The sequence below is a fragment of the Pseudomonas sp. LARHCG127 genome (assembly GCF_052871455.1).
This window is the reverse complement of sequence record NZ_JBIXJT010000005.1, coordinates 115,344-173,014: the sequence shown is the minus strand read 5'-3', so window position 1 is coordinate 173,014 and position 57,671 is coordinate 115,344. Positions and strand designations below refer to the sequence as shown.

Below are 57,671 nucleotides of genomic sequence, written 5' to 3'. Positions count from 1 at the left end.
CCAACCACCGCGCTCGGCCGCGCTGCGGGACAGGCCGGCATGCAAGCCCCAACCCGGCGCAGGGCCAGTCCAGCGTTGGCTGTCAGCCAAGGTGTCGAGGGAAGATTGCGGTGGAACTTCACCCACCCAATGCAGCCCGCTCCCCATCTCCAACAGCCACTCGTCCAGCGCCTCTTCCTGCAACGGTTGCACCACGGCGTGCTGCAGGCCATGGCGCACCAGCAGATGACCGTCCTCGATGCAGGCCACCGGCCCCGGCAGCACCGGCAAGGCGTAGGCCGCCGGGTAGAGGCCACTTAGCTTCAAGCCGGCCTGCTGCACCAGCCGCCCCAGGTGGGCGAGGGATTCACGGTCCAGCCAGGCGATCTGCACCTGTCCGTCGACGTCACGCGGACCGTGGGCCACCTGCATGTGTTCGCTGGCACCGAGCATCAAGGCCTGGGCCGCGCACGTCACCGCTGCGGTGATCTTGGCCGCCGGCAACAGCGGCAACTCCAGGCGAGTCAGCAGGCTGTCGCGAGGGTGAAGGAAACATTCCACTGAAAGATTTTTACCGCCCTGGCCCAACGCCCGCAGGCTGCTATGGCCTTGCTCGCGGACCTGGCCCTGGCGATCCAGCCAGGCAAACGCCACCACGCTGTCGAGATTCAGGCTGGCCAACGGCGCCAGGCCGATGCGCAAGCGGGTCATACGCCCACCCTTGACCAGATCACCTGGGGCAAGCGGTCCTCGCTGCGTTGCAGCAACGCCTCCAGTTCAACCCGGCGCTGACCACTGCGCGCCTGGCCCCGCAGGCGAAACCAGTCGCTGGTGATACCGACCTTGACGTTGGCGGTGTCCAATTCGGGCATGCGCAGGCGATTGACGAAATCCCCGCGGTTGATAAACCAGTGGCCACCGTCGCGTTCCCTGACCAGCGACTCGGCCCGTTGCAGCGACAGCCCTGGCACGTAGGCGGCCAACACTGGGGCGCTGGCGGTGTTGCCATTGATCCAGGTATTGGCCGGCAAGATCGTCACGTAGGGCGCCAGGGTGTCCAGCAACCGAGGGGTGACGCCCTTGACACTGCGCAAGTCTTGCAAAGTGCGCAGCATCGGGCGCGTCGGTGAAAGCGGCTTGTTGGCGGCCAACGGCGACGTTTCGCGGCCACTGTCGAATGTATTGCCCTGTGGTGCCTGGTCCGACCGCTGCGGATTCAACAAGCGCGGATACGCCTCGACCACCCGTTCGACGATGCGTGTACGGACCGTCGCGGCCACGCCCAACTGCTGGCACAGGCGTTCAAACGCCTGCACTTGTTCCTCGTCCACGCGCTCATTGGCGACGAGGTTGCGCAGGTTGAACTTGCCTTGCTCGTCTTCCAACTGGCCTTCGAACGGCGTGTCGATTTGATCCGAACCCGGCATCACGATGGGTTTCGCCCAAGGTTGTCCGAAGCGCGTCAGGGGATCGCGCTGACGGGCGTCCCAGAGCAATTGGCGACTCAGTTGCAAACCGCCCTGCAAGCGCGCCGTACCCTGGACGCGCAACTGCTCCGCTTCCAGGCTGCGGGTGAACAGGGTCTGGCGGGTCAACATGCCGCCGGCGATCACCGCCACCACCGCGGCGATCAGCAAGGCACTGATCACCGCCATGCCGCGCTGCTTCGCCGCGAAGGGCGAATCCGTTCGCATCACGGCCCTTATAACTGCCAGGAGCCAATGTCGGCATTCACGCCGTCGCCGTCAGGCTGGCCGTCGGCCCCCAGGGAAAAGATATCGACTTCGCCGTTGGCACCGGGGTTGAGGTAATTGTAGGGGCGTCCCCACGGATCATTGGGCAGGCGTTCGAGGTAGGAGCGCCAGGTGCCGTTTTTCGCATCGGCCGGTTTCTCCACCAGTACCTTGAGGCCCTGGTTCATGTTCGGGTAACTGCCGTGGTCCAGGCGGTACAGCTTCAAGGCTTGCATCAGGCCGCCAATGTCCTGTTTCGCCGCTGTTGCCCGCGCCTGGTCGGGACGGTCAAGCACCTTGGGCACCACCATCGCCGCCAGGATGCCGAGGATCACCACCACGACCATGATTTCGATCAGGGTGAAACCCAACTGCCCGCGAGGGCCTCGGGAACGGGCGTTATAACGGGCGATCTGCATCTCGACGGTCCTTCGCTGGATTCGATTCGAGGCGCAGTGTTGCAAGAAAATATGTCAGTGATATTGAAATTGCTCAGGAGCTTGCGTCGTCAATCGGTCACGAACGCCGGCTAGCCTTGAAGGCTGCCCTCGCCCTAGAGCCCGTGCCATGCCACGCCCTGCTCCGCAAGCCGGCTTCACCCTGATCGAAGTGCTGGTGGCCCTGGCGATCATCGCCGTGGCCATGTCGGCCGCCGTGCGCGTGGCCGCCGTGATGACCCAGAGCAACGGCTTGCTGCGAGACAAGTCCATCGCCCTGCTCACCGCCCGCAGCCAACTGGCACAACTGCGTCTGGAAGGCGGTTCTGCCCCGGGCTCGAAAGTGTTCGAGTGCGACCAGGGGCGCTTGCGGCTGCGCTGCGAACAGACCCTGCGTCCGGCGGAAAACGGCCGGTTGCTGCGGGTTGAACTGAGCGTGTCGGACCGCACCCGTGAAGCACCGCCGTTGGCGCGGTTGGAGACGTTGGTCAGCCGGGAGAAATAAGGAGAGGCAATGCGATCCCCTGTGGCGAGGGAGCTTGCTCCCGCTGGGCCGGTCCGACGCCTCGGGCGAAGCGGCCCCAAGATCCTGCGGTCGCTACGCAACCGAGCGGGAGCAAGCTCCCTCGCCACAGGTCAGTGCTGACTTTCGGGCCGGGTTAGCGAGGGCAAACTCACTGAATCCGGCAACCGCGCCAGGACCAGCCGGGTCCGTTCGTTGCCGCGCTCGATGACCACCGCCTGCGCCTCGATCGCCACCAAGCGTACCCCTTGGGCCACGCGCTCACCCACCAGGAAACTGCGCGGCGGTCCGTCGTTGAGGCTGAGGATTGCCACGGAAGCGTGGCTGCCGGCCATCACGCCGCTGACCTTGATGTCCACCGGTGCCGGTTGGTTGGAGAACCATTGCAGCGCCGGGTTATCGGAACGCTCGGCCATGCGTTGCGGGGCGACGTCCGGCGTGCGCGACTCGGCCGACGTGAGCAGCAGCGACGACCAGGTCGCCACTCCGGCCAACGCCGCCAACAAGCCCACGACCTGGACGATTTGCGCCGGGGACACACGTTCGATGAACGCCATGGCCTGAATCTCCTTGTCTTGATTCCAGCTTGCAGCGTACGCGGCAATTCTCTCCGTTTTATTTCACATCCTTATCATCTTCGCCGTGCAGGATGAGGCTCACGCAAAGGAGTGCCCATGAACCTCGGCAAGCAACGCGGTTTCACCCTGATCGAACTGATGGTCGTGCTGGTGATTGTCGGCATCGCCAGCGCCGCCGTAAGCCTGAGCATCAAGCCGGACCCGTTGAAATTGCTGCGCCAGGATGGCGAACGACTGGTGCAGCTGTTGCAACTGGCCCAGACCGAAGCCCGAACCGACGGGCGGCCGATTACCTGGCGCTGGGACACCAAGGGCTTTGGCTTCAGTCGCCGCGCGGACCAAGGCACTGGGTCCGATCGCTTCGAGGATGACCCGCAACTGCGTCGACGTCTCTGGCAGAGCCCGTCGATGGAGGTTCGCGTGGAGCCCAGGCAGCGGGTCGTGCTGAATGCCGAATGGATCGGCGAGCCCTTGCAGATCCGTTTGTCGGACGGCCAGAACAGTCTCACCGTGCAACGCAGTGCCGCCGGGCGGGTGCAGCTCCAATGAGCGCGCGGGAGACCGGCTTCACCTTGCTGGAAGTGATGGTGGCGATCCTGCTGATGGCGGTGGTCAGCCTGATCGCCTGGCGCGGGCTGGACAGCGTGACTCGGGCCGACAGCCATTTGCAGGCCAGCACCGAGCAGACCGAAGCGTTGCTGCGGGTCTTGAATCAACTGGAGCGCGACGTTGACCTGCGCGCCAGCATCGAGCTGAGTGAACCGGTCAAACCCGGCGTCGACGACGAGCCCTCCACCGCCCCTCCCGCCCTCACCGTGCGCAGCACCGAGGGCCGGGGCTTTCGCCTGGATGTGATCCGCGTGGCGGCGGCCCAGGAAGGCGAGTTGCAACGGGTGCGCTGGTGGCTCAAGGGCGACACGCTTTACCGCGCCCAAGGCCAGGCCCGAAATCGCTACCCCCTGCCCGCACCCGGCCCGGGCGTGGCGGTGCTCAGCGACGTCAGCGATGCCGGGCTGCGGTACTGGGACACGGAAAAAGGCTGGCGCAAACTCAGCGGCAACCGCCAGGAAAACCCCGCGGGCATCGAGATCAGCCTGACTCGCCAGACGCCTCAGGGGCCTGAAACCTATCGACAGGTGCTTGGACCGCTGGAGTAATTCGCAGGTGCACCGCCGAACCCTTGTGGGAGCGAGCCTGCTCGCGAAAGCGGCGGGTCAGTTGGTGATGATGTTGGATGTACCGGCCTCATCGCGAGCAAGCTCGCTCCCACATTTGATCTGTGTTGTGCCTAGAACTTGAGGTCACACCCGATAACCCTGTGGGAGCGAGCTTGCTCGCGATGAGGCCGGCCCAGGCACTGCGGGGCGGGGCTCAGCTCAGCACCACCACCCCACCCGGCAATTCGGTGCATTTGGCGCCGTAGGCATCGCGGATCAACAGCGCCACGCCCGCCAGTTGGTCGAGGCGAAAGCGTGCCTGGACCTTGCGCTGGCCCAGCTCGCGGTTGAGCAGCAGCAACATGCCGGGGCGATAGCGGTTGATTTCATCGATGACGCTGGCCAGGGTCGCATCGTTGAAAACCAAGACCTGCTCACGCCAGGCAACGGCCGCCGACACATCGGCACGCTCGGGAGTGCCCACCTGGCGCGGGTCGTAGGTCAACTGCATGCCCGGCTCCAAACGAAACCGCTGGCCTTGCACCTCGACCTGCACCACGCCCTCCAGGCAAGTCGCGCAGACGCTCTGGTCGGTGTAGCGGATGTTGAAGCGTGCCCGGGCGGCGCTGATCCAACCGGCGCCGGCCTGGACGCTGACCACCTGGGCACTGTGCCCCTGCACTTCAATCTCGCCACTGAGCAATTCCAACCCTTGCCCGCCATCGGCCAGCGAACGGTGACTGAGGCGAGTCTGGGTATTGAGTTCCAGGCTGACGCCCTCGGCCAGTTCCACCCGGCGCTGTTCGCCGACGTCGGTGACGTAGTCGGCCCCCAGCCCGGAGACACCGCCGGGCACCGTGGCGCGGATCAACAGGAATGCCGCCGATGCAGCGATTGCCCCACCCAACAACGCCCGCCGACCGAAATGCCGGGGCGCCTGCAATGCGGTGGCGGCGGGTTGCAGCCCCTGCCACAGTGCCTTGGCCTGCTCAAAAGCCCGCGCATGCTCGGGGCTTTGCCCGCACCATTGGCGCAAGGCCCTGGCATCGGCCACGGTGGCACGTCCCGAGGTCAGCAGGATCAGCCAATCTCGGGCCTCGCTGGCCAATCGGGCCTGGGGCGTGGCGTCAGGGGAAGCGATGCTGAAGATGTTCAAGCGCACACACACTCATGAAAGGGTCGGGTCTCTACTCTCAAGACGGTTTTCCCGCGCCGGGACCGAACCGCTGAATGACTTTTCTTTCCAGGCGCAGGGCGCAATGCCCCAGCGCCGCCTTGATTTCCTTCTCCACCATACGGGTGGAGATACCGAAGCGCTGGGAGATTTCCAAGTGCGGCGCTTCTTCCAGGCGGGCGGCGATGAAAATCCTGCGACGCCGCGCCGGCAGCTCGTACAAGGCCTTGAGCAACGTCTGCAACTCCTTCTGCCCACCCACCACCCGTGCCGGGTCCAACGCTTCATCCGAGACCTGCAGCAACTCCTCGATTTCATCCCCCGTGAGCAAGCGTGCATCGGCCTGCCGACGGTCAGCGGCAATGTTCAGGGCCATGCGATACAAATAGGCATTGGGCTGGGCGATGTCCGACGTGTCGACCATGCGATCGACCCGCAGGTAGGTTTCATGCAGCACATCGTTGGCCAGTTCCTCGGACCCCAGGCGCCGGCGCAAGCGCACCCGGAAATCCTCATAGGAGGTGAGGAACAGCTTCACCAACGGGCTGCGGCCGATGTCTTTCATCGCCCGGGCACCCCTTCCCCTGTTGTGCATTCCATGCTTCTTCCTGATGAGTCGGGTAACAAAAGCAGGGTCACCGGCTGGCGCAGCGAACTGGGCGCCGGGCGGTCGATCCTGAGGTTCTGCAAGCTATCGACCAGGGCCTTGTCCCGCATCAGGTCGCCCGTGGAACTGACCAGGCGGCTGTGCTGGACCACGCCGTCCCGGCCGATCCACATTTGCAGCACCGCCCGGAAACTGCCCGGGCGGGTCAACGGTGAACCACATAAATTGCGCTGTATGACCGTCTGGATGGCGGCTGCGTAGTTATTGTCACCCAAGCCCGGGGTAACGCCGGCAGGCAACGGCACCTCGCGGACCCGCACCGGCTGCAACGTAAACGCATCCGCCCGGGCATAATGCGCCGCCAGCCCGGTGCCGCTGAGCAACACCCGCAACCCTTCGGAAGGCGTGAACCGCCCCCGCACGCCCAACGTATGGCGCTGGTCCGATAGCTGCTGGTCAACCAGCACGGCCATGCCGGTAAAACGACTGAACTGTTCCAGCGCCGTGGTCAATTCCTGGGGCGCGATGTCCAGCTCTACCCAGTCGACTGCCTGGGCCGGCGCGCTCAGCAGACACAGCAACACCACCAGCCACCCCAAGGGCGCCCCGGTCAATCCACGTCCTCGTCCGCCCTCGGCTCTGCCCTGCTGCACGACTGACGTATCCGTTGAAAATCGTCATCCTGAGGGGTGTTTATGAATGTCGTATGACAACTGATACAAATCCTCCAGGCCGCACTAGACTGATGCCCTGACAACGAACCGTCTTGCATGGCGGACCAGGAGGTCGGTGATGAAACAGTGGATGAAAACGGCGGCAGGCCTCGGGCTGCTCATGGCCATGCCCTGGGCCCAGGGCGAAGAAGCCCCGGGCTGTATCGAGGTGACCGTCGGTGGCTACAAGACGCCCGACTACAACTGCCTGAGCCGGCAGATGGGTAATGACCCCGAGGCCGCAACCGCAGCGCAACGGGCCCAGGAGACCATGAACGTGCCGGTCAACGAACGCGCGCCGAACAGCGTCGGCCTGGCGACCCCGGCGGCCACGGGGGTGCGCATGGGCAATACGTTTGGCACCTCGGTCAAGCCCCAGCGGCCGCCAGTACCGGCCAACACCTCACCGCTACCCAAATAACGACACTGCTTTTTGTGGCGAGGGAGCTTGCTCCCGCTGGGCCGGTCCGACGCCTCGGGCGCAGCGGCCCAAGAATTTTGCGGTCGCTGCGCAACCGAGCGGGAGCAAGCTCCCTCGCCACAGGGATCACTTCAGAGCCTGATCCAGATAATCACCCCCCCGGACTCTGGCGAAAACTCACCGCCAGCCGATTCCAGCTGTTGATAGTGCTGATCGCCAGGGTCAGGTCCACCAGTTCCTCCTCGCTGAAGCAGGCCCGGGCCTGGGCGTAGACGTCGTCGGGGACTTGGCTTTGCGCCAACAGCGTCACCGCCTCGGTCCAGGCCAGGCCGGCGCGTTCGCGGGCCGTGAAGAAACCGCTGTCGCGCCATACCGCCACCGCGTAGAGCCGCCGTTCGGTCTCGCCCTGGCGTCGCGCCTCCACCGAATGCATGTCGGTGCAGAAGGCGCAGCCATTGACTTGCGAAGCGCGGATCTTGATCAGGTGCAGCAGCGCCGGTTCGATACTCAGGCGACTGGTCAGGGCTTCCAAGCCGATCATCGCGCGCATCGCCCCGGGGGAGGCAGTGTAGTAATCCAGACGCGGGCTCATGGCGGGCTCCGTGGCATTCGAGCGTCCCACGGTAGGCCCTGGGGTCGGTCAATGACAGGTCCAATTCGGCGAAAAAGCCGGAGACAAGTCCAATCGACGGGATTTTCCCCACGCAACTTCAACGCAATCGCACAATGCGGGTAATCTTGCGCTTTTGACGCTGGCCGCCGAACAATCGCCCAGGAGCTTGCGGGTATGGAACTTCATGTTGTCATCAACGGCCGCAAGGACCTGTCGGGCCAGTTGTATCAACAATTGCGCAGCGCCATCGAGAGCGGCCGCCTGGCCGCCGGCGCCCAACTGCCGCCCAGTCGCCTGCTGGCCGAGCAACTGGGTATTTCGCGCAAGACCGTTTCCGACACCTACGCCCAACTGACCTACGAAAACTTCCTCACTGGCATTATCGGCAAAGGCACCTACGTCAATGCGCGGCCGGCCAAAGTGGTACGCAAGCAAAGCCACCGCGAACTGGCCGGTGCCGATGTCGTCGAGGCCTGGCGCACCATGCCCGACCTGATGCGCCATCCCACCCTCGAAGGTGCGCTGCGCTACGACTTCATCGGTGGCGCTACCGGCAAGGGCCAGTTTCCGCTGGACGACTGGCGGCGCTGCACCGCCCACGCGCTGCGCCAGATCGCCAGCGCCAAGGGCTTCTACAGCCAGCCCGAAGGCCTGCCGGCGCTGCGCAATGCCATTGCCCGGCATATCGCGTTTTCCCGCGGGGTCAATTGCCAGGACGAAGACGTCGTGGTGTGCAACGGCGCGCAGCAAGCCCTGGACTTGATCTCGCGGGTATTGACCCGTCCCGGCAGCCTGGTGGCCATGGAAGACCCCGGCTATCCGCCGGCGCGGTTGCTGTTCGGCTCCCAGGGCGCCACGGTGGCCGGGGTGCCGGTGGACGAACAAGGCCTGCGGGTGGACCTGATCCCCGACGGCACGCGGTTGATCTACGTGACACCCTCCCACCAATTTCCCCTGGGCATGCCCATGAGCCAGGCCCGTCGCGAGGCTTTGCTGGCGCGGGCCTATGAGTTGGGGGCGATCATCATCGAAGACGACTACGACAGCGAATTCCGCTACGAAGGTCGGGCCGCCGACTCGCTGCAAAGCCTGGATGAGCGCGGGATCGTGGCGTACGTCGGCACCTTCTCCAAGACCCTGTTGCCGGAGCTACGACTCGGTTACGCGATCCTGCCACCGGCGATCCTTGAAGCCGTGATCCTGGCCAAGCGCCTCACCGACCAGCACACCTCCACCCTGCCCCAGTGGGCGTTGGCGAAGTTCATCGCCGAAGGCTGCCTGCTCAAGCACATCCGCCGCTGCCACACCCTGTATGCCGGGCGCCGCGAGCGGATTCTGGCGCGCATGGCCGGGGACTTGTCGCCCTGGTTCGAGGCCGTGCCGACCACCGCGGGCTTTCATATGGCGGTATTGTGCAAGGTGCCGATGGACCTGGCGCTGGTGATCGAGCTGGCGAGAAAAGCCGAGGTCGGGCTCTACAGCCTCGAAGGTTTTTTCAACGATGTACCCGTGCGACCGGGCCTGTTCTTCGGTTTCGGTGCGATCGAAACCCTGGACATCGATGTCGCCCTGGACCGTTTGCGCGACATTCTGCAGCAGGTGGCTTGAGAATTGGACTGGGCGTTTATCCGCCCATTGGCTGTTTGAGCCTTGGGCCGCCAGGCCTATCCTGCACGGGTGTCATTGATCGTGAATAACCACCGTCCGACTTGATTCAGGAGCCTGAACAATGTCTCGCCAAGTGATCAATACCGTGCAGGTGCAAGCCGCCGCCGGTCGCTCGGAAGAACTGGGCCGGCAATTGCAGCAAATCGTCGAGACCCTGCGCGCCCTGCCCGGCTGCGATGCCTACCTGGTCGACCGTTGCCCCGACGATGGCGACCGCTGGAACGTCAGCGCCCGCTGGCAATCGGAAGCGGCCATGCAAGCCCACTTCAACTGCCCGGAAGTGCAAGGTTTCATCAGCCTGATCGACAACCGCCTGGCTCGAAGCGTGGATTTCAATAGTTTTCCGATTGTTTGAGGCTGCGGTGCTATTCCCGCCAGGCACTTCACCTGTGGCGAGGGAGCTTGCTCCCGCTCGGCTGCGCAGCAGACGCAAGACTGTGATGGAACGCGCCGCCTGTTCTGGGGCGGCTTCGCCACCCAGCGGGAGCAAGCTCCCTCGCCACAAAAGCTCCATCAGCCAATGGCTTCATCGACCCAGCCAATTGGTCTACCCGCCTTCCGAAAGATTGGACGTTTGCTTGCCCCGCCTCGGGGCTTAGGGTGAGTCCATCGCCGCGACAGCGCGAAATCACTCGAAACCAAATAGGCCATCCCCCATGAAAACACTCTGTCTGCTCGCCGCCCTCAGCCTGCTGCCCATTACCCAGATCCATGCCCACGAAGCCGCGCCTTCGGAGAAGGTCACGGTGTTGCAGGAGCAAATGCTGAAAAATGTTCCAGGTAAAAAAGCCATGATGCTGACCGTCAACTACGCGCCAGGCCAAGCATCCATTGCCCACAAGCACGAGGGCACAGCCATGGCCTATGTACTTGAAGGCGCCATCACTTCCCAGGTCAAGGGCGAGCCGGCGAAGACCTACAAAGCCGGGGAATACTGGTATGAAGCGGCGGGTTCCGAACACCTGGTGTCGAGAAACGCCAGCGCGAGCCAACCGGCGAAGCTGCTGGTGTTCATGGTGATGGGCGAGGATGAGGCGGTGTTGATTCCGTTGAAAAACTAATCGACCACAGCACAGCAGTCCCCCCTGTGGGAGCGAGCTTGCTCGCGATGGCGATATATCAGTCAAGTTCAATGTCGCTGACCCACCGCTATCGCGAGCAAGCTCGCTCCCCCAGGGGCCCACAGTGGATCTTAAAAACAAAAAAAGCCCCGCATCTCTCAATGCGGGGCTTTTTCATTCAACGTCGGATCAGTTGGCCGTCACGACCGCCTGACCACTCATTGCCACGTCCAGCAGCTCGCGGTTGGCGACCGCGTACATGGCATAGTCGGTACCGCTGGCAGCACGGATGTCCACCAGCATGGCGCGCCAGCGCTCGACCATCTCGCGGTGCTGCTCCAGCCACAGTGCCAGGCGCGTTTCCACGTCCTGGGCGCCATCGCCCTCTTGCAGGACCGAGATGGTGATCGCCCGCTGTTGCCAGTCGACATCATCACGGAACGCTTCACGGGCCAGTGCCTGCCAGTTGTTTTCCACCGGCAGTGCGCTGATCTGTTGCAGGTACCAGGTGATGTCCAGGGCGCTGCCCACGGCGAAGTAAGCCTTGGCCACGTCGGCGGCGTTCTGACCGGTGACGTCAGCCGCCTCGATGATCGGCAGCAAGGTGTACAGGTGCGTCGTGCCGGCAACCATGCGCGCCAGCAGCTCCGGCACGCCGGCGGCCACGTAGGCCTGGTAGCGGGTCTGCCAGCCTTCGCGGGTCGGACCTTCCAGCAGTTCGTCGAGCTTGAGGCCCAACGCGGCCAGGTGCGGACCGAAGTGAGCGACGTCACGGGCAGCGTTCTGCTCGTTGCGGCGGCTGCGCAGGAACCAGCGCGTGGCGCGACGGCCCAGGCGCATCAGCTCGTCCATCAGCTCCAGTTGCACGTCGGCCGAGACCTGGTGGTCCAAGGCTTCGATCTGGCGGAACCAGTGCGGGAGATGGAAGATGTCCCGAACGATCACATAGGCACCGGCCACGTTCGCCGGGCTCATGCCCGTCGACTCTTTCAACCGCTGGACGAAGGTGATGCCCATGTGGTTGACCAGGTCGTTGGCGATCTGGGTGCTGACGATCTCGCGTTTCAGGCGATGGCGACGCATGGCTTCGGAGAACTTGCTCACCAGCGTTGGCGGGAAAGCCGTCTCCATGTCACGGGTCAGGTAGTCGTCGTCCGGCACCAGGGAGTTGAGCAGCGCTTCCTTGAGGTCGATCTTGCTGTAGGAGATCAGCACCGACAGTTCGGCACGGGTCAGGCCATGGCCCGCCGCGACACGTTCGGCCAGTTGCTCTTCCGTCGGCAGGAACTCGATGGCACGGTCCAGCTTGCCTCGGGCTTCCAGATCGTTCATCAGGCGCTTGTATTCGGCGATCCGCACGAAGGCGCGGCGTGCCGCCAGGGACAGGGCCTGGGTCTGCTTGTAGTTGTTGCCCAACACCAGGCCACCGACTTCGTCGGTCATGCTCGCCAGCAACTGGTTGCGTTGCTTGTCGGTCATGTCGCCGGCCTGCACCACTTCGTTGAGCAGGATCTTGATGTTCACTTCGTGGTCGGAGCAGTCCACGCCACCGGCGTTGTCGATGAAGTCGGTGTTGGAACCGCCGCCATTGAGGCCGAACTCGACGCGACCCAGTTGGGTCATGCCCAGGTTGCCGCCCTCGCCCACGACCTTGCAGCGCAGTTCGTTGCCGTTCACGCGCAGCGCGTCGTTGGCCTTGTCGCCGACATCGGCGTGGCTTTCGCTGCTGGCCTTGACGTAAGTACCGATACCGCCGTTCCACAACAGGTCCACCGGCGCCTTGAGCAAGGCGTTCAGCAGTTCGGTCGGGGTCAGTTTGTCGGCCTTGATGTCGAAGCGCTCTTTCATCTGTGGCGAAATCGCGATGCTCTTCGCGCTACGCGAGAAGATACCGCCGCCTTCGGACATGATGCTGGCGTCGTAGTCGGTCCAGGCCGAACGCGGCAGGTCGAACAGGCGCTTGCGCTCGGCAAAGCTGCTGGCCGGCTCCGGGTTCGGGTCGATGAAGATGTGCAGGTGGTTGAAGGCCGCGACCAGTTGCAGCTTGTCGGACATCAACAAGCCGTTGCCGAACACGTCGCCGGCCATGTCGCCGACGCCCACCACGGTGATGCTGTCTTCCTGGACGTTGATGCCGCGCTCGCGGAAGTGACGTTGCACGCCGACCCACGCGCCCTTGGCGGTGATGCCCATTTTCTTGTGGTCGTAGCCGGCCGAACCACCGGAGGCGAACGCATCGCCGAGCCAGAAGCCGTAGTCGATGGCGATGCCGTTGGCGATGTCGGAAAAGGTCGCAGTGCCCTTGTCCGCCGCCACCACCAGGTACGGGTCATCGTCGTCATGGCGCACGACGTTGGCCGGCGGTACCAGGGCGCCGTCCTTGAGGTTGTCGGTGATGTCCAACAGGCCGGAGATGAAGATGCGGTAGCAGGCGATGCCCTCGGCCGCGATCTCGTCCCGGCTGCCGCCCAGGGGCAGGCGACGCGGCAGGAAGCCGCCCTTGGCGCCCACCGGCACGATCACCGAGTTCTTCACTTGCTGGGCTTTTACCAGGCCCAGCACTTCGGTGCGGTAGTCTTCTTCACGATCGGACCAGCGCAGGCCACCGCGGGCGACGTTGCCGAAGCGCAGGTGCACGCCTTCGACCCGTGGCGAGTAGACGAAGATTTCGAACTTCGGCACCGGCTTCGGCAGTTCCGGGATCAAGTGCGGGTTGAACTTGAAGCTGAAGTAGGACTTGTTCTGGCCGTTGGCGTCGGTCTGGTAGAAGTTGGTCCGCAGGGTCGCCTTGATCAGGTCCAGGTAACGACGCAGGATGCGGTCTTCGTTGAGTACCTGCACCTCGTCGAGGGCCGAGAGAATCGCTTGCTCCAGGCGCAGTTGCTTGTCTTCCAGGTCGTCGCCAGTGAGCTTGCGCGCCAGGTAGAAGCGGGTCTTGAACAACCGGGTCAACTCGCGCGCGATGTCGGTGTGGTTGTTCAGGGTGCTGGCGATGTAACCCAGGTCGAAGCCCAGGCGGATCTGCTTCAGGTAACGGGCGTAGGCACGCAGCAATGCCACGTCGCGCCATGGCAGGCCGGCGGTCAGCACCAGGCGGTTGAACGCATCGTTCTCGGCATCGCCACGCACGATGTGGACGAAGGCGTCCTGCAAGGTGTCGTTGAGTTGCTGGATGTCGAGGTCCAGGCCTTCGGCGGCGGTGAAGGCGAAATCATGAATCCAGAATTCGCGGCCGTTGGTGTGGCGCAGGCGGTACGGGAATTCACCCAGCACGCGCAGGCCGAGGTTTTCCAGGATCGGCAGCACGTCGGACAGCGCCAGCGGCGTGTCGGCGTGATACAGCTTGCAGTGCAGCTCGCGCTGGCCGGAAACCTGGCCCAGCGGCTGGTAGAAGCTCATCACCAGCGGATTCTTTTCGTTCAGGCTCAGCAGGTGCTGCATGTCGACCACGGCCGAGTGCGCGGCAAAGCGCTCGCGGTAGCCGGCCGGGAAGCCTTTCGGGAAGTCCGACAGCACGTTGGTGCCCTGGGCTTCGCCGAAACTCTCGATGACCAGGCTGGCGTAGTCGTCCTTCCAGCTGCGGCAGGCCTGCACGACTTCTTTTTCCAGCAGCAACGGGTCGATGTCGATGCGGTTCTTCGGGTCCACCCGCAGGATCAACTGCACGCGAGCCAGTACGGACTCGGAGAAGAAGGTCCAGAACTCGCAGTCCGAGGCCTTCAGGCGATCCATCAGCACTTGCTGGATCTTCTGGCGCACTTCGGTGGAGTAGATATCACGCGGCACGTAGGCCAGGCAGTAGCAGAAACGGCCGTACGGGTCTTTGCGCAGGAACACACGGATCTTGTTGCGTTCCTGGATCTGCACGATGGACATGACGGTGCTGAACAGCTCGTCCACCGGCGTCTGGAACAGGTCGTCGCGAGGCAGCACTTCGACCACCTGGGCCAGTTCCTTGCCCAGGTGCGCCTTGGCCTGGAAGCCCGAGCGACGCTCGATTTCCGCGACCTTGCGGCGGATGTACGGGATGACCCGCACGCTCTCGCCATACACCGAAGAGGTGTACAGGCCCATGAAGCGGCATTCCTTGATGACCTTGCCGTTGGCGTCGATTTCACGGATCGACACGTAGTCCGGGTAGGCCGGACGGTGCACGCGGCTCGGGTGCGCGGCCTTGGCGAACGACAGCGGCGTCGGTTCGCGCAGGTAGTTGACGGCGTAGTCTTCGATGCGCAGGTCTTCGGCGGTCAGGCCGGCGCGCAGCAACTTGGTCAGGCCGAGGAACGAATCGGGGTTGTACTCGATGTGGCCACCATCGGCCTCGTCGCGCACCACGAACTCTTCGTAGCCCAGGAAGGTGAAGTGGTTACCCACCAGCCATTCCAGGAAGCTCTTGATCTCGCTCTTTTCATCAGCGTCGATGGCGTAGGCGCTGCTGTCCAGGCTGTCGAGGATTTCCTGGACCTTGGCTTTCATCGGTTCGAAATCGGCCACGGCCACGCGCACTTCGCCCAGCACTTGCTCAAGCTCCTTGCTCAGGACGTTGAGTTCGGCGGCGTTGGCGCAGCGGTCGATTTCCAGGTACATCAGCGACTCTTGCAGCACGTCGTCGCCCTGGGTGCCCTTCGGCAGGATCTCCAGCAACTCGCCCTTGCTGCCGCGACGCACGCTCAGGACGGTGGTTTGCAGGGTATGGATGCTGTAGCCGCGACGGTTCAGCTCGGTGCGGACCGAGTCCACCAGGAACGGCAGGTCGTGGTGCAACACTTCCACGGCCGTGTGGGTCGACTGCCAGCCGTGGCGTTCGTAATCGGGGTTGTAGACGCGCACCTGCGGTTGCGTGTGGTCGAAGCGCTCAAGCAGGCGCCAGGCAGACAGGGTGCAGCCGGCGAGGTCGGACAACCGGCGCTGGGTAAGTTCGTCGAGGGAAATGATGCCGAAGAATTGTTCAGCGAACAGCGCCACTTGTGGCAGTGCCTGTTCACTGATGTGCTGCGCCAGTGCCGCTTGCAGTTGGTGCTGGAAGTCGGCTTTGCTGGCTGCGGTGAAGAACGCCATCTGTGGTACTCCGCTTGGGCTTGTTATTGATGGTAGCGTCGCGTGCAACCCCTTTCGGGGCCGTCGGCCATCCCGTTCCTGATTCTCGGGCAGAGGAAACAGGATGACAGGTGGGTGAAGCTGGACAGGACCGGCAGGTCACATCCTTTTCCATGTAATTTCATGTCATGGACACCTGCAAAAATCACCCCGGGGTGGACTTTGCAGGTGCACATCCGTTGCGCAGCTTAACGAGTGCGACATCCTGCCTGCTTGCAGAGCTGCGACATATTCGGTCATCGGCTCGCTAAACAGCCGGTGCGCACCGAACAACCCTAGCAGGCTGGGGACCAAACGGCACCCCGAGGCGGTAAACCAGCAGAAAATCCTTCAGGCTGGCAAAATCCACTTTTTGCACCCCGCCGGTGCACTCGATCCTGGAGCATCACCATGCAAATGACCACCGCCCTTCTGATCGCCAACCCGTGCGACGACGAAGAAGACAACATGGCCATGCTCTGCTGCCACAGCGCCCAGGGCGAAATGTTCCTGATGACGCGCTACCCCGACGAAGACGAACTGGAAATCACCCTGGATGGAGAGCCTTCGACCCTGGACGGCGTCAAGGTCACCCTCAGCCCGACCCGCTTGCTGATTGAGATTGCCACGGCGGATGCCGATGCGTTGAATGGCGACGATGTGCTGGAGATCATCCACGACACCGATGCGGCGGACCTGGCGGAAGTGGAACTGACGTTGCAGAACATTCTCAAGGGGACGGGGACCTATATAAGCCAACTCTGAGATCCGGACACGAACACGCTCCTGTGGCATCAGCCAACCCTGGTCCCAAAGGCACCCCGTGGCGAGGGAGCTTGCTCCCGCTGGGTTGCGCAGCAACCCCAAAACCAGGCGCCGCGATGTAATGGGCAAGTGGCATAGGCCGCCTTGCGACTGCTGCGCAGTCGAGCGGGAGCAAGCTCCCTCGCCACGGGGTCAGTGAATTCGCCGTTATTTGTCGTTCTGCACCAGATTGCCATCGGCGTCATAAACCAGGTACTCGTCATCGTTCTTCGGATCCCTCACGTAGTAACGGGCCTCATTGCCGTTATCCGGCACCTTCATGCTGGTGTAGGACCCCAGCGCCTTGATCACCTTGTTGTCCTGACTGATCAAGACCAGCGAGGAGCCCCCACCCGCCCGGATCGCCGCTGCATAACGGGTCTGGAACGCGTTGATCTGCTGGTAATCCAGTGGCACTTGCAACCGGCCCGCCAAGTCGATGGCACCGTAGCTGTCATCGCGCCCGACCACCGCCATGCCGTTGGAAAACGGCGTCACTTCGTCATAAGGCAACTTGATCGGTAGTCGCGCGCCCTGGCGATCGATAAAAGCGAACTTCCTGCTTTTGGTGTCCTGCACCAACAGCGGCTGCTGCCCCACAAACCGGCCTACCACGTTGTAGCCCGGAAGGTTGATCCGTTTGCCTTCCAGGTCGAAAACATCCTCACGACTTCGATCGGCGGAGCTGGCGTAGAGCAGACCCGCGCTGTGCTCGATGCCCGAGAATTGCGTCGGCAGGATCTCCTTGCCGGCCAGGGTATAAGCGCCGTACAGGCCTTCCATGAGATCAGTTCGCTTGCCGAGACGGGCGATGAACAGGTTATCGGTCACGGTGGGGTTGACGAATTTCATCGGCAACACAAACCGATGATGCCTGGCATCGTAGAGCCCATAAGGGCCGTTGGTTTCACGCTCCACCAACAGCAGGCCATTGCTCAGCGCCTCGGTGATGTGTTCGAACGGCAGGTCGACGAGCTTGTTGCTACCGGCGGGGAAATAGGCGAGCTGGCTGCGCAACGCCTGCCACTCCGATTCCGGGTCGCTGGACTTCTCCGGGTAAAACAACGTGTAGGTATCGGCCACCGGGCTGTCTTGCACCTGCACCCAACGGGGCTTGATCAACCACTGGCCAGCCTGGTCGATGAAGCCATAGCGCTCGGCCTTGCGGTCCAGGGCGATGTACCGCGCTTGGGCTGCCAGGACGTTGTCGACCTGGGTGAACTCAATGCTGTTGTCTTCCATCGGATCGAGTACATGGATGACGATGCGTTGCGGGGTGGCCTCGAATTGGTAGTCGACCTCGGTGTTTTGCAGCGGCCCCGCCTGAGCGACCAGCGCCTCGGTCACGCGTTCCAACCGCTGTTGCACCGCCTGGCCGCTCTTGATCTGATCAAGGTCGTCCTTGGTCTGCAGCAGCGCTTTGTAATAGTCCTGCAACGCCGCGATATCGCCCTCGGAGGGGAACGCCCGGGAGCTGTTCCCGTTGCTGTAGAGCGCCCTGCCCTCATCGTCCAGCCCTTGCACCACGAAGGTCGACAATTTCAGCGTACTCAAGCGCACGGAAGCGCTGCCATCACCCAGGGCCGTGAGCTGGAAGGACTGGCCGTCGTCCAGGGTCACTTTCGGCTGATCCTTGTCCAGCACCACTTTCCTGAACGCCGGATAGCTGCGGTAAGCGACTGTCAAGCCGAGACTCGCCAGCGGTTTGTTCACCGCAAGTGCGAAGGCGTCATGGGATGCGATCATGTCGTCGGACTCGACCTTGGGTGGCGCCTTGAGCTCGTCGAAGGTTTTTTCGCTGCCATCGCGAAAAACCAAGCGCTGCGGCAGATACTGCTCGGCCGTCGGCTCATCCGGCATGGCGGCGCGCTTCCAGAGTGGATCAAGCGTGCTGGTATCGAGCCGCACCTCGGAACCATCGGCAAATAGCCTCTGGGCAAAACGCAGGCCTTGGATCGACGCCAATTCAGCTTTCAGCTGCGCGCTGGTGAACGGGACAAACAGCGACTCGTATTGCAACGGCTGCTCGCCGACGGATTCGGTCGTCTCGACAGTCAGGCTCAATTGCACGTCGCTGACCCGCTCCAGGGACCTGAGGGTCTCACCGGTGTCCTGGATCAAATAATTGAGGCGCTTCTCCACCTCCGGCAGTGCCAGCGTGCCGATGTCTTCCATGCCGCCTTCGTTCAATTGCTCGGCGGCGAAGCCTTCATCGGCTGGCGCGCCGCTGTGGCGAAACAGGATGTAGGACGCGCAGCCCACCACCAACAAGGTCACACTCAGTATCAACAGCAATCTCAAACGAGGCTGGGTAAAGTTCATGGTGGTTTCGGCAGTCAAGGGGCTGGGAGAGGCAGGCAGCTAACCACACGGCCTGGCGCGCTGCAAATTGACTGGGTGGTTCGGCGCCCCTGATGCGAACCACCATCGGTCGTGCTGCTGACACGTCCCCCTTGACGACCGATTGGGTTCTGGTGTTTCCTGAAACCGGTTTCAGAACCGCTAATAAATCCAATAAGCAGGTTTCTATCCGTGAATTCTTTCTCCGCCGCCCAGCGCAACCGCGTGACCATGCTCGACGTCGCCGAACGCGCCGGAGTCTCCAAGGCCAGTGTCTCGCGTTTCATCGGCGAAGACCGTGCCCTGCTCTCCGAGGCCATCGCCCGGCGCATCGACCAGGCCATCAGTGAGTTGGGCTACCGGCCGAACCAGATGGCCCGCGGCCTCAAGCGCGGGCGCACACGCCTGATCGGCATGCTGGTGGCCGATATCCGCAACCCTTATTCGATTGCCGTGATGCATGGCGTGGAAACCGCCTGTCGTCGCCATGGCTATAGCCTGGTGGTGTGCAACACCGACCGCGATGACGAGCAGGAACGCCAGCACCTGGCGCTGTTGCGCGCCTACAACATCGAAGGGCTGATCGTAAACACGCTGGGTCACCACCGTGACGAATTGTTCGAATTGCGCAGCGAAATGCCTCTGGTGCTGGTGGATCGCAAGGTCGATCGGCTCGACAGCGACCTGGTCGGACTGGACAACCCGGCGGCCATCGAAATGGCCCTCGATCACCTCGAGCAACGGGGCTACCGCGATCTGTTGCTGGTGACCGAGCCGTTCGACGGCACCAGCTCGCGAATCGAGCGGGTCGAGAGTTTCAAGGCCGGCATCCACCAACGGCCTGCCCTGGCCGGCTCTGTGGTGGAGACCTGTGACCAATTGACCACGCGCATCAAGACCTTTCTTGCCCAGCCGGGCCCTGGCCCCAAGGCGTTGTTCTGCGCCAATGGCATTGCCGCCCTGGCCGCCACGACGGTGTTGCGCGAGCTGGGTTGCCACTTATTCGACGACGTCGGCCTGATCGCCCTCGATGACCTGGATTGGTACCCGCTGGTCGGCAGCGGCATCACGGCCCTGGCCCAACCGACAGCGGAGATCGGCGCCAGCGCGTTCGAATGCCTGCTCAAGCGCTTGCGTGGGGACAACGGGCCGGTGCGGACCCTGGATTTTGCGGCGCGGTTGATTGAGCGGGGGTCGACGCTTGGGGTTTCTCGGTGATCGGGCCGGCCTCATCGCGAGCAAGCTCGCTCCCACAGCGGGTCTTCAGTGCGTCACAGATCCCGTGTGGGAGCGAGCTTGCTCGCGATGAGCCCTGAAGCACACCCCCTTTTTTTGAACAAAACTGAAACCGGTTTCAGAGGAACAGCCACCATGCACACCCCACCCGTTTCCATCAGTCTTTCCAGCTACGGCGCCGACCTGGTCCGGCAGCATGGCCAGGGCAATTTCATTGAGCTGCTGGCCGCCGCCGGAGCTTCGCGCATCGAATGGCGCGAAGAATTGCTCACCACCGAACAACCTTCGGAACTGGCCGCTGCTGCCCGGGCCCGGGGGCTGCAAAGTATTTTCTCGTCGCCACTGGAGCTGTGGCTCGCTGGCCAGTCCAGGCCCAACCCCGACTTGGCGCTGGCGCTGCAGCGTGGCGAGGCGTTCGGTTCGACCTGGCTGAAAGTCTCCCTCGGTCACTTCACCGACGCCAATGACCTGTCGGCATTGGCCCAGGTGCTCGCCGCAAGCCCGGTGCAGCTACTGGTGGAAAACGACCAGACCTTGTACGGCGGGCGGATCGAGCCGTTGCAACGGTTCTTCACCGCCGTCGAATACCAAGGGTTGCCCGTTGCCATGACCTTCGACATTGGCAATTGGCAGTGGCAGGACCAATCGGCCGCCGTGGCCGCCCGACAACTCGGACGGTATGTGACGTATGTGCATTGCAAGGCCGTGGCCCGGCGCGCCGACGGCAAACTCGTCGCCGCGCCTCCAGCCATGACCGACCTGCACCTGTGGGAACAACTGCTCAAGCACATGCCCGCCGGCGTAATGCGCGCCGCCGAGTATCCGTTGCAAGGCGATGACTTGCTGCAATTGACCACCCGCCATGTCGCCACCCTGTCCGGTCTTGGGCAATCGCGCCGGGAGCCTGTCCATGTCTGAATTCGATGTGTTGTCGTTCGGTGAAACCATGGCGATGCTGGTGGCTGACCAGCGCGGTGACCTGGCCAGCGTCGAGCAGTTCCACAAGCGCATCGCCGGGGCCGACAGCAACGTGGCCATCGGGCTGTCACGGCTGGGCTTCAAGGTGGCGTGGCTGAGCCGGGTCGGCGCCGACTCCCTGGGACGCTTCGTGACGCAGACGCTGGAGAACGAAGGCCTGGATTGTCGCCACGTGGCGGTCGACCCGGAGCACCCCACCGGCTTCCAGTTCAAATCCCGCACCGTCGATGGCAGCGACCCGCAAGTCGAGTATTTCCGCCGCAGTTCGGCGGCCAGTCATCTGTCGATCGACTCCATCGCCCCGGCGTTGCTTGACGCCCGCCACGTGCACGCCACGGGCATCGTCCCGGCGCTGTCGGACATGGCCCGCGAGATGTCCTTTGAGTTGATGACCCGCATGCGCGAGGCCGGCCGCAGCCTGTCGTTCGACCCCAACCTGAGGCCGAGCCTGTGGCGCAGCGAGTCGATGATGGTCACTGAAATCAATCGCCTCGCCGCCCTCGCCCACTGGGTCTTGCCGGGACTCGGCGAAGGCCGGCTGCTGACGGGTTTCGACGATCCGGCTGACATCGCCGCGTTCTACCTGGACCAAGGCGCCGAAATCGTCGTGATCAAGCTCGGCGCGGACGGTGCTTATTACCGCACGCCGCTGGACGAAGGCGTCATCGCCGGCGTGCCCGTGGCCCAGGTGGTCGACACCGTGGGCGCCGGGGATGGCTTCGCCGTCGGCCTGATCAGCGCATTGCTCGAAGGCCAGGCCATCACCGCGGCCGTGCAACGCGCCAACTGGATTGGCAGCCGTGCGGTGCAGAGCCGTGGGGACATGGAAGGGTTGCCGACGCGCCTTGAGCTATTGGCCGAGTTTGAAACCGTCGATCGCGAGCAAGCTCGCTCCCACAAGGGATCAAGTTAACCCCTGTGGGAGCGAGCTTGCTCGCGATCGAGGACACCGCAAAACGCACCTGCTGCATAAAAACAACAAGCTCAGGAGTCAACGACATGCAAACGCCCAACCTCGCCACCCGCCGCTGGTGGTACATCATGCCCATCGTCTTCATCACCTACAGCCTGGCCTACCTGGACCGGGCCAACTATGGCTTCGCTGCCGCCTCGGGCATGGCCGAGGACCTGATGATCACCCCAGGACTGTCGTCGCTGCTGGGCGCACTGTTCTTCCTCGGCTACTTTTTCTTCCAGGTCCCGGGGGCGATCTACGCGCAAAAGCACAGCGTGAAGAAGCTGATCTTCGTCAGCCTGATCCTCTGGGGTTCGCTGGCCACCCTGACCGGCGTCGTCTCCAATGCCTACTGGCTGATCGTGATCCGCTTCATGCTCGGGGTGGTCGAGGCCGCCGTGATGCCGGCGATGCTAGTGTACCTGTGCCACTGGTTCACCCGGGCCGAACGTTCGCGGGCCAATACCTTCCTGATCCTCGGTAACCCGGTGACCATGCTGTGGATGTCGGTGGTCTCGGGTTATCTGGTGCAGCAATTCGACTGGCGCTGGATGTTCATCATCGAAGGTTTGCCGGCGGTGCTCTGGGCCTTTGTCTGGTGGCGCCTGGCCGATGATCGCCCGGCCCAGGCCAAGTGGCTCAGCGACCAGGAAAAACACGATCTGGAAAGTGCCTTGGCGGCCGAACAGGTCGGCATCAAGGCGGTGAAGAACTACGCCGAAGCCTTCCGCTCGCCCAAAGTCATCATCCTGGCGTTGCAGTTCTTCTGCTGGAGCATCGGCGTCTACGGGTTTGTGCTGTGGTTGCCGTCGATCCTCAAGGCCGGCCTGCAGATGAACATGGTCGAGGCCGGCTGGCTGTCGTCCTTGCCATACCTGGCAGCAGTGATCGGCATGCTGGTGGTGTCCTGGGCGTCGGACAAGGCGCAGAAGCGCAAGCGTTTTGTCTGGCCGCCGCTGCTGATCGCCTCCATCGCGTTCTACGCCTCCTACCTGCTGGGGGCCGAGCATTTCTGGTGGTCCTATGGCTTGCTGGTGATCGCCGGCGCGTGCATGTATGCACCGTACGGGCCGTTCTTCGCCATCGTTCCGGAAATTCTCCCGGCCAATGTCGCCGGCGGTGCCATGGCCTTGATCAACAGTATGGGCGCGCTGGGTTCCTTCGGCGGCTCGTACCTGGTGGGCTACCTCAACGGCACCACCGGCTCCCCTGGCATGTCCTTCCTGCTGATGAGCGGTGCGTTGCTGCTGTCGGTGGTACTGACCCTCGCCCTCAAGCCCGGCGCCAGCGACCGGACCGTATCCCCCCCCGCGACGCCCAACCCGGCGCCCGCCCGTTCCTGAATCGAGACCCATCCCATGAAAAAGCACGTGGTGTTGTACAAGAAACTGTCAGCGCAACTGATGGAACGCCTGCAAGCCCAGGCCCAAGTCACGCTCATCGAACGCCTCGACGCCCAGGGCCTGGCGCAACTGCGCGCCGCCCTCCCCACGGCCCACGGCCTGCTGGGCGCCAGCCTCAAGCTGGATGCGGCGCTGCTGGACCTGGCGCCGAACCTGCAAGCCATTGCCAGCGTTTCGGTGGGGGTCGACAACTATGACATCGACTACCTGACCGAACGCCGGATCCTGCTCAGCAACACGCCGGACGTGCTGACCGAAACCACTGCCGACACCGGGTTTGCCTTGATCCTGGCAACCGCTCGCCGCGTGGTCGAACTGGCCAACCTGGTCCGTGCCGGCCAATGGCGGGAAAGCATCGGACCGCGGCATTTCGGGAGCGATGTCCATGGCAAGACCCTGGGCATCATCGGCATGGGACGCATAGGCGAAGCCCTGGCCCAACGCGGGCATTTCGGCTTCGGCATGCCGGTGCTCTACCACAGCCATTCGCCCAAGCCTGCGGTCGAGCAACGGTTCGGCGCACGTTATTGCAGCCTCGAAACGCTGTTGCAACAGGCGGACTTCATCTGCCTGACCTTGCCGCTCACGGCCGAAACCCAGGGGCTGATCGGCGCCCAGGCGTTCGCGCAGATGCGCCCCGAGAGCATCTTCATCAATATCTCCCGGGGCAAAGTGGTGGATGAAGCGGCGTTGATCGAGGCCCTGCGCAACCGGCAGATCCGTGGCGCCGGGCTGGATGTGTTCGAGCGCGAACCCTTGAATGCCGATTCGCCGTTGTTACAGATGGACAACGTGGTAGCGACGCCGCACATGGGCTCGGCCACCCATGAGACCCGGGAAGCGATGGCGCGTTGTGCGGTGGAGAACCTGCTGGCGGCGTTGGCGGGGGAACGGCCGGTGAATCTGGTGAATGCAGGGGCATGGAAGAGCTGAGTCATTCACCGCCAACTCCTGTGGGAGCCGAGCTTGCTCGCGATAGCGGTGGGTCAGGCTGCATTGAGGTTGAATGTGCCGCCGTCATCGCGAGCAAGCTCGCTCCCACACTGGATCTGTGGTGTTCCCAGCTCCTGCGTCCACCGCCAATCCCTGTGGGAGCTGAGCTTGCTCGCGATAGCGGTGGGTCAGGCTGTATTGAGGTTGAATGTGCCGCCGTCATCGCGAGCAAGCTCGGCTCCCACACTGGATCCGTGGCGTTCCTTGATCCTGCGTCCACCGCCAATCCCCCTGTGGGAGCGAGCTTGCTCGCGAAGGCGGTGGGTCAGCCGACGAAAATGTTGCCTGGCACTACGTCTTCGCGAGCAAGCCCGCTCCCACAACGACTCCAAACCGATCACAAATCCACACACCAGACAAAATCCCGTTAGTCGCCACCCCCTGCCATGCATTAAAGTAACGCCCCCAGCCCCGGCGTTATCCGAACGCCTGGGGCCACCCTTTCCAGGAACAGTCACCGATGGAACATCGTGAAGCGCTGCTGGCGCTGCGAACCTTTCTTTCAACGCAGATCCTCGGCCAGGAAAAACTCATCGAGCGCCTGCTCATCGCCCTGCTCGCCGACGGCCATATGCTGGTGGAAGGCGCGCCTGGACTGGCCAAGACCAAGGCCATCAAAGAGCTGGCCGAGGGCATCGAAGCGCAGTTCCATCGTATCCAGTTCACCCCTGACCTACTGCCCGCCGACATCACCGGCACCGAAATCTACCGGCCGGAAACCGGCAGTTTCGTGTTCCAGCAAGGGCCGATCTTCCATAACCTGGTACTGGCGGATGAAATCAACCGCGCCCCGGCCAAGGTCCAGTCGGCCCTGCTCGAAGCCATGGCCGAGCGTCAGGTCAGTGTCGGGCGCAGCACCTATGAGCTGTCGCCACTGTTCCTGGTGATGGCCACGCAGAACCCGATCGAGCAGGAAGGCACCTACCCGTTGCCCGAAGCCCAACTCGACCGGTTCCTGATGCACGTCAAGATCGGTTTTCCCGATGCCGCCGTGGAACGCCGCATTCTCCAGCAGGCCCGGGGTGAAGCGTTGAATGGCGAGACCAAGCCCGAACGTCGCGTGAGCCAGCAGGCGATCTTCTCCGCGCGCAAGGAAATCCTCGGCTTGTACATGGCCGACGCCGTGGAGGAATACCTGGTGCAACTGATCATGGCCACCCGCAACCCCGCGAAGTTCGACCCGGAGATGGCCGAGTGGATCGCCTACGGCGCCAGCCCGCGGGGTTCCATCGCCCTTGACCGCTGCGCCCGTGCCCATGCCTGGCTGGCCGGACGCGACTTTGTCAGCCCGGAAGATATCCAGGCCGTGCTGTTCGACGTGCTGCGCCATCGCATCATCCTGTCGTTCGAAGCCGAGGCCGCCGGCATCGACCAGGATCGGGTCGTGCAGCGGATTCTCGACGTCGTCGCTGTCGCTTGAGCATGCGTCATGAATAACCCCCTGGCGCCCGCACCGGGCATCCGCGTCAGCCTTTCGGAGCTGATCGAGATGCGCCATCGCGTGCGCGAGGTGCAATTGTTTTCCACACCGGGCCAACGCAGCCCGCTGATCGGCCTGCATCACTCCAAGCTGCGTGGGCGCGGGGTGGATTTCGACCAGGTGCGGGTCTACCAGGCCGGCGACGACGTACGCACCATTGACTGGCGCGTCACCGCCCGGACCCAGGAACCCCACACCAAACTGTTCCACGAAGAACGCGAGCGGCCGATCTTCATCATGATCGAGCAAAGCCACCGGCTGTTCTTCGGCTCGGGGCTGATGTTCAAGTCGGTGCTCGCCGCCCAGGCCGCCAGCCTGATCGGCTGGGCCGCGCTGGGGCACAACGACCGGGTCGGTGGCCTGGTGTTCGGCAACAACACCCATTACGAGGTCAAGCCGCGGCGCAGCAAACAGAGCCTTCTGCAATTGCTCAACCGGCTGGTGCGGGTCAACCAATCGCTGCACACCGAGGGCGAGCCGGACCGCGACTCGTTCGGCATCGCCCTGCGTCGAGCCCGGGAAGTGCTGCGGCCCGGCAGCCTGGTGATCGTGATTTGCGACGAGCGTGCCTTGTCCGACAGCGCCGAGCAGCAACTGAGCCTGCTGTCGCGCCATTGCGACCTGTTGCTGCTGCCGCTGTCGGACCCACTGGACCACGCCTTGCCCGCCGCCGGCTTGCTGCGCTTCGCCCAACGCGATGCCCAACTGGAACTCGACACCCTGAATTTCGAGTTGCGCCAGGCCTATCGCGCCCAGGCCGACGCTCGCCAGGAACGTTGGGAGCTGCTGGCGCAGAAGCTGCGAATCCTGATGATGCCCCTGAGCACCCAGGGCGACATGGTCGAACAACTGCGCGAATACCTGAACCCCAAGCGGGCCGGGAAAAGCCGATGAGCAGTCTCGATCAACTGCAACCGTTGATGGCGCCACCGCCCATCGGCTTCTGGCCACCCGCGCCGGGCTGGTGGTTGTTGCTGGTACTGTTGCCGCTGCTGGGCCTGGGGCTGTGGCATTTGCGCCGCTTCATTCCCGCCAAGCGCACCACGGACCGCACTGAGCAACCCCTGGACCCGGTGCGCGTGGCCGCCCTGGCCGAACTCGCCCGGCTGCCCAAACCCTACGACGGCGCGCCGGCCGGTGCCTGGCTGCAGCAGCTCAACGGGCTGCTCAAGCGCCTGTGTCGCAATCACTATCCCTACAGCCAGAGCCACACCCTCAACGGGCGCAAATGGCTGGCCTTCCTCGACAACCGTTGCCCGGCCGCCGGCCTGACGCGCTGGATGGTACTGGTGGAAGGCGCCTACAAGCCCGAATGCAAGCTCGACGACAAAGCCATCGCCGGCCTGACCCAGGCGGTGGAAATCTGGATTCGCAAACATGTTTGAATTCGCCTGGCCGTGGGTGTTCGCCCTGTTGCCACTGCCCTGGCTGATGCGCCTGGTGCTGCCGGCGGCCGACAGCGGCGAGCCGGCGCTCAAGGTCAGTTTCCTCGGTGACCTGGAAGGCCTGGTGGGCCGTCGGGCCCGGGCCAATCTGCCGACCTGGCGACAACAGGCACCCTTTATCCTGCTCTGGCTGCTGTTGCTGATCGCCGCCGCCCGGCCGCAGTGGTTGGGGGAACCGTTGCCCATTGCCGCCAGCGGTCGCGACCTGTTGGTGGCGGTGGACGTCTCGGGCTCCATGGACTTTCCCGACATGCAGTGGAAGGACGAAGAAGTCAGCCGCCTCACGCTGGTCCAGCACATGCTCGGGGATTTTCTCGAAGGCCGCGAGGGTGATCGGGTCGGCCTGATCCTGTTTGGCAGCCAGGCCTACTTGCAGGCGCCGCTGACCTTCGACCGTCGCACCGTGCGGCGTTGGCTCGACGAGGCGCGCATCGGCATCGCCGGCAAGAATACCGCCATTGGCGACGCCATCGGCCTGGCCCTCAAGCGCCTGCGTCAGCGCCCGGCCCACAGTCGCGTGTTGATCCTGGTCACCGACGGGGCCAACAACGGCGGCGAAATCGATCCATTGACTGCGGCGCAGCTGGCCGCCGACGAAGGCGTGAAAATCTACCCGATCGGCATCGGTGCCGACCCGGAACAAAGCGGTACGGCGGGCTTCCTCGGCGTCAACCCGAGCCTGGACCTCGACGAGCCGACCCTCAAGGACATTGCCCAGGTCACGGGCGGTCGTTATTTCCGCGCCCAGGATGGTGAGCAACTGCTGGCGATCAAGACCACCCTCGACCAGCTCGAACCGGTGACCCAGCAACCGACCCAAGCGCGCCCTGCCCTGGCGCTGTATCACTGGCCCCTGACCGTTGCGCTGTTGCTGAGCGTGCTGCTGGCGGCCCGGGTGCGCTGGCCGGACAATCCACTGCAACGCCTGCTCAACCAGGCATTGTTCAAGCCGGCCCAACACACCGAGTGGCGCCAACGGCTCAAGCGGCTGCGCTTGCGGAGGCGTCGATGATCGCCCTCTGGCCACACTGGCTGCGCCCCTGGTTCGTGTTGCTGCTGCCGTTGCTGGGCTGGTTGCTCTGGCAACTGTGGCATCGGCAGAAGCGAGTGGGCCGCTGGCAGATGATCTTGCCGCCGGCCTTCCACGCCGTGCTGCTCAGCGGCGGCAGTGGCCGGGAAAGCCGGCTGCCATGGATTGCCCTGGGCCTGGGTTGGGCGTTGATCGTGCTGGCGTTGCTGGGGCCGAGCTGGGCGCGGGTCGAGCAGACCAGCCAGAAACCCGCCGATCCGCTGGTGGTGATACTGGAGCTGACCCCGGAAATGCTCGCCACCGACGTCCCGCCGACGCGCCTGGAACAGGCCCGGCGCAAGTTGCTGGACCTGCTGCAGAACCGCAGCGATGCCCAGACCGCGATCATTGTCTATGCCGGCAGCGCCCACACGCTGGTGCCGCTGTCCGACGACCTGGCCACCAGCGCCAACCTGCTCGAAGCCGTCGCACCGTCGATCATGCCCCAAGGCGGTCATCGCGCCGACCTGGCGGTCCATAAGGCCATGGCCCTGTTGGACCAGGGTGAACTTGGCCACGGTCGGATCCTGCTGATCGGCTCTTCGTTGAACGAACAGGAGCGTGAAGGCATCCGCCAAGTCCTGGACGGTTCCGCCACGCAATGGCTGATGCTGGGCATCGGCACCCGGGAAGGCGCACCGGTGGCCCAGGAAGATGGCAGTTACCTCAAGGATGCCCAGGGCTCGATCCTGGTGCCGCGCCTGGACAGCCCGGGCCTCAAGGCCTTCGCCAACGAATTGGACGGTCGCTACCGACCGGCGCGGCTGGATGACAGCGACCTGCGCGGCCTGGGCCTGCTGGACGGTCCTCGCCATCTGCGCAGTGACGGCCAGACGTTGCGCCTGGACACCTGGGCCGACCAGGGTTATTGGCTGCTCCTGCCATTGTTGCTGCTGGCCGCCTGCGCCGGACGTCGAGGCTGGCTGTTCTGCCTGCCGCTGCTGTTCGTGTTGCCGCAAACCGGCCACGCCTTCGAATTCCAGGACCTGTGGTTGCGCGCCGATCAACAGGGCCAGCATTTGCTCAAGCAAAAGCGCCCCGCCGAAGCCGCCGCCCACTTCGAGGACAGCCAATGGCAAGGCGTCGCCCTGTACGAAGCGGGTCAATACAGCGAAGCCGCCCGGCGCTTCGCCGAAGGCAACGACGCCCGTGCCCACTACAATCGTGGCAACGCCCTGGCCAAGAGCGGTGAGCTGGAGGCCGCACTGGATGCCTACGAACAAGCCCTGGAATTGCAACCCGACCTGCGCCCGGCCCAGACCAACAAGGCGCTGGTGCAGAGCCTGTTGAAGGAGCAGGCACCACCGGCGCCAGAGCCCAAGCCCGCGGAAAACGAGGAACCAGCCCCCTCCGAGCAAGCGCCGGATAGCACTTCGACGAGCCAGTCTTCCGAACCGGGACAGCCATCCACCGAGACCACCGCGACGCCGGACGAATCCCAGCCTCCACGGGCCGCACAGCCGCCCACCGCCCAGGATGTGCCGGGTAGCGAGCTGCCTGATGAACAGACCACCACGCCGCCGCTGCGTCCCGCCGGCGGCCAGCGCAATGAAGAAGAACAACGCCAGGCCATGGAACAATGGTTGCGCCAGATCCCGGATAACCCCGGCGAGCTGCTCAGGCGTAAATTCTGGTATGAACAGCAAAGCCATCAGGCCCAGGGAAAAAACCCATGACCCGCTTCACCGCCTACCTCCTCGCCTTGCTGCTCTGGGCCTCTGGAACCCAGGCTGCACAGCTGACGGCCAGTGTGGACCGCAGCCGCCTGAACTCCGGGGAAACGGTGGAACTGACCCTGGAATCCAATGACGCCACGTTGTTCGGCAAACCCGACCTGAGCCCGCTCCAGGCCTTGTTCGATGTGCGCGGCACCCGCCAGGTCAATCAGTTGACGACCCTCGACGGCGAGAACCGCGCCACCACTCGCTGGATCATCACCCTGCTGCCACGTCGAAGCGGCACCGTGGTCATTCCGCCGCTGCAACTGGGCGAAGTGAGCAGCCAGCCGATCACCCTGCAAGTCATCGAAAGCGAAACCCGCAACGCCTCGGGAACCCTGGCGCCAGTGTTCATCGAAGCCAGCCTCGACCAGCACGACGTGTATGTGCAGGCCCAGGCGATCCTGACCCTGCGCATCTATCATTCGGTGTCGCTGTACGACGACAGCAGCCTGACGCCATTGCACATCCCCGATGCGCGCACCGAACAACTGGGCGAATCGCGCACCTATGAAAAAGTCATCAACGATGTGCGCCATGGCGTCATCGAACTGCGCTATGGCATCTACCCGCAGCGCAGCGGCGAGCTGACGATTCCGGCCCAGACCTTCAGTGCCACCCTGGTCGAACCGGTGGCCCAGGACGCCGCCCCTTCAGGCCCCAAGCCCGGCCAATTGATGCGGGTCAGCTCCGAGCAACTGCTGCTGAGCGTCAAACCCAAGCCGGCCAGCTACCCGGCCGACGTGCCCTGGCTGCCGGCACGCAGCCTGTCGTTGAGTGAAAGCTGGAGCCCGGAGCCGACCCACAGCCAGGTCGGCGATTCCCTGACCCGCAGCCTGACCCTGGAAGCCGAAGGCCTGGCCAGCGCCCAGTTGCCACCGTTGCCGGCCACCGAGATCAATGGCCTGCGGCGTTATCCGGACCAACCGGTACTGAGCAGCCGCAGCAGTGAACGCGGGCTGGTGGGCAGCCGCGAGGACCGCGAGGCGCTGGTGCCCAACCGCAGCGGCACCATCGAGCTGCCACCGGTGGAAGTGGTCTGGTGGAACACCCTGGAAGATCACCTGGACCGCACCAGCCTCCCGGCGCGGACCCTGCAAGTGGCGAACAATCCGAGCCTGATGGTGGATACACCGGCCAGCACGACGCAGATCGTGACCACGGTGGACAGCGAGACCCTGTGGTATTGGCAACTGAGCAGCCTGATCCTGGCCTGCACGACACTGCTCGGCTTCGGCTTGTGGTGGCGCGCCCGTTGGCAGCCGGCGATCCTGCGCTCGACCCAGGCCGGACCGAGCCCACGCACCCTGCTGGACGACCTCAAGCGTACCTGCCTGGCCAACGACCCCCACGCCACCCGCCAAGCCCTGGACGCCTGGGCCCGCCAGCAACCGGAAACCCTGGCCGACATGGCCGCGCGTTTCGTGCCGCTGTCCGACGCCCTGGATGGCCTCAACGGCGCGCTCTACAGCGAAACCGGCCAGCATTGGCAAGGCGAAGACTTGTGGCGGGCCATTCGTACCATCCCGCCCACCGAAGGGGCGCTGGATTCGGCGGGTGATTCCGGATTGCCGCCGCTTTACCCTAAATAACCCAAACTTCTGTTTTGCAGCCTTCACAGCTTTTTCAGCTTTTTCAGCTTTTTCAGCTTTTTCAGCTTTTTCAGCTTTTTCAGCTTTTTCAGCTTTTTCAGCTTTTTCAGCTTTTTCAGCTTTTTCAGCTTTTCAGCTTTTGTGGCTTTTGTGGCTTTTGTGGCTTTTGTGGCTTTTGTGGCTTTTGTGGCTTTTGTGGCTTTTGTGGCTTTTGTGGCTTTTGTGGCGAGGGAGCTTGCTCCCGCTGGGCTGCGCAGCAGCCCCTTTTTGGCGATTGCTACGCAATCGAGCGGGACCAAGCTCCCTCGCCACAGGGTCGTGTTCAGATAGATCCAATGAAGTTGACCAAATCCTCCCCTCCGTTTCCCAGTAAACTCTCCTTCTTTTAGCCGCCCCCTCTTCACCGCGGCCATCATCTGTTTCTGGAGTTCACCTTGCGTCTGTTTCACACCTCCGACTGGCACCTGGGACAAAACCTGCACGGCCAGGAACGCGATTTCGAACACGCCTGCTTCCTCGATTGGCTGCTGCGTCAGCTGAGCCAGGAAAAACCCGACGTGCTGCTGATTGCCGGTGACATCTTCGACACCGTCAACCCGCCGGTCAAAGCCCAGGAGCGCCTGTACGATTTCATCGTCAGCGCCCATGAACAAAACGCCAACCTGACCATTGTCATGATCGCCGGCAACCACGACTCCGGCTCGCGTATCGAATTGCCCGCGCCGCTGATGCGCCGCTTGCGCACCCACGCCTTGGGCCGGGTGTTGTGGCTGGACGACGGCCAATTGGACGTCGAGCGGCTGTTATTGCCGCTGCCCGATGCCAAGGGCAAGGTCAAGGCGTGGTGCCTGGCCCTGCCGTTCCTGCGCCCCGCCGAAGTCACCGGCGCGCAACTGGGTGACGACTACCTGCGGGGCATCGGCCAGGTGCACGAGTGGCTGATCGCTGCCGCCAACAGCAAGCGCAAGAAAGGCCAGGCGCTGATCGCCGTCAGCCATGCGCACATGGCCGGCGGCTCGGTGTCCGAGGATTCCGAGCGCAGCCTGATCATCGGCAACGCCGAGGCCCTGCCCGCCAGCCTGTTCGGCCCGAGCATCAGCTACGTAGCCCTCGGCCACCTGCACAAACCGCAGAAGGTCAACGGTGAAGAGCGCATCCGCTACAGCGGCTCGCCGATCCCACTGTCGTTCTCGGAGATTGGCTACCAGCACCAGATTCTCGACGTCACGCTGGACGGCGAGACGCTGGTCAAGGTCGAACCACGCCTGATTCCCCGGGCCGTCAATCTTCAACGCCTGGGCCCGGCCCCCCTGGCCGATATTCTCGGGCAACTCAAGGAATTGCCCGACATCGACCTGCTGGCCGACATCCAGCGCCAACCCTGGCTGGAAGTGCGGGTGCGCCTCGACGAACCGCAGCCGGACCTGCGCCACCAGGTTGAAACCGCGTTGCAAGGCAAGGCCGTGCGCCTGGTACGGATCGGCGCCGAGTACGCCGGCAACGGTGGCACTGGCGGTGCCGATGACGACGGTGCGTTGGTGGAGCTCGATCAGCTCAGCCCGCAGGAACTGTTCAGCCGCGCCTGGCAGGACACCTACGGCAACGAAGTGGACGAACAAACCCTCAAGGACTTTGCCGTGCTGTTGCAAGACGTGCAGATGGAGAGCGAGCAGCCATGAAGATTCTCGCGATCCGCCTCAAGAACCTGGCGTCCCTGGCCGGGCCTTTTGAAATCGATTTCACAGCCGAACCCTTGGCCAGCGCCGGCCTGTTCGCCATTACCGGCCCCACGGGCGCCGGCAAGAGCACGCTGCTCGACGCCTTGTGCCTGGCGCTGTTCGGCGCCGTGCCGCGCCTCAACAACACCGGGCGCGACGCCAAGGTGCCGGACGTCGATGGCGATATCGCCACGGGTGACCCGCGCACGCTGTTGCGCCGCGGCACCGGCGACGGCTTTGCCGAAGTGGATTTTCGTGGCATAGACGGGCGCCGCTATCGGGCCCGCTGGGAAGCCAATCGCGCCCGGGAAAAGGCCGGCGGCAAGTTGCAAGCCAGCCGCCAGAGCTTGCGGGACCTGGACAACGATCAATTGCTGGCGAGCCAGAAAGGCGAATACAAGACCCAGCTCGAAGCCGCCCTGGGCCTGAACTTCGAGCAGTTCACCCGCGCCGTGTTGCTGGCCCAAAGCGAGTTCAGCGCGTTCCTCAAGGCCGATGACAACGACCGCAGCGAACTGCTGGAAAAACTCACCGACACCGCCCTGTATACCCGCCTCGGCCGCCGCGCCTTCGACAAGGCCAAGCAAGCCAAGGACAGCCACCGGCAATTGCAGGACCAGGCCAGCGGCGTCACGCCGCTGGTTCCCGAAGCCCGGGCCGAGCTGGACCAGCGTTTCAATGACGCCCAGCAGCAGCTCAAGACCCAGCAGGCGCAGCTCAAGCAACTGGAGCAGCAACACACCTGGCTGCGGGACCTGCGCCAGCTGCAGGACGAACACGCCAGCGCCGCCGAGCAGTTGCAACAGGCCCAGGTCGATTGGGACGCCCTGGCCGACGAACGCCTGAAACTGACCCGCCTGGAACAACTGGCGCCCCAGCGCCATCAGTTCATTCGTCAGACGGAGTTGAGCCGACAACTCGACCCCCTGGCCGGGCAGATCCAGCAGCTCACCCAACAGCAGATCGACTTGCATGAACAACAGGCCGAACTGGAAAAACGCCTGGACGCCGCGCAACTGGCACAGGCCGCAGCCCGGCAACAAAGCAGCGACAGCGCGCCGTTGCTGCGCCAGGCCTTTGAAGAGCAAAGCAGCCTGGCCCGCCTCGCCAAGGACACCAGCCAGGCCGCCGAGCGCCAGGAACAGGCGCAACAGGCGTGCACCGAAGGCCAGCGCACCATCGATACCTTGCTCGACCAGCAAAAACAGGTGGCCGAGCGCTTGCAGCGCATCGCCGGCGAACTTGAGCAAAGCACCCACCTGGCGCCGCTGAGCGACGCCTGGAACGCCTATCGCGATCGTCTCCAACAACTGATGCTGATCGGCAATCGCCTGAACCAGGGCCAGGCCGAACTCGCCACCTTGGAACACAGCGCCGCCCGCGCCGCCGAAGAACTGGCCAGCCGCCGACAAGACCTCGAGGTGCTGTACAAGGAAGCGGGCGCCGAGCCCGACGCGGTGGCCGAACAGATCCAATTGCTCGGCAACCTGCTGCAAGACAACCGCAAGCAACTGCGCGCGTTCGAAGAACTGACCCGGCTATGGGCCAGTCAGCAAGAGCTGGACAAACGCGGCGCCGAGCTCGAACAACGCCAGCAACAAGCGTTGCAGGAACGTGACCGCTTGGTGCGTGAGGGCGGCGAAGCCAAGGCCGAACTGACCATCGCCGAGCAGGCCCTGACCGTGACCCGCGAACTGCTGGCACGCCAGCGCCTGGCCCGCAGCGAAAGCGTCGAGCAATTGCGTGCCCAGTTGCAGGACGAGCAGCCCTGCCCGGTATGTGGCAGCGTCGAGCATCCTTATCATCAACCCGAAGCCCTGCTGGAAAACCTCGGGCGCTTCGATGAATCCGAAGAGGCCAACGCCCGCAAAGCCGTCGAACAGCTCAACGAAAAAGTCATCGAGCTACGGGCGCAGTACAGCGGCGTCATGGCCCAGCTCAAGGAGCTCAAACAGCAGCAGGAGCAGCTCGCCAGCCAGCAACAGGGCTTGGCGCCCAGCCTGGAAGCCCACCCGTTGTCGGCGCAACTGCTGGCCCAGGATTCGGGCAAGCGCGACGCCTGGCTGGCCCAGCAGAACAGCCAACTGCACCAGCACATCAGCCAGGACGAACAACGGCAAACCGCCCTGCTGACCCTGCAGCAGGACGCCGTCCGGATGGGCCAGCGCCTGCACGAGGCCGAAGTCGCCAGCCAACAGGCCTCACAGCACCTGGGCAACCAGCAGCAAGCGCTGGCCCGCGACCGCCAGCGCCTGGACGAAGAGTTGAGCCACTTCAGCACCCTGCTGCCAGCGAACACCTTGCAGGCTTTGCGCAGCGATCCCGCCGCGACCTTCTTGCAGCTCGACCAGCAGATCGCCCAGCGCCTGGCGCAACTGGATCAGCAACGCGACGAACTGGGCGAACAGCTCCAGCGCCAGCAGACCCTGGAAAAAGAACAGGACCGCCAGCAGACTCGCGTCCAGCAACTTGAAGCGGCCCGCGTGCAATTCAGCACCTTGAGCGAGCAACAGCAGGCCGGCCAGGAAAAACTCGCGCAACTGCTCGGCGAGCACAGCAGCGCCGAACACTGGCAGCAACAACTCGACCAGAGCCTCGAACAGACCCGGGAGGCCGAGGCAACGGCCAATCAGCAGTTGCAGCAATTGCGCAACAACCTCGTGCAACTGGCCGCCGAACTCAAGGCCCGCCAGGAACAGGCACAATCCCTGGACCATGAACTTCAGGCCCTGGATACGGGTATCGCGCAGTGGCGCACCGGCCATCCTGAACTGGACGATGCCGCCCTTCAAACCCTGCTCAGCCTGGACGAACAACAGGTCAGCCAGTTGCGCCAGCGCTTGCTCAACAGCGAAAAAGCCATCGAACAGGCCCGCGTCCTGCTCACCGAACGCGAGCAACGCCTGCACAATCACCAGGCCCAGCACAACGGCAACCTGGCCGCCGAGCAACTCGCCGAAGCCCTCACCGAGCTGCAAGCGCAATTCTCCGCCAGTGAACAGCGTTGCGCCGAACTGCGCGCCGAACAGGCCGAGGATCAACGTCGGCAGAACGCCAACCAGGCCCTGGCCCAGCAGATCGACCAGGCCTACGCCGAATACCAGCGCTGGGCACGCCTCGATGCCCTGATCGGCTCGGCCACCGGTGATCGCTTCCGCAAGCTGGCCCAGGCGTACAACCTCGACCTGCTGGTGCACCACGCCAATGCCCAACTGCGGCAACTGGTGCGCCGCTACCGGCTCAAGCGCGGCGGCAGCATGCTCGGGCTGCTGGTGATGGACACGGAGATGGGCGATGAACTGCGCTCGGTGCATTCGTTGTCCGGCGGCGAAACCTTCCTGGTCTCCCTTGCCCTGGCACTGGGCCTGGCCTCGATGGCGTCCAGCACACTGAAGATCGAATCGCTGTTCATCGACGAAGGCTTCGGCAGTCTCGACCCCGAGTCGCTGCAACTGGCCATGGATGCCCTCGACGGCCTGCAGGCCCAGGGCCGCAAGGTTGCGGTGATATCCCATGTGCAGGAAATGCACGAGCGGATCCCGGTGCAGATCCAGGTGCGGCGCCAGGGCAACGGGTTGAGCACGGTGGAGGTGAAATGAGTCGTGCCACGCTCTACTCCTTCCGCCGTTGCCCCTATGCGATGCGGGCGCGCATGGCCTTGCGCTACAGCGCGGTCGAGGTGGCGATTGTCGAAGTCAGCCTGAAGGCCAAGCCCGCCGAGATGCTCGCCCTCTCCAGCAAAGGCACGGTGCCGGTGCTGCAAGTCGATAGCCGGGTGATCGATGAGAGTCTGGAGATCATGGGCTGGGCCTTGGACCTGCACGATCCGCAAGACTGGAGACTACGGGACGATCCCGAAGGCCAGGCGCTGACAGCGGCGTTGGTCGAGGAAAACGACCGAGTGTTCAAGCTTCACTTGAATCGCTACAAATACCCCGAACGCCATCCCGAATACTCGAAGGAACATTACCGTAGCGAGGGTGAAAATTATCTGCGCAGACTGGAGGCATTGCTTGAAGCCCGGCCCTTCCTGGCGGCGGAGCACCCGAGCCTGGCCGACGTGGCCGTGCTGCCCTTCATACGGCAGTTCGCCCATGTCGACCGCGACTGGTTTGCCCAGGCGCCCTACCCTCGGCTACAGGATTGGCTGCAGGGATTGCTCGAGTCAGAGCTGTTCGTGGCGATCATGGCCAAGTAACCATTTGCCCAGTTAGCGCACTTTTTGTGGCTAATGAGCTTCTATGGCTAAGAGGGGCTTTTGTGGCTAAGGGGTTTTTTGTGGCGAGGGAGCTTGCTCCCGCTGGGCTGCGCAGCAGCCCCCTTTTAGCGATTGCTACGCAATCGAGCGGGAGCAAGCTCCCTCGCCACAAAGGCAATCATGCAGCCCATTGCTATCTGAGCCAATCAGTCGCCCAACAAACTCAACAATCGCTCACGGGCGACTTCCAGCTCACCGGGAACGGGCTGGGCCGCCGAGACAATCGGGGTGGAATAGAGGAACAGCAGCATCACTGCCAGACGCATCGCCATGGTGTCGATCCTTATTGGTAAGGAGTCAATTAACGAGCGTCAAATTTAAACACATGGCCATGTGATATCACAACGGTGATTTTCAACCCAAGCACGAAGCCTGCGATCTTTTCTCTCCCCCGGGATCCGGGTAGGAAACGAAAAGATCGCAGGCTTCAAGGGTCAGCGGTGTTCAGTGTTGGGTCTTGTGGTCCAGCGCCGCATAGAAGTTGGCGCTTTGTTGCAGGTATTTCTCGGTGTAGCTCTGGGTGCGGTTTTTCTTGTCGCTGATCTCGATGCTGGCACTGGCCGGCAATGCCACGTTGGCGGAGATGGCGGAAGCGGCGATCACGGAAAAAAGATTCAGGTTCATGGCGGTAATCCTCGGATTCAGTTGGCTGATTTGCCCGGTGGGGCCGTGAAGCAAACTTACGCGCCGAGGCGTCTCGCCTTGAAATGCTTTGTAATACTAGCGACTATCAGTCTTGTTGATACAACGGCGAAGGCCCCTGAAATCGGGGCCTGAGCGTTATTGACGCACCAGGAATTTCACATCGCTTGGCGCATCCATGGGCAGTTTCTGAACGGTTTTGCCCAGCAGGCCGGTCTTTGGATCGCGCTCGATGACCACGATCTGGTTGCTTTTCTGATTGGCGACCAGGACGAATTTTTCGTTTGGATCAAGGCTGAACTCCCGGGGGTGATCACCCTCGACGGAGCGTCGCTGCAGTTCCTTCAAGGTGCCGGAGGTCGGGTCTACAGCGAACACCAGGATTTCGTTGGTGGTGCCACGGTTACTGACGTACAAGAACTTGCCGTCCTTGGACGCATGCAACGCTGCCGCTGCCTTACCCGGCTGGGGTTTGCCGTCGGCCAGATCGACCAACTGGCGCTGGGTCAGGCGACCGTCCTGGTAATCGAATACCGCGACCTGGGCGGTCATCTCCATCGTCAACCAGGCATGCTTGCCATCGCCACTGAACAACAGATGGCGCGGCCCGCTGCCCGGCGGCAACTGCACGAAGGGCGGATCGGCAGGCGTCAACGGCAGTTCGGGGTTGGCCTTGGGGTTGTAGCGGTAGACAAACACCTTGTCCGCCCCCAAGTCATTGGCGAACACATAGTTGCCGTCTGGTGACGGCACCGCGGAATGCACATGAGCGGATTTCTGCCGCTCGGGATTGACCCGACTCGGCTGATGGCTGCCCGATTGGACCACTGGCGTCAGCTTGCCGTCCGCCCCCACCGGCACCACCACCAAGGTGCCGCCCGGGTTTTCCAGCACGGAATAGTTACTGACCAACAAATGCTGGCCGTCGTGGCTCAAACTCGAATGGGTCGGTTCGTTGCCCAGGGATTGCACTTGGCTGATCAGGCTGATGGCGTGGGTCTTTGGGTCGATGGCGTAGCTACTGACCTTGCCCACCGGGTCTTTTTGGCCCGGCCCGTTTTCGTTGACCACGAACAGCCGGGTCATGTCCTTGGACAGGGTCAGCCATGAAGGGTTGTCTGTCTTGATCACTTGCAACGGGTTGGCGTCGATCTGGCCGGTGCGGCTGTCGAACTGCAACCGGTAGATGCCTTGGCTCTGGCCCGCCGTGTAGGAGCCCACCAACAACTGGTGGCGCTCGCTGGTGTCGGCCTGGACGCCCATGGCGCCCACGCTGCCGGCCATCAACAAGGGCCAGAAACTACGCATCTTCATGATCGGAGTCCTCATCGTCGTGGCCGCTGGTCGCTTCCACGCATTCCAGGTGGTGATCGCCCGAATCGCTGGTAATGACCCAATGCTTCAGGGCTTTGTCGAAGGTCGCGGCCTGCATCTGCGCCGGGGTGAAACGCCAATGCTCAAGGGTGCGGCCGTTCATGCACTCGACGTGCAACTGATCTTGCTCGTCGAGGGAGAAATCGAATGCATGCAGCCCATCGATAATCAGCATGTCGCAATGTTCGAGGGCGTGCAGCAGGGTGTCGGTTACGGCAGTCATGGTGATCAGTCGGTCATTGGGAAAGTGCCATGATAACCCAATGTGGGAGTGGGCCTTGGGCCATAAGGTTCGAAAGCGGTGTTGCCTGACATATCGCTTTCGCGAGCAGGCTCGCTCCCACAGGAGATTGGTGATGAGCGTAAATCCCCTGTGGGAGCGAGCCTGCTCGCGATGAGGCCGGCACATTCAACTTGAATGTAACGACCTCACCGCAACCCTCAGAGCGCCTCGCGCCCCGGCACCCCATCCACCAACCGCTGGATCCCCAGCGGATTTGCGTTTTTCAGTGGTTCCGGCAGCAGGCTGTCCGGATAGTTCTGGAAGCACACCGGACGCAGGAAGCGATCGATCGCCAATGTACCCACCGAGGTGCCACGGGCATCGGACGTCGCCGGGTAAGGCCCGCCGTGCACCATCGAATCACACACCTCGACGCCGGTTGGATAACCGTTGAGCAAGATGCGGCCGACCTTCTGCTCCAGCAACGGCGTCAGTTCGCCGAACTGTTCGAAATCCGCCGGCTCGCCAATCATCGTCGCGGTGAGTTGGCCGTGCAGGCCGTTCAGCGCGGCGGTCAGTTGCGCCTGGTCGGCGACTTCGACAAATACCGTGGTCGGGCCGAACACCTCTTCTTGCAGCGCCTCGTCACCGTTGATCAACAGGCTGGCGTCGGCCTTGAACAACTGCGGCTGGGCCTGGTTGCCCTGTTGCTCGCGCCCGGCCAGGTGTTCGATGCCCGGGTGCGCCAGCAGCTTTTGCAGGCCCTTGCCGTAGCTTTGCAGCGTGCCGGCGTTGAGCATGGTCTGGGCAGACTGGTCGCCGATCAGCGCGGCCACCTGTTGGGTGAAGGCGGTGAACTGCGGCGAGCGAATGCCGATCACCAGGCCCGGGTTGGTACAGAATTGGCCGCAGCCCTGCACCACCGAGGCGGTCAGGTCGCGAGCGATGCTTTCGGCGCGGGTTTCCAGCGCCTGGGGCAACACGATCACCGGGTTGATGCTCGACATTTCGGCGAACACCGGAATCGGCTGGGGCCGTGCGGCCGCCATGTCGCACAGGGCACGCCCGCCCTTGAGGGAACCGGTGAAACCCACGGCCTGGATCGCCGGATGCTTGACCAGCCATTCGCCGACGCCACCGCCATAGATCATGTTGAACACACCGGCCGGCATCGCGGTTTTCTCGGCGGCGCGAATGATCGCGTCGGCGACGTGTTCTGCCGTGGCCATGTGGCCGCTGTGGGCCTTGAACACCACCGGGCAGCCGGCGGCCAGCGCCGCTGCGGTATCACCACCGGCGGTGGAAAACGCAAGGGGGAAGTTACTGGCGCCGAACACCGCCACCGGGCCGAGGCCGATGCGGTACTGACGCAGGTCCGGACGCGGCAGCGGCGTGCGCTCCGGCAAGGCGCGGTCAATGCGCGCGCCGTAGAAATCACCACGGCGCAGGACCTTGGCGAACAGACGCATCTGGCCGCTGGTACGCCCGCGCTCGCCCTGGATCCGCGCCGCTGGCAACGCGGTTTCACGGCAGACCACGGCGACGAAGTCATCGCCCAAGGCGTCCAGTTCATCGGCAATGGCTTCGAGGAACTCGGCCCGGCGCGCCGCACTCAGGCTGCGATAGGTCGGGTATGCCGTGGCAGCGGCCTTGGCAGCGGCATCGACTTCTTCGGCCGTGGCCTGGACGAATGCATGGGGCAAGGCCTCGCCGGTGCTGGCGTCGACGCTCTGCAGGCGGGTCTGGCCGGCCGCGCTGCGCGCCCCGCCGATGTAGTTGTGGCCAAGGATCTGGTTCATCGCAAGTCTCCTTTAAAGTGTGCCGATAGTACCCGGATTGAACACCGCGTCCACCGGGGCAATACCGTTGACCAGCGGCGCGCCGAACTCCGCCTGGCTGATTTCGAACACATCCCCCGGCTGGGTGCGGATGCCATCGGCGAACGACAGCGTCGCGGTGCCGAAGAAGTGTACGTGGACGTCCCCCGGGCGCAGGAACTGACTGTATTTGAAGTGGTGGAATTCCAGGTTTTCGAGGCTGTGGCACATGTTCGCCTCGCCGCTGAGGAATTCGTTCTGCCACAGCACTTCGCCGTTGCGCAGGATACGACTGGTCCCGGATAGATGTTGAGGCAGTTCACCCACGCGAAGTTCCGGGCCAAAGCTGCAACTGCGCAGTTTCGAATGGGCCAGGTACAGGTAATTCTTGCGCTCCATCACGTGGTCGGAAAACTCGTTGCCCACGGCAAAGCCCAGGCGATACGGCTTGCCATCGTGACCGATGACATACAGGCCGCTGATTTCCGGCTCTTCGCCGGCGTCTTCGGCGAACGGCGGCAACGGAAACGGGTGGCCCGGACGGACGACAATGCTGCCATCGCCCTTGTAGAACCATTCCGGTTGCACACCGGCCTGCCCGGCCTGGGGCTTGCCGCCCTCCACGCCCCACTTGAAGATGCGCATGGTGTCGGTCATGGTCGCTTCGTCACCGGCCTGCTGGTGCATCTTGTCCCGGGCCGAGGCACTGCCCAGGTGGGTCAGGCCGGTGCCACTGACCAACAGGTGCGCCGGGTCCGGGTGATCCAGCGGCGGCAGGATGCGCAGCTCACCGAGCAACTGCGCGTAGTCATGGCTTGCACCCAGGCCCAGGCCGTTGACCTGCTGCTCAAGCTTCACACCCGCTTCGATGGCTGCCAGCGCCAGCTCGCGCACGGTGCCGGCGCCCTGCACTTCGCGCACTCGATCGCCCTCGACCACACCGACGCGGCGTTCGCCGTTACTCAATTCGAACTGAACTAAACGCATATCTTTCTCCTTGTACGCAAAACTTGAATTTGGTGCATTCCCTTGTGGGAGCGAGCTTGCTCGCGATAGCGGCCTCCCATTCAGCCGGGATGTTGACTGTCCGATCGCCATCGCGAGCAAGCTCGCTCCCACAGTTGATCGCAGTCATTTCAGGTACGTGTCGCCCCCCGGGCGCTGGCGGCAAACTGATCCGCCGGCAACACATGCTTGCGCTCCAGCAGGCGGTAGACCACGCCAGTCAACACCAAGCCAAACACCATCACACAGGACAGGAAATACAGCCCCGAAGCCAGGTTGCCGGTGTACTCCTTCAGAGCACCGATCACGAACGGACCAATGTAGCCACCCAGGTTGCCCACCGAGTTGATCAGCGCGATGCCCGCCGCCGCACTGGCGCCGGCAAAGAACCGTCCCGGCAAGGTCCAGAACACCGCCGTGCAGGAAAACAGCGCGAACGCCACCAGGCACAGCGCCGCCAATTGCAACACCGGCACCGACAACCAGGCGCTGAGGAACAGGCCGATGGCGCCCAGCACGTACAACACGGCCAGGTGACCGTAGCGGTCGTTCAAGCGGTCGGAACTGCGGGGAATGATCAGCAGGCCGACGATGCCGAAAATGTACGGCACCGACGACACGAAACCGGTTACCAGATCGCTGCCGCCGAACTGCTTGATCAGCGTCGGCAACCACAGGCCCAGGCCGTAGATGCTCAAGGTCACCGGCAGGTAGAACAGCGCCAGCAGCAACACACGCTTGTCCTTGAGGGCATGCAGCGGATTGCCATGGCGGGTCTGGCCGTATTCCTCCAGGTCTTTTTTCAGCTCACCGGCCAGCCAGTCCTTCTCGGCCTGGTCCATCCATTTCACTTGTTGCGGGCCATCCGGCAGGTAGCGCAGCACCGGCCAGGTCAACAGCACCGCCGGCAGACCGATGACAATGAACAGCCATTGCCAGCCGTGCAGGCCAAGGATCCCGTCCATGCCCAGCAAGCCGCCGGATACCGGGCCGGTGATCATCATCGCGATGGGTTGGGAGAGAATGAACAGCCCCAGGATCTTGCCGCGATGGCGCACCGGGAACCATTGGGTGATGTAGTACAGCACGCCCGGGAAGAACCCGGCTTCGGCCGCGCCCAGCAAGAAGCGCATCACATAGAAGCTATGGGGGCCTTGCACGAACGCCATGCCAATGGTGATGGCGCCCCAGGTAATCATGATCCGGGCGAACCAGCGCCGGGCACCGAAGCGCTCCAGCATCAGGTTGCTGGGGATTTCCAGCAGGAAATAACCGATGAAAAACAGCCCGGCGCCCAGGCCGTAGGCGGCGTCGCCGATGCCGATGTCGGCGCCCATGTGCAGCTTGGCAAAGCCCACCGCAGAGCGGTCTACGTAGGCGATCAGGTACAGCAGGATCAGGAAGGGAATCAGTTTGAGAGTGATGCGACGAATAAGCCGCAGTTCCTGGCTCATGGGACCGGTCTCCGATTGTTGTTGTTATAGAACCTCGGGGGATTTCTCTCGCGAATGACCGCCAGGACAATCCCTCCGTTGAATCGGACTATATAGTAATACTATTTACCCAACAACACTTCCAAACCGCACAAATTGCGCTTATGTTACGCTTCAGCTAGAACAATATAGTCATACAATAAGAGAATCGATCATGTCTGATAAGAAACCCTCCCTGCGCTCGGCCCAATGGTTTGGCACCGCCGACAAAAACGGCTTCATGTACCGCAGCTGGATGAAAAATCAGGGCATCGCCGACCATCAGTTCCACGGCAAGCCGATCATCGGTATCTGCAACACCTGGTCGGAGCTGACGCCGTGCAACGCGCACTTCCGGCAGATCGCCGAGCACGTCAAGCGTGGCGTGATCGAGGCCGGGGGGTTCCCGGTAGAGTTCCCGGTATTCTCCAACGGTGAATCGAACCTGCGGCCCACCGCCATGCTGACCCGCAACCTGGCAAGCATGGACGTGGAAGAGGCGATTCGTGGCAACCCGATCGACGGCGTGGTGCTGCTCACCGGTTGCGACAAGACCACCCCCGCCCTGCTGATGGGCGCCGCCAGCTGTGATGTACCGGCCATCGTCGTGACCGGCGGGCCGATGCTCAACGGCAAGCACAAAGGCCAGGACATTGGCTCCGGCACCGTGGTCTGGCAATTGAGCGAGCAGGTCAAGGCCGGCACCATCACCATTGACGACTTCCTCGCGGCCGAGGGCGGCATGTCCCGCTCGGCCGGTACCTGCAACACCATGGGCACGGCCTCGACCATGGCCTGCATGGCTGAAGCCCTCGGCACTTCCCTACCCCACAACGCGGCGATTCCGGCCGTGGACGCCCGTCGTTATGTGCTGGCCCATATGTCCGGCATGCGTGCGGTGGAAATGGTCCGTGAAGACCTGAAACTGTCGAAGATCCTGACCAAGGAAGCCTTCGAAAACGCCATTCGTGTCAACGCCGCCATCGGCGGCTCGACCAACGCGGTGATCCACCTCAAGGCCATTGCCGGACGCATCGGCGTGCAACTGGACCTGGACGATTGGACCCGCATCGGGCGCGGCATGCCGACCATCGTCGACCTGCAGCCGTCCGGGCGCTTCCTGATGGAAGAGTTCTATTACGCCGGCGGTTTGCCCGCCGTGCTGCGGCGCCTGGGTGAAGCCAACCTGATCCCTCACCCGGACGCGCTGACGGTCAACGGCAAGAGCCTCGGCGACAACACCAAGGACGCGCCGATCTACGGCCAGGATGAAGTCATCCGCACCCTCGACAACCCGATCCGCGCCGACGGTGGTATCTGCGTACTGCGCGGTAACCTGGCGCCATTGGGCGCAGTGCTCAAACCATCCGCCGCCACCCCTGAGCTGATGCAGCATCGTGGTCGTGCGGTGGTGTTCGAAAACTTCGACGAGTACAAGGCTCGGATCAACGACCCCGAGCTCGATGTGGACGCCGACTCGATCCTGGTGATGAAAAACTGCGGGCCGAAGGGTTATCCGGGCATGGCTGAAGTGGGCAACATGGGCTTGCCGGCCAAGCTGCTGGCCCAGGGCGTGACGGACATGGTGCGTATTTCGGACGCGCGCATGAGTGGCACCGCCTACGGCACCGTCGTCCTGCACGTGGCGCCGGAAGCCGCAGCGGGCGGGCCTTTGGCCGCCGTGAAGGAAGGCGACTGGATCGAGCTCGATTGCGCCAGCGGCCGCCTGCACCTGGACATCCCCGACGCCGAACTCGCCGCGCGCCTGGCCGACCTCGCGCCACCACAACAGTTATTGGTGGGCGGCTACCGCCAGTTGTACATTGACCATGTGCTGCAAGCGGACCAGGGCTGCGACTTCGACTTCCTGGTGGGTTGTCGCGGCGCCGAGGTGCCGCGTCACTCTCACTGATCCAGGTCTCCCTTATGGGAGCAAGCTTTGTGAGAGCAAATTTTGTGGGAGCTGAGCTTTTGTGGGAGCTGAGCTTGCTCGCGATAGCGGTGTAACAGACAACAGAGATGTTGACTGGAAGTGCCTCATCGCGAGCAAGCTCAGCTCCCACAAAGACTCTTCATCTGCATCAAAAACTCGCACTAGCGACCCGCCATCGCCGCGCCTGCTATCATGCGCAACACCCCCCTCGCACAGGATCGCGCCGCGTCCCATGGATTACCGCAAACCCTCCGACCGCAAAAGCATGCATGCGCGCATCGTCCAGGAACTGGGCATGCAGATCGTCTCCGGGCGCTTCAAGCCGGACGATAAATTGCCCGCCGAAGCCCTGTTGTGCGAAGAGTATGCGGTCAGCCGCCCGGTGCTGCGCGAAGCCACCCGGGTACTGGTCGCCAAGGGGCTGGTGTATTCGCGCCCGCGTGTGGGCACGGTGGTCAAGGCCCGCCGGGAATGGCACATGCTCGACCCGGACGTGCTGCACTGGTTGATGCAAAGCAGCCCGCAGAATGAGTTCTTCGGCCTGCTCACCAGCGTGCGCAGCATCATCGAACCCGCCGCCGCCGCCCTCGCCGCCCAGTTCGCCACCGACGACGACATCGCCGCCATCAGCGAAGCCTACCAGCGCATGGAAGCGGCCCCGACGCCCGAAGCGTTGCTGCAACCGGACCTGGACTTCCACAGTCGTATTGCCGACGCCACTCACAACGACCTGCTCGCCAATCTATGCAACATGTTGTCCGTGGCCATCGCCGAAGCCCTCAAGCACTCCAACCAGCGGCCCAACCTGCATGAACTGGCGATGCCGCGGCACAAGGCGATCCTCACCGCCATCGAGAACCGCGACGCCCTCGGCGCGCGCCATGCGACCCTGGTGCAACTGGACGATGCCCGCAGCGCCTTGAACGTGGTGCTGGGCAGCGATCCCGACCAAGCCTGACACCACCCGCCCCAAGCGGGTGGTATCTATATACCGCACACAGAGGACGGGAATCCCGACACTTGACCCTCGTCGTCATCCCGACGGCCATGCGTTCAAGAAAAGGAATTCTTATGACCTCGCTATCCCCAGCCGACAACGTTTCTGCGCTTGAAGAAAACCGCAGCCAGCCCTTCGCCGACCGCCCGACCTTCGAGCAGGTCGTACAGCACATGCTTGAGCAGGCACTCAAGGAAAAATACCCCGAACTGACCATCGACCTCTCCAAGACCCGTCTCGCGGTCCCGAATGCAGCCGCCAAAGGCTGGAACTTCCAGCCCTTCATGCCGTTGGTGCTCGATTACCTGGCCCTCGGCACGCCCGTCGATTTCAGTCCCCAGGGCGCGCTTGACTGCTATCTTTCCGACTCGCCCCCCAGCCGCCTGTGGTCGGGCAATAGAAGGCTGGACGTAACGGTTGTCGAAAAATGCTTGCTTGAATTGCCCTGGATCGTCCCGATCGGATTGGAAGATGCGCTGACCCGTTATTGGAATGGCGACATCAGCACGACCGCCCTGAGCGAAACCACCCTGCGCATCAGCCGCTGGCGATGCCTCAGCGACACCCTCAGAAACGCCTTGCATATTCGCCGGCTGCAACAACCCGGCTTGAGCGTACCGGCACGCCAAGCCCTGGACCAGATCGTCCGGTGGCCGGAGCGCGCCCAGCGTTTCCAGGCCAACGCCTCGCCTGTCTATGCCTATGGCCTGAAACACACGGTCACCCGTGGTTCCACCACCACCGAGCTGCCAGGCACCGATATCCTGCTGGCTCATTACACCGAATATGGACTCACTCTCCTGCTGTGCAGCCCGGGTGGCACCGTACAGCCCTTCGAATCGATGGACGCGGTCATTCGCTATCGAGGTGAACAGATCGCCAAGCGCTACGTGGTCGACACGGTCACTTGCCAACGCTACGAGCTCGCCGGTGATGCCTTCGAAGCCCAGGCCGTCATGATACTGGGACAGCAATTGGCTGATCTGCGGGCCATGCAATTGCCTGCCCGGATCGGCCTGGCAGATCTCAAGGCGCTGTACAGCGAATTGAGCGACCCGAGCCGCTACCTCCGCGATCTCCCAGGTCTGACGCCGCAAACATCGACTCGACTGGTCGCGCTACGGCCCGATTGGTTGAAAAATGCATCGTCGACCGATGAGGCAAACTTCAGGCGCGCCACCCTGGCGCTGGCCAGTGCCACGCACAATGCATCAGAGCAAACCGATATCACCGACATCAACGCTTATACCGTCGACGCGCTGCTCACGGAGATGGAGAAAATCAACGACAGCAGCCCGAACAAGGTTTCCACAAGCCAGTTCCACCCCGACGACGTCGAGTTGATCTTCACCGTTTCCGCTGGGTTTCCCGGGACCGCCGGTATCAGCGAAAAAAGAACCCTGAGCCTGACGCAACTGGCCATCGCCAATCTGGTCGGCCGCCCAAGCGGGCACCTGAACATCCGTCATCGCAAGGGCTTGGCACTGCCTGCCTGGCTGACCCAGGCACTCATCACCGACAAAAACGGATTGATCGAACGGGTCGACATCGGTGCGACCTATCCTGAGTACCTGCGCGAAGAGTTGATGGGCGACTCGCCCCAGGCCCAGAAACATCAGCAGGTATTCGCCGAACAGGTCTCGGCGCAGTTGCCGCTCCAGGCGCTGCAGCAAATGCTGAACAACGAACATGGCATGTCCCGCCAAGGGCTGCGGTTCATCGAAGCCTTGCTGCAACCCGACGCCGAAGACCGCCAGGTCGAGGGGCGCCCCGTCGTCATCCGGCACCTGGCCTTCCTGCGCCAGCCCCAGGCCCAACCCGATATCGTGAATAACATGTTCATTGTCGAGGCGAAAGACGCTAAAACCGGGCCGCACCTGTTGTATCGCCCGCTGTGCACGCCTTCGCTGATGGAGTTTGCAACGCAGCAGGCGCTGCTGCAGGCCATCGCCACGGCCGGTGACGTGCAAAAAAGCGTCCTGATCTGGATGTCTGATGCCGCCCGGCCGGTGTATGCCAACGGTGGGTTCAAGGAACCGCATATTGTGCGCTTCCTCCAGGGCGACGAATTTACCGCGCCGGAAAAACCCGCCCCTGCTACGCTAGCCACCGGCGGCGGCAACGAGGAATTGCTGCAATACCTGAACAACGGCCAGTTGCTGCAGTACCTGTATGGCTGCAACGCAAAGGCGCTGGTCACCCAGGCCGACCGCAACTTAGTCTCCAACAGCGAAAGCCGCTGGGCGATGTTGCTCGAAGGCGGCGGTCTGCTGTTCAACACGCTGCTGTTTCCCTTGCTGCGCGGTCCGGCCATGGCCATTGCCTGGTTATGGAGCCTGATGGCCAGTGCCAGCCATGACATCCCGGCCCTGGCCAGCGAAGACCCGGCAACACGGGAAAGCGCTTTCGTCGACTTTTTGGTCAACCTGGCCCTGCTGACGAGCCACTTGTCCTCGATCCCTGCTCCGTCTCGTGCACCCATCGCCGAATCCCTCAAGGAGCAGGCGATGCGCCCCCCAGCCCCACGCGTCATTGCCGAGCAATGGCCGGCGCCGGCGAAGCCTGGCATCCAGGAGGGGGCTGTCGCCCTGCCGGACGCGCACGCCAATGACCAGGGCCAAATCCTGGACTTGAGTTTCACCAGCGCCCACCATCGCCTGACGCCGGAACAACGCACTCAATTGCGAAACATGGAAGTGCCGCGCCCCAAGACTCTGCCCGAGCCCTACCGCGTGGGCGCTTTCAAGGGGCTGTATGTGATCGACAGCAAATGGCATGCCTTGATAGACGGAAGACTGTTTCGAGTCATACCGGAGACACAAGGCAACAAGGTCGTCGTCAGGATCGTTGACCCACTCGACCCGTTCACCCTGGGCCCGCAGTTGCAATCGGACGGCCAGGGCAACTGGTCCATGGACCTGGGTTTGCGCCTGCGAGGAGGCATGCCACCCAAGCGCATCGCTGAACAGCGGCGGCTCAAGGACCAGAGAAGGAAGGAGCTGCTCGATGACTTGGCCGGCTTCGCGCTCCAACAACCCAAGCAACATGCGGCGGTGAGCGTTGCTGAACAGGTACTGAAGAAAGTCGAAGAGGGCAGCACCTACACTGAAGCGCAGCGCGCGCCTAAACGTCAAACCCTTTACACGCTGCTCGAACAGCAGGTCGACATTCGCCGCAAACTGCTCGACAGCATGCCCGAACGCGACGAGCTGAAGATAAGCTTGCCTGCTGACCGCGTCCGTGAGCTGATGGGCGATGTAGCCGGCTACGCGAGCATCGCCTCTGAAGCAACCGCTTCGGAATATCAAGCGCTCAACGACGAAAACTCGCGCCTTTTACCTCCCACGCCCGAGGTATTGCTCAATCACACAGAAAGCTACTTTGACTACCTCAAGAAAACAATCGACATCAACAGTCGGCGAATCCGTTGGTTGGAGCTCAGCGAGGAGTACCTGGAGAAACTGTTGAATCAGGGTTCCGCAGGCGCCAAGGTGTATGAGCAACTGACAAAAGGTCGCCCCTTGGATGCAGTAAACTCAATCACTGCCAAATCCCTGCAAATGAGCACGCTCAATTTATTGTCACTCAAAAATTCCGGCGGCCTGTCTGACTACATGTACCGGGTTTTTCGGCCGCTTGGAAAGCAGGTACATACTCACGCCGAGCTGCATACCTACGAGCTGACTCCATCGGAAGAGCTGCAAGTCCTGGAAAGCCTGAGCGAGCAGTACGCCAGGGCCCTGGACCATTTGCAGGGCATGAGAACCCTCTATCCCGACGATATAAACCAACCCTACTTCAACCAACTGACCGAGTTGATGGAAAGCCTGTATCAGGACGCCTCCAGCAAACTGGCCATCGAAGTCAAGCCCGAGCCGGAACCGGAGCGCCGCAAACGCCCACCGAAACGTCCCAAGGCGGCCGCGGGGCGCCCGCAGAAAAAAGTGATCAAGACTCGCAACAACGGGGTTTTGATCGGCGATTTCAAACCGGCCGGCACCCGCCTGCCGATAGATGTCGTCGAGCTGCGCGCGGATAACAATAAGGACGTCGCCATCTATTCGCTCCATGAGGATGTGTGGGACCCCGTCGATGTGCGTCAACCGGAGCCTGCCGCTGCGTCAGTACCCGCTCCAGCACCCAGAACGCGGCGTGTCGAAACGATAAGCCGCGATGCGCGCAAATTGCTCGGTCAACTGGATCAGCGGTTGCGCCGCGCCGAAGATTACAAAACGCGCTGCCGTTATCCCCAGGAAATCGAGGAGATCCTGAACAATGAGGCGAGCCGATTCCGCGCCCTGTCCGACGAACTCGACAACGCCATCGCAAGCTCACAAACGCCACGCACCCCGGAAGATGGGGCGCTGCGCACCCAACTGACGGATGCGATTACCCGGCTGACCAACCGGGGCAGCGCCCTGCGCACCGAGCTGAGCCTGAGTTTGCCGCCCACCGACGGCAACCTGCGCTACCTGTTCGAAAAAAACCTGATACAGGTCGCACGACTGGGCGAACGCAAGGCCTTGACAGGGGCCCGCAAGGATTTTCTCCAGGAGTACGCCGTCAACGACCGCGATGGTTTCCCCATCTGGTACGCACATTTTCATTATGAAGCGATGGATACGCCGAAAGCCGACTACAACGTTGCGCATCTCAAGACCAAGGCGCAGCGTCGAGAGCACTATCACTCGCTGCTCGCCAAGGCTAACAACCCCTACGCAGTGATCGATGTGCACCGTGGACAGATCGGCCGCTCATTGGCCCAGGGCAAGTTTCTACCGTTGGCGCCATGACCAAGGCCCATGGAAACCTGTGGGAGCGAGCTTGCTCGCGATGGCGGACGGACATTCAACACCTTCATTGACTGCCACACCGCTATCGCGAGCAAGCTCGCTCCCACATCAGTTAGCCACCTGGGCTGGGCTGAAGGTTCTGCCATCGATCAATGGGCAAACAGTGAGTTGCCCTTCTGTCCCGCCAGCTTCTCAGGCTTGATCAGGAACCGCGCCAGCGCCGGCAGCAGCCACAGCGCACCAAACATGTTCCACAGCAACATGAACGTCAGCATCAAACCCATGTCCGCCTGGAACTTGATCGCCGAGAAGATCCAGGTGCACACGCCAATCGCCAGGCACAGGCCGGTGAACAACACGGCTTTACCGGTGGATTTCAGCGTCTGGTAGTAAGCCTCCTGCAACGGCAAGCCGGCGCGCAGGAAACTTTCCAGGCGGCTGTAGATGTAGATGCCGTAGTCCACGCCAATCCCCACCCCAAGCGCCACGACGGGCAAGGTCGCGACCTTCACGCCAATGCCCATGAAGGCCATCAGAGCGTTGCCCAGCACCGAGGTCAGCACCAGCGGCAGCACGATGCACAGCGTCGCCGCCCAGGAACGGAAGGTGATCATGCACATGGTCGCCACGCAGATGTACACCAGGATCAGGATGGTCAGTTCCGATTCCTTGATCACCTCGTTGGTGGCCGCCTCGATGCCGGCGTTGCCGGCGGCAAGGATGAATTCCAGGCCATCGCGGTTGTTGTCCTTGGCAAAGTCCTGCACCGCCTTCACCGCGCGGTCCAGGGTCTCGGCCTTGTGATCGTTGAGGAACACCAGCACCGGCGCCAGGGAACAGCTGTTGTTGTACAGGCCATCGGCCCGGGCGATGGAGTTGTTCAGCACGTCAGGGTTGCGCGACAAGGTCTCCCATTTCAGGTTGCCCTCGTTCATGCCCTTGATCATTTGCTTGGACACGGTCACCAGGGAAATCGCCGACTGCACGCCCTCGGTGTTCTGCATCTTCCACATCAGCTCGTCAATCGGCGCCATGGCCTCATAGCGCGAGCAGCCTTCGGCCTTGGTCTTGACCATCACCACCAGCACATCGGAACTGGTGGAGTAATTGCTGATGATGAAGTTGTTGTCCTGGTTGTAGCGTGAGTCCGGACGCAGTTCCGGCGCGCCCTGGTCCAGGTCGCCGATCTTCAGGTTCTGGCTGTACCAGAGGCCACCGCCAAAGGCGATCACCGCCAGGGCAATGGACACCGGTGCGACCTTGGCGCTGGCGAAACTCGACAGCAGGCGCCAGAACGGGTGTTCACGGGTCGCGTCTTTCTTGCTGCGCTCGACCGCCCGCTTGCTGATGCCGACGTAGGAGATCGCTACCGGCAGCAGGATCAGGTTGGTGAACACGATGACCGCCACGCCGATGGAGGCGCCGATGGCCAGTTCACGGATCACGCCGATGTCGATGATCAGCAAGGTGATGAAGCCCACGGCGTCCGCCAGGATCGCGATCATCCCCGGCAGGAACAACTGGCGGAAGGTACGCCGCGCCGCCGTCAGGGCATTGTCCGCCTCGCTGGACTGCAAGGCGATGCCGTTGATCTTCTGCACGCCATGGGAAATGCCGATGGCGAAGATCAGGAACGGCACCAGCATCGAGTAGGGATCCAGGCCGAAACCGGCCGCATGCATCAGTCCCAATTGCCAGACCACCGCCACCAGGGTGGTGCTCAACACCGCCACGGTGCTGCGCATGCAGTTGGTGAACCAGTAGAGCAGGATCAGGGTAATGACGAAGGCGATGCCGAAGAACATGACCACCATGACCAGGCCATCGATCAGGTCGCCGACCTTCTTGGCGAAACCGACAATGTGGATCTGCACATTGGGATTCTGGGCTTCGAACTTGTTGCGAATCTTGTCTTCAAGCTCGTGGGAGAACTTGCGATAGTCGAGGGCAAGCAACTTGCCCTGGTCCTGCGGGTCGGGGTAGGACTCCAGCAACGGAATGTCGATAATGCTCGATTTGAAATCGTTAGCCACCAGGCGCCCGACCTGGCCAGACTTGAGCACGTTGTTGCGCAGCAGGTCGAGGCTGTCGGCCGAGCCGTTATAGCTCTGGGGGATCACCTCGCCACCGGCGAAGCCCTCCTCCGTCACTTCGGTCCAACGCACACTGGGGCTCCACAACGACTTGAGCCCGGAACGGTCGACACCGGAAATGTAGAACACCTCGTCATGGATCTGGCGCAGGGTCTCCATATAGTCCTTGGAGAAAATATCGCCGTTGGTGGCTTCCACGGAAATGCGCACCGTGTTGCCCAGGTTCGCCAGGTCGTTGCGGTGCTCAAGCATCTTCTCGATAAAAGGATGCTCGAGGGGAATCATTTTTTCGAAACTGGTGGAGGGACGGATCAGCGTGGCCTGCCAGAACAGGAAAACGCTGACCAGCAGGCAAATGACGATCACTGCCGGGCGGTTGTTGAAAATCAGGCGCTCGAGAAACGTCGCCTTGTCTTGGTGATGACTGCTCATGGGGTCCGCCTTCTTGTTTTTATGCCCGTCTCGCAGGCCTGACTCATTTGCTCAGTTCAGCGCCAGTGGACGTGGTGGCGCGCACGCCGCCTTGCCCTGCCAGGATCAGGTTGCCATTGCCCGCCGCCGTGACGGCCGCCACGGAGATTCGGTCCGGGCGGTTGAACACGCTGAAGGTCTCGCCGTCGTCGGTGCTGCGCACCACGCTGCCGCCGTTGCCGACGATCACGATGGAACCGTCCGCCAGCAGCGTGGCGCCGGACAGGCCGAACTCCAGCGTTCCACGGGCGGCCTTGAGCTCGACTTGCTCCCAGGTGCCGCCAAAATCGGTGGAACGGTACAGGTTGCCGCGCAAACCGTAGGCCAGCAGCGTCGAAGGCTGGGCGGTGCCGATGACACCGAACAGCGAGCCTTCGTACGGGCCTTCGACCTTTTCCCAGGTCTGGCCCCAGTCGGCGGAGCGGAACATGCTGCCGGCCTCGCCGACAATGAAGAGCCCGGCGTCTTTCACGGCCGCGATGGCATTGAGGTGGAACTGGTCTTCGTTTTCGAGGCGGTCGCTGGCGTCTTCCCAGTGCTTGCCGCCGTCGGTAGTCTCGTACAACGCGCCATACGCACCCACGGCAAAACCATTGCCGGCGTCCTTGAACCAGACATCCAACAGCGGCGCTTCACGGGTGAGGTCTTCGAATTGCTTGGTCCAGGTGCTGCCGCCATCATCACTGGCGAGGATCTGCGCGTCGTGCCCCACCGCCCAGCCGTGCTTGTCGTCAACGAAAAAGACTGCGGTGAGCAGTTGGCGGGTTGGCACCTTGGCCTGGGTCCAGGACGAGCCCTGGTCATCGGAATAGACGATGTGTCCCCGATCACCGACCGCCACCAGGCGCTGCCCGGCATGGGCCACATCGAGCATCAGGGTTTTGCTGGCCTTGGCCGATTCGACGGAATAGATGACATCGGACGTCGACGCCGCAACGGCCATCACCGGTGCCGACAACACCGCAGAGCCCAGCAGCGACAGCGCCGAAGCCAGCAGCGCGACTCTGCGCAGCAGCGGCGGCCGGCAGCGGCCCACAGCCATGACAGGCTCATTCATAGACCTTTCCCCCATTATTATTGTTATGGCTTGGTACGTTGCCGTTCCTGGAGCATAGTCCTGAAACCTGCAATCTAGAGCCACTTCGGAAGCTGGCGTTATCCTATCGGGCTTTCGAAAGGTCTGACAATCGACGCCGCGTTATCTTTTGTTAACCGGGGAGGTTGGCGCTGGGGGTGAATGGCGGGGTATTCGGTGGGGTGATAGCGAGGGGCTAGGCGGTGACGGGGCTGACGCTATCGCGAGCAAGCTCGCTCCCACAGTAGATCTTCAGCGAACACCTATTCTGTGATCAGCCTGGATCCCCTGTGGGAGCGAGCTTGCTCGCGATGAAGGCACCGCGGTCCGCCAGGCAGACCGCGGCATCAAGGTCAAGCCAGACTCTTGCTCACCACCTCGAACACATCGGCCGACAGCCCGCCGGACGCGAGGATGCGTTCCAGTTCGGCTTTCATCAGGGCCTGGCGGGCGCTGTCGTATTTGCGCCAGCGGGTCAGCGGGGCCAGTTGTCGCGAGGCGATCTGCGGGTTGAAACCGTTGAGCTGGATGACCAGGTCCGCCAGGAAGCGATAACCGGAGCCGTCAGCGGCGTGGAAGTTGATCAGGTTCTGCCCGGCAAACGCACCGATCAGGGCCCGCACCTTGTTCGGGTTCTTGACGTTGAATGCCGGGTGCACCATGAGCGCCTTGACCCGTGCCAGTCCACCCGGCAATGGGCTGCCGGCCTGGACGCTGAACCACTGGTCCATGACCAGCGGGTTGCCCTTGAAGTTTTCCGCGAACACGTCCAGTGCCTTGGCCTTCTCGGTCTCGAATGGCGAGTTGACCAGCACCGCCAGCGCGGTCAGGCGCTCGGTCATGTTGTCGGCGGTGTCGAATTGATCCAGGGTCGCGCTCAGCACCTCAGGCTTGTCGGTCAGCATCAGATACGACAACGCAATATTTTGCAGCGCGCGGCGGGCGAAATGCTCGGCCTCGGCCACGTATGGCGTGCGTTTCGACAGGTCGCGATTGGCTTCATAACGCAGCCACAGGCCTTCGAACAGGTTCTCGGCCAATTGTTGGCGGGCGAACTCACGGGCGACGTGGATCGCCTCGACGTCGGCCACTTCGCTGATTTCCGTCAGGTAGGCTTCGCTTGGCAGCGAGAGCATTTCCGCGACCATGGCCTGGTCCAGGGATTCGTCCGACAGTACGCTGCGCAGCGCACTGACCAGGCGCGGATCCAGCGTCAGGCTGGCGCCCTGCTGATGCTGGGCGATCAGTTCCTGCAACACCTGCACCGACAACTGCTGGCCGGCGTCCCACCGATTGAAGCCGTCGCTGTCGTGTTGCATCAGGAACATCAACTGGTCGCGGTTGTACGGGAAGCTCAGTTTCACTGGTGCCGAGAACCCACGCAGCAACGAAGGCAGGGGCTGTTCAGGGATATCGACGAAGGTGAAGGTCTGCTCGGCCTCGGTCACCGAGATTACCCGGGATGTACCGTCCGCCGCCGCTTCACCGGCCAGGCGCAACGGGATCTCGGCGCCCTGGCTGTCCAGCAGGCCAAGCTCCACGGGAATCACGAACGGCAGTTTTTCCATCTTGTCCGGGGTCGGCGGGCAGCTCTGGCGGAAGGTCAGGCTGTAGGTCTTGGCGGCGGCGTCATAGGACTCGCTCACCGCCAGCCGTGGCGTACCGGCCTGGCTGTACCAGCGCTTGAACTGGGTCAGGTCGACGCCATTGGCATCTTCCATGGCCTTGATGAAATCGTCACAGGTCACGGCCTGGCCGTCGTGGCGCTCGAAGTATAGGTCGCTGCCCTTGCGGAAACCCTCAGGCCCCAGCAGGGTGTGGATCATGCCGACCACTTCCGAGCCCTTCTCGTACACCGTCAGGGTGTAGAAGTTGGAAATCTCGATAAAGCTGTCCGGACGCACCGGGTGGGCCATGGGGCCGGCATCTTCGGCGAACTGGTGGGTGCGCAGGTACGCCACGTCCTGGATGCGCTTGACGGTGGCGGAGTTCATGTCCGCCGAGAACCCGGCGTCGCGGAACACCGTGAAGCCTTCCTTGAGCGACA

At 62.9% G+C, this 57,671-nt stretch carries 46 protein-coding genes (2 of these 46 cut by a window edge); 25 read left to right on the top strand and 21 right to left on the bottom strand.

What is annotated here, in order from left to right:
• The 3 genes in view from gspL to gspG are tightly spaced (at most 8 nt apart) and all read right to left on the bottom strand, a layout consistent with a single transcriptional unit that may run on beyond the window.
• On the bottom strand, positions 1-690 hold the 5' portion of the coding sequence (gene gspL / locus ACIPQ1_RS10930) for a type II secretion system protein GspL (RefSeq protein ID WP_411387392.1). The gene continues 483 nt to the left of window position 1, outside the view; only the first 690 of its 1,173 coding nucleotides appear in the window; the start codon lies at positions 688-690; its stop codon lies beyond the left edge, outside the window.
• Positions 687-1,673: a type II secretion system minor pseudopilin GspK gene (gspK, locus tag ACIPQ1_RS10925; RefSeq protein ID WP_446534084.1), complete on the bottom strand. Its 987-nt coding sequence runs from the start codon at positions 1,671-1,673 to the stop codon at positions 687-689. The genes gspL and gspK overlap by 4 nt, the downstream gene beginning before the upstream one ends.
• An 8-nt stretch (positions 1,674-1,681) precedes the next feature.
• Positions 1,682-2,131 carry a type II secretion system major pseudopilin GspG gene (gspG, locus tag ACIPQ1_RS10920; RefSeq protein ID WP_250965116.1) on the bottom strand — a complete coding sequence of 150 codons (450 nt, stop codon included), beginning with the start codon at positions 2,129-2,131 and terminating at the stop codon, positions 1,682-1,684.
• A 148-nt stretch (positions 2,132-2,279) separates the two neighbouring features.
• On the opposite strand from gspG, the gene gspI reads away from it, so the two are divergent.
• Entirely contained in the window at positions 2,280-2,654 is a 375-nt protein-coding gene (gene gspI / locus ACIPQ1_RS10915; RefSeq protein ID WP_250965117.1) for a type II secretion system minor pseudopilin GspI, read from the top strand.
• Between the two features lie 131 nt (positions 2,655-2,785).
• Here gspI and ACIPQ1_RS10910 read toward each other — a convergent pair whose 3' ends face one another.
• On the bottom strand, positions 2,786-3,229 hold the full coding sequence (locus ACIPQ1_RS10910; RefSeq protein WP_446534083.1) for a type II secretion system protein N: 444 nt from the start codon (positions 3,227-3,229) through the stop codon (positions 2,786-2,788).
• Between the two features lie 117 nt (positions 3,230-3,346).
• Between ACIPQ1_RS10910 and gspH the strand changes: the two genes are divergently transcribed.
• Together gspH and ACIPQ1_RS10900 are read left to right on the top strand one after the other, a co-directional pair.
• Positions 3,347-3,799: a type II secretion system minor pseudopilin GspH gene (gene gspH / locus ACIPQ1_RS10905; RefSeq protein WP_446534082.1), complete on the top strand. Its 453-nt coding sequence runs from the start codon at positions 3,347-3,349 to the stop codon at positions 3,797-3,799.
• Entirely contained in the window at positions 3,796-4,407 is a 612-nt protein-coding gene (locus tag ACIPQ1_RS10900) for a PulJ/GspJ family protein (RefSeq protein ID WP_446534081.1), read from the top strand. The genes gspH and ACIPQ1_RS10900 overlap by 4 nt, the downstream gene beginning before the upstream one ends.
• A gap of 214 nt (positions 4,408-4,621) precedes the next feature.
• Here ACIPQ1_RS10900 and ACIPQ1_RS10895 read toward each other — a convergent pair whose 3' ends face one another.
• Genes ACIPQ1_RS10895 through ACIPQ1_RS10885 form a run of 3 tightly spaced genes read right to left on the bottom strand, consistent with a single transcriptional unit; the run spans position 4,622 to position 6,775 of the window.
• The gene (locus ACIPQ1_RS10895; RefSeq protein ID WP_411387500.1) at positions 4,622-5,563 is read right to left on the bottom strand and encodes a FecR family protein; all 942 of its coding nucleotides are present in this window, start codon (positions 5,561-5,563) and stop codon (positions 4,622-4,624) included.
• 37 nt (positions 5,564-5,600) lie between these two features.
• Complete coding sequence (locus ACIPQ1_RS10890; protein WP_053119708.1) at positions 5,601-6,146, bottom strand: sigma-70 family RNA polymerase sigma factor; 546 nt, start codon at positions 6,144-6,146, stop codon at positions 5,601-5,603.
• Complete coding sequence (locus ACIPQ1_RS10885) at positions 6,143-6,775, bottom strand: secretin and TonB N-terminal domain-containing protein (RefSeq protein ID WP_411387499.1); 633 nt, start codon at positions 6,773-6,775, stop codon at positions 6,143-6,145. The genes ACIPQ1_RS10890 and ACIPQ1_RS10885 overlap by 4 nt, the downstream gene beginning before the upstream one ends.
• Positions 6,776-6,980: 205 nt before the next feature.
• Here ACIPQ1_RS10885 and ACIPQ1_RS10880 point away from each other — a divergent pair, with 205 nt between their 5' ends.
• Complete coding sequence (locus ACIPQ1_RS10880) at positions 6,981-7,322, top strand: hypothetical protein (RefSeq protein ID WP_411387387.1); 342 nt, start codon at positions 6,981-6,983, stop codon at positions 7,320-7,322.
• A 151-nt stretch (positions 7,323-7,473) separates the two neighbouring features.
• On the opposite strand, the gene ACIPQ1_RS10875 is transcribed toward ACIPQ1_RS10880, so the two are convergent.
• Positions 7,474-7,914 carry a carboxymuconolactone decarboxylase family protein gene (locus ACIPQ1_RS10875; protein WP_411387386.1) on the bottom strand — a complete coding sequence of 147 codons (441 nt, stop codon included), beginning with the start codon at positions 7,912-7,914 and terminating at the stop codon, positions 7,474-7,476.
• Between the two features lie 195 nt (positions 7,915-8,109).
• Here ACIPQ1_RS10875 and pdxR point away from each other — a divergent pair, with 195 nt between their 5' ends.
• From pdxR to ACIPQ1_RS10860, 3 genes are all read left to right on the top strand, one after another.
• On the top strand, positions 8,110-9,543 hold the full coding sequence (gene pdxR / locus ACIPQ1_RS10870) for a MocR-like pyridoxine biosynthesis transcription factor PdxR (protein ID WP_446534080.1): 1,434 nt from the start codon (positions 8,110-8,112) through the stop codon (positions 9,541-9,543).
• A gap of 121 nt (positions 9,544-9,664) precedes the next feature.
• Positions 9,665-9,958, top strand: a complete 294-nt coding sequence (locus ACIPQ1_RS10865) for a putative quinol monooxygenase (RefSeq protein ID WP_122566412.1) — start codon at positions 9,665-9,667, stop codon at positions 9,956-9,958.
• A 301-nt stretch (positions 9,959-10,259) separates the two neighbouring features.
• Positions 10,260-10,664: a cupin domain-containing protein gene (locus ACIPQ1_RS10860; protein ID WP_446534079.1), complete on the top strand. Its 405-nt coding sequence runs from the start codon at positions 10,260-10,262 to the stop codon at positions 10,662-10,664.
• A gap of 189 nt (positions 10,665-10,853) precedes the next feature.
• Here ACIPQ1_RS10860 and ACIPQ1_RS10855 read toward each other — a convergent pair whose 3' ends face one another.
• Positions 10,854-15,722: an NAD-glutamate dehydrogenase gene (locus tag ACIPQ1_RS10855; protein ID WP_446534078.1), complete on the bottom strand. Its 4,869-nt coding sequence runs from the start codon at positions 15,720-15,722 to the stop codon at positions 10,854-10,856.
• A gap of 429 nt (positions 15,723-16,151) precedes the next feature.
• On the opposite strand from ACIPQ1_RS10855, the gene ACIPQ1_RS10850 reads away from it, so the two are divergent.
• A complete protein-coding gene (locus tag ACIPQ1_RS10850; protein WP_250965126.1) occupies positions 16,152-16,505 on the top strand; it encodes a hypothetical protein in 354 nt (117 codons plus the stop codon).
• Positions 16,506-16,712: 207 nt separating this feature from the next.
• Here ACIPQ1_RS10850 and ACIPQ1_RS10845 read toward each other — a convergent pair whose 3' ends face one another.
• Positions 16,713-18,866: a WG repeat-containing protein gene (locus ACIPQ1_RS10845; protein WP_446534077.1), complete on the bottom strand. Its 2,154-nt coding sequence runs from the start codon at positions 18,864-18,866 to the stop codon at positions 16,713-16,715.
• A 210-nt stretch (positions 18,867-19,076) separates the two neighbouring features.
• On the opposite strand from ACIPQ1_RS10845, the gene ACIPQ1_RS10840 reads away from it, so the two are divergent.
• From ACIPQ1_RS10840 to ACIPQ1_RS10790, 11 genes are all read left to right on the top strand, one after another.
• Complete coding sequence (locus tag ACIPQ1_RS10840; RefSeq protein ID WP_353050737.1) at positions 19,077-20,102, top strand: LacI family DNA-binding transcriptional regulator; 1,026 nt, start codon at positions 19,077-19,079, stop codon at positions 20,100-20,102.
• Between the two features lie 153 nt (positions 20,103-20,255).
• Positions 20,256-21,038, top strand: a complete 783-nt coding sequence (locus ACIPQ1_RS10835) for a sugar phosphate isomerase/epimerase family protein (RefSeq protein ID WP_446534076.1) — start codon at positions 20,256-20,258, stop codon at positions 21,036-21,038.
• Positions 21,031-22,011: a sugar kinase gene (locus ACIPQ1_RS10830; protein ID WP_250965129.1), complete on the top strand. Its 981-nt coding sequence runs from the start codon at positions 21,031-21,033 to the stop codon at positions 22,009-22,011. Before ACIPQ1_RS10835 ends, ACIPQ1_RS10830 begins: the two co-directional genes overlap by 8 nt.
• Before the next feature lie 86 nt (positions 22,012-22,097).
• Positions 22,098-23,396, top strand: coding sequence for an MFS transporter (locus tag ACIPQ1_RS10825; RefSeq protein WP_446534075.1), 1,299 nt, complete (start codon positions 22,098-22,100; stop codon positions 23,394-23,396).
• 15 nt (positions 23,397-23,411) lie between these two features.
• The gene (locus ACIPQ1_RS10820) at positions 23,412-24,389 is read left to right on the top strand and encodes an NAD(P)-dependent oxidoreductase (RefSeq protein WP_411387380.1); all 978 of its coding nucleotides are present in this window, start codon (positions 23,412-23,414) and stop codon (positions 24,387-24,389) included.
• A gap of 520 nt (positions 24,390-24,909) precedes the next feature.
• Positions 24,910-25,869: an AAA family ATPase gene (locus tag ACIPQ1_RS10815; protein ID WP_039589986.1), complete on the top strand. Its 960-nt coding sequence runs from the start codon at positions 24,910-24,912 to the stop codon at positions 25,867-25,869.
• 9 nt (positions 25,870-25,878) lie between these two features.
• Positions 25,879-26,823: a DUF58 domain-containing protein gene (locus tag ACIPQ1_RS10810; RefSeq protein ID WP_434702241.1), complete on the top strand. Its 945-nt coding sequence runs from the start codon at positions 25,879-25,881 to the stop codon at positions 26,821-26,823.
• Positions 26,820-27,314: a DUF4381 domain-containing protein gene (locus tag ACIPQ1_RS10805; protein ID WP_411387378.1), complete on the top strand. Its 495-nt coding sequence runs from the start codon at positions 26,820-26,822 to the stop codon at positions 27,312-27,314. Before ACIPQ1_RS10810 ends, ACIPQ1_RS10805 begins: the two co-directional genes overlap by 4 nt.
• Positions 27,307-28,386, top strand: a complete 1,080-nt coding sequence (locus tag ACIPQ1_RS10800; protein WP_446534074.1) for a vWA domain-containing protein — start codon at positions 27,307-27,309, stop codon at positions 28,384-28,386. Before ACIPQ1_RS10805 ends, ACIPQ1_RS10800 begins: the two co-directional genes overlap by 8 nt.
• Positions 28,383-30,119 (top strand): tetratricopeptide repeat protein, encoded by a 1,737-nt coding sequence (locus ACIPQ1_RS10795; RefSeq protein WP_446534073.1) that lies wholly within the window; start codon positions 28,383-28,385, stop codon positions 30,117-30,119. The genes ACIPQ1_RS10800 and ACIPQ1_RS10795 overlap by 4 nt, the downstream gene beginning before the upstream one ends.
• Positions 30,116-31,753: a BatD family protein gene (locus tag ACIPQ1_RS10790; protein ID WP_411387376.1), complete on the top strand. Its 1,638-nt coding sequence runs from the start codon at positions 30,116-30,118 to the stop codon at positions 31,751-31,753. Before ACIPQ1_RS10795 ends, ACIPQ1_RS10790 begins: the two co-directional genes overlap by 4 nt.
• 23 nt (positions 31,754-31,776) lie before the next feature.
• Here the strand turns inward: ACIPQ1_RS10790 and ACIPQ1_RS10785 are convergent, their stop codons facing one another.
• Positions 31,777-32,202, bottom strand: coding sequence for a hypothetical protein (locus ACIPQ1_RS10785; RefSeq protein WP_446534072.1), 426 nt, complete (start codon positions 32,200-32,202; stop codon positions 31,777-31,779).
• Here ACIPQ1_RS10785 and ACIPQ1_RS10780 point away from each other — a divergent pair.
• Genes ACIPQ1_RS10780 through ACIPQ1_RS10770 form a run of 3 tightly spaced genes read left to right on the top strand, consistent with a single transcriptional unit; the run spans position 32,188 to position 37,669 of the window.
• Entirely contained in the window at positions 32,188-33,432 is a 1,245-nt protein-coding gene (locus ACIPQ1_RS10780) for an exonuclease SbcCD subunit D C-terminal domain-containing protein (protein ID WP_186704889.1), read from the top strand. The genes ACIPQ1_RS10785 and ACIPQ1_RS10780 overlap by 15 nt on opposite strands.
• Positions 33,429-37,070: an AAA family ATPase gene (locus ACIPQ1_RS10775; protein ID WP_411387373.1), complete on the top strand. Its 3,642-nt coding sequence runs from the start codon at positions 33,429-33,431 to the stop codon at positions 37,068-37,070. Before ACIPQ1_RS10780 ends, ACIPQ1_RS10775 begins: the two co-directional genes overlap by 4 nt.
• Positions 37,067-37,669, top strand: a complete 603-nt coding sequence (locus tag ACIPQ1_RS10770) for a glutathione S-transferase (protein WP_250964405.1) — start codon at positions 37,067-37,069, stop codon at positions 37,667-37,669. The genes ACIPQ1_RS10775 and ACIPQ1_RS10770 overlap by 4 nt, the downstream gene beginning before the upstream one ends.
• 206 nt (positions 37,670-37,875) lie before the next feature.
• Here ACIPQ1_RS10770 and ACIPQ1_RS10765 read toward each other — a convergent pair whose 3' ends face one another.
• The 7 genes from ACIPQ1_RS10765 to ACIPQ1_RS10735 form a co-directional block, all read right to left on the bottom strand.
• Positions 37,876-38,001 (bottom strand): hypothetical protein, encoded by a 126-nt coding sequence (locus ACIPQ1_RS10765; protein WP_272971873.1) that lies wholly within the window; start codon positions 37,999-38,001, stop codon positions 37,876-37,878.
• Positions 38,002-38,173: 172 nt separating this feature from the next.
• On the bottom strand, positions 38,174-38,353 hold the full coding sequence (locus tag ACIPQ1_RS10760) for a hypothetical protein (RefSeq protein ID WP_186704886.1): 180 nt from the start codon (positions 38,351-38,353) through the stop codon (positions 38,174-38,176).
• Positions 38,354-38,509: 156 nt separating this feature from the next.
• Positions 38,510-39,685, bottom strand: coding sequence for a lactonase family protein (locus ACIPQ1_RS10755; protein ID WP_411387372.1), 1,176 nt, complete (start codon positions 39,683-39,685; stop codon positions 38,510-38,512).
• Positions 39,672-39,968 (bottom strand): DUF5629 family protein, encoded by a 297-nt coding sequence (locus ACIPQ1_RS10750; protein ID WP_250964407.1) that lies wholly within the window; start codon positions 39,966-39,968, stop codon positions 39,672-39,674. The genes ACIPQ1_RS10755 and ACIPQ1_RS10750 overlap by 14 nt, the downstream gene beginning before the upstream one ends.
• Positions 39,969-40,186: 218 nt before the next feature.
• Positions 40,187-41,767: an aldehyde dehydrogenase (NADP(+)) gene (locus tag ACIPQ1_RS10745; RefSeq protein WP_186728537.1), complete on the bottom strand. Its 1,581-nt coding sequence runs from the start codon at positions 41,765-41,767 to the stop codon at positions 40,187-40,189.
• Positions 41,768-41,779: 12 nt separating this feature from the next.
• Positions 41,780-42,772, bottom strand: a complete 993-nt coding sequence (araD1, locus tag ACIPQ1_RS10740; protein WP_446534071.1) for an AraD1 family protein — start codon at positions 42,770-42,772, stop codon at positions 41,780-41,782.
• Between the two features lie 149 nt (positions 42,773-42,921).
• Positions 42,922-44,244, bottom strand: coding sequence for an MFS transporter (locus ACIPQ1_RS10735; protein ID WP_250964410.1), 1,323 nt, complete (start codon positions 44,242-44,244; stop codon positions 42,922-42,924).
• 193 nt (positions 44,245-44,437) lie between these two features.
• Here ACIPQ1_RS10735 and ACIPQ1_RS10730 point away from each other — a divergent pair, with 193 nt between their 5' ends.
• The 3 genes from ACIPQ1_RS10730 to ACIPQ1_RS10720 all read left to right on the top strand — a co-directional run bounded on the left by ACIPQ1_RS10730 (position 44,438) and on the right by ACIPQ1_RS10720 (position 51,985).
• Positions 44,438-46,174, top strand: a complete 1,737-nt coding sequence (locus tag ACIPQ1_RS10730; RefSeq protein ID WP_411387371.1) for an IlvD/Edd family dehydratase — start codon at positions 44,438-44,440, stop codon at positions 46,172-46,174.
• A 253-nt stretch (positions 46,175-46,427) separates the two neighbouring features.
• Positions 46,428-47,153, top strand: a complete 726-nt coding sequence (locus ACIPQ1_RS10725) for a FadR/GntR family transcriptional regulator (RefSeq protein WP_207965257.1) — start codon at positions 46,428-46,430, stop codon at positions 47,151-47,153.
• 113 nt (positions 47,154-47,266) lie between these two features.
• Positions 47,267-51,985, top strand: a complete 4,719-nt coding sequence (locus tag ACIPQ1_RS10720; RefSeq protein ID WP_446534070.1) for a dermonecrotic toxin domain-containing protein — start codon at positions 47,267-47,269, stop codon at positions 51,983-51,985.
• 149 nt (positions 51,986-52,134) lie between these two features.
• Here ACIPQ1_RS10720 and ACIPQ1_RS10715 read toward each other — a convergent pair whose 3' ends face one another.
• The 3 genes from ACIPQ1_RS10715 to pepN form a co-directional block, all read right to left on the bottom strand.
• Entirely contained in the window at positions 52,135-54,510 is a 2,376-nt protein-coding gene (locus ACIPQ1_RS10715; protein ID WP_446534069.1) for an efflux RND transporter permease subunit, read from the bottom strand.
• A 43-nt stretch (positions 54,511-54,553) separates the two neighbouring features.
• Complete coding sequence (locus ACIPQ1_RS10710) at positions 54,554-55,606, bottom strand: WD40/YVTN/BNR-like repeat-containing protein (RefSeq protein WP_446534068.1); 1,053 nt, start codon at positions 55,604-55,606, stop codon at positions 54,554-54,556.
• 371 nt (positions 55,607-55,977) lie between these two features.
• Positions 55,978-57,671, bottom strand: partial view of an aminopeptidase N gene (gene pepN, locus ACIPQ1_RS10705; protein WP_446534067.1) — the 3' portion only. Its footprint extends 964 nt past the window's final position; the window shows 1,694 of its 2,658 coding nt (coding positions 965-2,658); its start codon lies beyond the right edge, outside the window; the stop codon is at positions 55,978-55,980.

Excerpts from the sequence above, each read along its gene's own strand:
- ACIPQ1_RS10770 (WP_250964405.1), top strand. The coding sequence starts at position 37,067 with ATGAGTCGTGCCACGCTCTACTCCTTCCGCCGTTGCCCCTATGCGATG.
- gspH (WP_446534082.1), top strand. The coding sequence starts at position 3,347 with ATGAACCTCGGCAAGCAACGCGGTTTCACCCTGATCGAACTGATGGTC.
- ACIPQ1_RS10710 (WP_446534068.1), bottom strand. The coding sequence starts at position 55,606 with ATGAATGAGCCTGTCATGGCTGTGGGCCGCTGCCGGCCGCCGCTGCTG.
- ACIPQ1_RS10910 (WP_446534083.1), bottom strand. The coding sequence starts at position 3,229 with ATGGCGTTCATCGAACGTGTGTCCCCGGCGCAAATCGTCCAGGTCGTG.
- ACIPQ1_RS10835 (WP_446534076.1), top strand. The coding sequence starts at position 20,256 with ATGCACACCCCACCCGTTTCCATCAGTCTTTCCAGCTACGGCGCCGAC.
- ACIPQ1_RS10765 (WP_272971873.1), bottom strand. The coding sequence starts at position 38,001 with ATGGCGATGCGTCTGGCAGTGATGCTGCTGTTCCTCTATTCCACCCCG.
- ACIPQ1_RS10735 (WP_250964410.1), bottom strand. The coding sequence starts at position 44,244 with ATGAGCCAGGAACTGCGGCTTATTCGTCGCATCACTCTCAAACTGATT.
- araD1 (WP_446534071.1), bottom strand. The coding sequence starts at position 42,772 with ATGCGTTTAGTTCAGTTCGAATTGAGTAACGGCGAACGCCGCGTCGGT.
- gspI (WP_250965117.1), top strand. The coding sequence starts at position 2,280 with ATGCCACGCCCTGCTCCGCAAGCCGGCTTCACCCTGATCGAAGTGCTG.
- ACIPQ1_RS10750 (WP_250964407.1), bottom strand. The coding sequence starts at position 39,968 with ATGACTGCCGTAACCGACACCCTGCTGCACGCCCTCGAACATTGCGAC.
- ACIPQ1_RS10805 (WP_411387378.1), top strand. The coding sequence starts at position 26,820 with ATGAGCAGTCTCGATCAACTGCAACCGTTGATGGCGCCACCGCCCATC.
- ACIPQ1_RS10795 (WP_446534073.1), top strand. The coding sequence starts at position 28,383 with ATGATCGCCCTCTGGCCACACTGGCTGCGCCCCTGGTTCGTGTTGCTG.
- ACIPQ1_RS10755 (WP_411387372.1), bottom strand. The coding sequence starts at position 39,685 with ATGAAGATGCGTAGTTTCTGGCCCTTGTTGATGGCCGGCAGCGTGGGC.
- ACIPQ1_RS10760 (WP_186704886.1), bottom strand. The coding sequence starts at position 38,353 with ATGAACCTGAATCTTTTTTCCGTGATCGCCGCTTCCGCCATCTCCGCC.
- ACIPQ1_RS10745 (WP_186728537.1), bottom strand. The coding sequence starts at position 41,767 with ATGAACCAGATCCTTGGCCACAACTACATCGGCGGGGCGCGCAGCGCG.
- ACIPQ1_RS10815 (WP_039589986.1), top strand. The coding sequence starts at position 24,910 with ATGGAACATCGTGAAGCGCTGCTGGCGCTGCGAACCTTTCTTTCAACG.
- ACIPQ1_RS10830 (WP_250965129.1), top strand. The coding sequence starts at position 21,031 with ATGTCTGAATTCGATGTGTTGTCGTTCGGTGAAACCATGGCGATGCTG.
- ACIPQ1_RS10810 (WP_434702241.1), top strand. The coding sequence starts at position 25,879 with ATGAATAACCCCCTGGCGCCCGCACCGGGCATCCGCGTCAGCCTTTCG.
- ACIPQ1_RS10725 (WP_207965257.1), top strand. The coding sequence starts at position 46,428 with ATGGATTACCGCAAACCCTCCGACCGCAAAAGCATGCATGCGCGCATC.
- ACIPQ1_RS10855 (WP_446534078.1), bottom strand. The coding sequence starts at position 15,722 with ATGGCGTTCTTCACCGCAGCCAGCAAAGCCGACTTCCAGCACCAACTG.
- ACIPQ1_RS10720 (WP_446534070.1), top strand. The coding sequence starts at position 47,267 with ATGACCTCGCTATCCCCAGCCGACAACGTTTCTGCGCTTGAAGAAAAC.
- ACIPQ1_RS10775 (WP_411387373.1), top strand. The coding sequence starts at position 33,429 with ATGAAGATTCTCGCGATCCGCCTCAAGAACCTGGCGTCCCTGGCCGGG.
- gspK (WP_446534084.1), bottom strand. The coding sequence starts at position 1,673 with ATGCGAACGGATTCGCCCTTCGCGGCGAAGCAGCGCGGCATGGCGGTG.
- ACIPQ1_RS10875 (WP_411387386.1), bottom strand. The coding sequence starts at position 7,914 with ATGAGCCCGCGTCTGGATTACTACACTGCCTCCCCCGGGGCGATGCGC.
- ACIPQ1_RS10730 (WP_411387371.1), top strand. The coding sequence starts at position 44,438 with ATGTCTGATAAGAAACCCTCCCTGCGCTCGGCCCAATGGTTTGGCACC.
- ACIPQ1_RS10880 (WP_411387387.1), top strand. The coding sequence starts at position 6,981 with ATGAAACAGTGGATGAAAACGGCGGCAGGCCTCGGGCTGCTCATGGCC.
- ACIPQ1_RS10800 (WP_446534074.1), top strand. The coding sequence starts at position 27,307 with ATGTTTGAATTCGCCTGGCCGTGGGTGTTCGCCCTGTTGCCACTGCCC.
- ACIPQ1_RS10900 (WP_446534081.1), top strand. The coding sequence starts at position 3,796 with ATGAGCGCGCGGGAGACCGGCTTCACCTTGCTGGAAGTGATGGTGGCG.
- ACIPQ1_RS10820 (WP_411387380.1), top strand. The coding sequence starts at position 23,412 with ATGAAAAAGCACGTGGTGTTGTACAAGAAACTGTCAGCGCAACTGATG.
- ACIPQ1_RS10715 (WP_446534069.1), bottom strand. The coding sequence starts at position 54,510 with ATGAGCAGTCATCACCAAGACAAGGCGACGTTTCTCGAGCGCCTGATT.
- ACIPQ1_RS10865 (WP_122566412.1), top strand. The coding sequence starts at position 9,665 with ATGTCTCGCCAAGTGATCAATACCGTGCAGGTGCAAGCCGCCGCCGGT.
- ACIPQ1_RS10790 (WP_411387376.1), top strand. The coding sequence starts at position 30,116 with ATGACCCGCTTCACCGCCTACCTCCTCGCCTTGCTGCTCTGGGCCTCT.
- ACIPQ1_RS10860 (WP_446534079.1), top strand. The coding sequence starts at position 10,260 with ATGAAAACACTCTGTCTGCTCGCCGCCCTCAGCCTGCTGCCCATTACC.
- ACIPQ1_RS10825 (WP_446534075.1), top strand. The coding sequence starts at position 22,098 with ATGCAAACGCCCAACCTCGCCACCCGCCGCTGGTGGTACATCATGCCC.
- pdxR (WP_446534080.1), top strand. The coding sequence starts at position 8,110 with ATGGAACTTCATGTTGTCATCAACGGCCGCAAGGACCTGTCGGGCCAG.
- ACIPQ1_RS10845 (WP_446534077.1), bottom strand. The coding sequence starts at position 18,866 with ATGAACTTTACCCAGCCTCGTTTGAGATTGCTGTTGATACTGAGTGTG.
- ACIPQ1_RS10890 (WP_053119708.1), bottom strand. The coding sequence starts at position 6,146 with ATGAAAGACATCGGCCGCAGCCCGTTGGTGAAGCTGTTCCTCACCTCC.
- ACIPQ1_RS10850 (WP_250965126.1), top strand. The coding sequence starts at position 16,152 with ATGCAAATGACCACCGCCCTTCTGATCGCCAACCCGTGCGACGACGAA.
- gspG (WP_250965116.1), bottom strand. The coding sequence starts at position 2,131 with ATGCAGATCGCCCGTTATAACGCCCGTTCCCGAGGCCCTCGCGGGCAG.